The organism is Streptomyces sp. NPDC091292 (genome assembly GCF_044757265.1).
Classification (GTDB): domain Bacteria; phylum Actinomycetota; class Actinomycetes; order Streptomycetales; family Streptomycetaceae; genus Streptomyces.
Map to the genome: position 1 here is coordinate 115343 of NZ_JBIVUQ010000016.1, position 56460 is coordinate 171802.

54 protein-coding genes (2 of these 54 only partly in view) are annotated in these 56460 nt (G+C 69.5%); 35 read left to right on the forward strand and 19 right to left on the reverse strand.

From position 1 onward, the window contains the following. Both ACIQNU_RS32670 and ACIQNU_RS32675 read right to left on the reverse strand, forming a co-directional pair. On the reverse strand, positions 1-357 hold the 5' end (the start) of the coding sequence (locus ACIQNU_RS32670; protein ID WP_401373293.1) for an ROK family protein. 549 nt of this gene lie to the left of the window's left edge; the window shows 357 of its 906 coding nt (coding positions 1-357); it begins with the start codon at positions 355-357; its stop codon lies beyond the left edge, outside the window. Between the two features lie 69 nt (positions 358-426). Beyond that, complete coding sequence (locus ACIQNU_RS32675; protein WP_401373295.1) at positions 427-1170, reverse strand: GntR family transcriptional regulator; 744 nt, start codon at positions 1168-1170, stop codon at positions 427-429. A gap of 184 nt (positions 1171-1354) precedes the next feature. Between ACIQNU_RS32675 and ACIQNU_RS32680 the strand changes: the two genes are divergently transcribed. From ACIQNU_RS32680 to ACIQNU_RS32730, 11 genes are all read left to right on the forward strand, one after another. Then, positions 1355-2512, forward strand: coding sequence for a Gfo/Idh/MocA family protein (locus ACIQNU_RS32680; RefSeq protein WP_401373296.1), 1158 nt, complete (start codon positions 1355-1357; stop codon positions 2510-2512). Next, positions 2509-3456, forward strand: a complete 948-nt coding sequence (locus ACIQNU_RS32685) for a sugar phosphate isomerase/epimerase family protein (RefSeq protein ID WP_401373298.1) — start codon at positions 2509-2511, stop codon at positions 3454-3456. The genes ACIQNU_RS32680 and ACIQNU_RS32685 overlap by 4 nt, the downstream gene beginning before the upstream one ends. Before the next feature lie 156 nt (positions 3457-3612). Beyond that, positions 3613-4998, forward strand: a complete 1386-nt coding sequence (locus tag ACIQNU_RS32690) for an ABC transporter substrate-binding protein (protein WP_401373300.1) — start codon at positions 3613-3615, stop codon at positions 4996-4998. Beyond that, complete coding sequence (locus ACIQNU_RS32695) at positions 4995-5969, forward strand: carbohydrate ABC transporter permease (protein ID WP_401373302.1); 975 nt, start codon at positions 4995-4997, stop codon at positions 5967-5969. Before ACIQNU_RS32690 ends, ACIQNU_RS32695 begins: the two co-directional genes overlap by 4 nt. Before the next feature lie 3 nt (positions 5970-5972). Further along, positions 5973-6809 (forward strand): carbohydrate ABC transporter permease, encoded by an 837-nt coding sequence (locus tag ACIQNU_RS32700; RefSeq protein ID WP_401373304.1) that lies wholly within the window; start codon positions 5973-5975, stop codon positions 6807-6809. Between the two features lie 4 nt (positions 6810-6813). Further along, on the forward strand, positions 6814-7626 hold the full coding sequence (locus tag ACIQNU_RS32705; RefSeq protein WP_401373306.1) for a 6-phosphogluconolactonase: 813 nt from the start codon (positions 6814-6816) through the stop codon (positions 7624-7626). Beyond that, entirely contained in the window at positions 7623-8582 is a 960-nt protein-coding gene (iolC, locus tag ACIQNU_RS32710; protein ID WP_401373307.1) for a 5-dehydro-2-deoxygluconokinase, read from the forward strand. Before ACIQNU_RS32705 ends, iolC begins: the two co-directional genes overlap by 4 nt. After that, complete coding sequence (locus tag ACIQNU_RS32715) at positions 8579-9484, forward strand: deoxyribose-phosphate aldolase (protein ID WP_401373309.1); 906 nt, start codon at positions 8579-8581, stop codon at positions 9482-9484. Before iolC ends, ACIQNU_RS32715 begins: the two co-directional genes overlap by 4 nt. Next, positions 9481-10377 carry a 5-deoxy-glucuronate isomerase gene (gene iolB, locus ACIQNU_RS32720; RefSeq protein ID WP_401373310.1) on the forward strand — a complete coding sequence of 299 codons (897 nt, stop codon included), beginning with the start codon at positions 9481-9483 and terminating at the stop codon, positions 10375-10377. The genes ACIQNU_RS32715 and iolB overlap by 4 nt, the downstream gene beginning before the upstream one ends. Positions 10378-10484: 107 nt before the next feature. Then, a complete protein-coding gene (gene iolD, locus ACIQNU_RS32725) occupies positions 10485-12353 on the forward strand; it encodes a 3D-(3,5/4)-trihydroxycyclohexane-1,2-dione acylhydrolase (decyclizing) (RefSeq protein WP_401373312.1) in 1869 nt (622 codons plus the stop codon). 166 nt (positions 12354-12519) lie between these two features. Next, positions 12520-13797 carry a nitrous oxide reductase family maturation protein NosD gene (locus ACIQNU_RS32730; RefSeq protein ID WP_401373314.1) on the forward strand — a complete coding sequence of 426 codons (1278 nt, stop codon included), beginning with the start codon at positions 12520-12522 and terminating at the stop codon, positions 13795-13797. Between the two features lie 25 nt (positions 13798-13822). On the opposite strand, the gene ACIQNU_RS32735 is transcribed toward ACIQNU_RS32730, so the two are convergent. After that, the gene (locus ACIQNU_RS32735; RefSeq protein WP_401373316.1) at positions 13823-14626 is read right to left on the reverse strand and encodes a BPL-N domain-containing protein; all 804 of its coding nucleotides are present in this window, start codon (positions 14624-14626) and stop codon (positions 13823-13825) included. A gap of 163 nt (positions 14627-14789) precedes the next feature. Next, the gene (locus ACIQNU_RS32740; RefSeq protein WP_401373318.1) at positions 14790-15563 is read right to left on the reverse strand and encodes a hypothetical protein; all 774 of its coding nucleotides are present in this window, start codon (positions 15561-15563) and stop codon (positions 14790-14792) included. A gap of 297 nt (positions 15564-15860) precedes the next feature. Between ACIQNU_RS32740 and ACIQNU_RS32745 the strand changes: the two genes are divergently transcribed. Both ACIQNU_RS32745 and ACIQNU_RS32750 read left to right on the forward strand, forming a co-directional pair. Then, a complete protein-coding gene (locus tag ACIQNU_RS32745; protein WP_401373320.1) occupies positions 15861-16220 on the forward strand; it encodes a hypothetical protein in 360 nt (119 codons plus the stop codon). A gap of 121 nt (positions 16221-16341) precedes the next feature. Next, entirely contained in the window at positions 16342-17235 is an 894-nt protein-coding gene (locus ACIQNU_RS32750) for a hypothetical protein (RefSeq protein WP_401373322.1), read from the forward strand. 32 nt (positions 17236-17267) lie between these two features. Here the strand turns inward: ACIQNU_RS32750 and ACIQNU_RS32755 are convergent, their stop codons facing one another. Beyond that, positions 17268-18065, reverse strand: coding sequence for a hypothetical protein (locus ACIQNU_RS32755; protein ID WP_401373324.1), 798 nt, complete (start codon positions 18063-18065; stop codon positions 17268-17270). Between the two features lie 155 nt (positions 18066-18220). Then, positions 18221-18706 carry an RICIN domain-containing protein gene (locus ACIQNU_RS32760; protein WP_401373326.1) on the reverse strand — a complete coding sequence of 162 codons (486 nt, stop codon included), beginning with the start codon at positions 18704-18706 and terminating at the stop codon, positions 18221-18223. A gap of 209 nt (positions 18707-18915) precedes the next feature. Here ACIQNU_RS32760 and fxsT point away from each other — a divergent pair, with 209 nt between their 5' ends. From fxsT to ACIQNU_RS32775, 3 genes are all read left to right on the forward strand, one after another. Next, complete coding sequence (fxsT, locus tag ACIQNU_RS32765) at positions 18916-21156, forward strand: FxSxx-COOH system tetratricopeptide repeat protein (RefSeq protein WP_401373328.1); 2241 nt, start codon at positions 18916-18918, stop codon at positions 21154-21156. A gap of 77 nt (positions 21157-21233) precedes the next feature. After that, the gene (locus ACIQNU_RS32770; RefSeq protein ID WP_401373330.1) at positions 21234-21434 is read left to right on the forward strand and encodes a hypothetical protein; all 201 of its coding nucleotides are present in this window, start codon (positions 21234-21236) and stop codon (positions 21432-21434) included. 282 nt (positions 21435-21716) lie between these two features. Further along, positions 21717-22439 (forward strand): dienelactone hydrolase family protein, encoded by a 723-nt coding sequence (locus ACIQNU_RS32775; RefSeq protein ID WP_401373332.1) that lies wholly within the window; start codon positions 21717-21719, stop codon positions 22437-22439. A gap of 174 nt (positions 22440-22613) precedes the next feature. Here the strand turns inward: ACIQNU_RS32775 and ACIQNU_RS32780 are convergent, their stop codons facing one another. Next, positions 22614-23381, reverse strand: a complete 768-nt coding sequence (locus ACIQNU_RS32780) for an SDR family NAD(P)-dependent oxidoreductase (protein WP_401373334.1) — start codon at positions 23379-23381, stop codon at positions 22614-22616. Positions 23382-23384: 3 nt separating this feature from the next. Further along, complete coding sequence (locus ACIQNU_RS32785; RefSeq protein WP_401373336.1) at positions 23385-24917, reverse strand: long-chain fatty acid--CoA ligase; 1533 nt, start codon at positions 24915-24917, stop codon at positions 23385-23387. Between the two features lie 285 nt (positions 24918-25202). Between ACIQNU_RS32785 and ACIQNU_RS32790 the strand changes: the two genes are divergently transcribed. Genes ACIQNU_RS32790 through ACIQNU_RS32800 form a run of 3 tightly spaced genes read left to right on the forward strand, consistent with a single transcriptional unit; the run spans position 25203 to position 28272 of the window. Further along, the gene (locus tag ACIQNU_RS32790) at positions 25203-26024 is read left to right on the forward strand and encodes an enoyl-CoA hydratase/isomerase family protein (RefSeq protein ID WP_401373338.1); all 822 of its coding nucleotides are present in this window, start codon (positions 25203-25205) and stop codon (positions 26022-26024) included. A gap of 33 nt (positions 26025-26057) precedes the next feature. Beyond that, positions 26058-27116 (forward strand): alcohol dehydrogenase catalytic domain-containing protein, encoded by a 1059-nt coding sequence (locus tag ACIQNU_RS32795; RefSeq protein WP_401373340.1) that lies wholly within the window; start codon positions 26058-26060, stop codon positions 27114-27116. Position 27117: 1 nt separating this feature from the next. Then, positions 27118-28272 carry an acyl-CoA dehydrogenase family protein gene (locus ACIQNU_RS32800; RefSeq protein WP_401373342.1) on the forward strand — a complete coding sequence of 385 codons (1155 nt, stop codon included), beginning with the start codon at positions 27118-27120 and terminating at the stop codon, positions 28270-28272. A 74-nt stretch (positions 28273-28346) separates the two neighbouring features. On the opposite strand, the gene ACIQNU_RS32805 is transcribed toward ACIQNU_RS32800, so the two are convergent. Further along, positions 28347-29054, reverse strand: a complete 708-nt coding sequence (locus ACIQNU_RS32805) for a TetR/AcrR family transcriptional regulator (RefSeq protein WP_401373344.1) — start codon at positions 29052-29054, stop codon at positions 28347-28349. Positions 29055-29212: 158 nt separating this feature from the next. On the opposite strand from ACIQNU_RS32805, the gene ACIQNU_RS32810 reads away from it, so the two are divergent. Next, positions 29213-31213, forward strand: coding sequence for a pyruvate dehydrogenase complex E1 component subunit beta (locus ACIQNU_RS32810; protein WP_401373346.1), 2001 nt, complete (start codon positions 29213-29215; stop codon positions 31211-31213). A 58-nt stretch (positions 31214-31271) separates the two neighbouring features. On the opposite strand, the gene ACIQNU_RS32815 is transcribed toward ACIQNU_RS32810, so the two are convergent. Further along, positions 31272-32321 carry a cyclase family protein gene (locus tag ACIQNU_RS32815; RefSeq protein WP_401373348.1) on the reverse strand — a complete coding sequence of 350 codons (1050 nt, stop codon included), beginning with the start codon at positions 32319-32321 and terminating at the stop codon, positions 31272-31274. 180 nt (positions 32322-32501) lie between these two features. Here ACIQNU_RS32815 and ACIQNU_RS32820 point away from each other — a divergent pair, with 180 nt between their 5' ends. Both ACIQNU_RS32820 and ACIQNU_RS32825 read left to right on the forward strand, forming a co-directional pair. Continuing rightward, complete coding sequence (locus ACIQNU_RS32820) at positions 32502-32900, forward strand: nuclear transport factor 2 family protein (protein WP_401373349.1); 399 nt, start codon at positions 32502-32504, stop codon at positions 32898-32900. A 73-nt stretch (positions 32901-32973) separates the two neighbouring features. Next, complete coding sequence (locus tag ACIQNU_RS32825) at positions 32974-33384, forward strand: nuclear transport factor 2 family protein (protein WP_401373350.1); 411 nt, start codon at positions 32974-32976, stop codon at positions 33382-33384. Positions 33385-33440: 56 nt separating this feature from the next. Here ACIQNU_RS32825 and ACIQNU_RS32830 read toward each other — a convergent pair whose 3' ends face one another. Then, positions 33441-35120: a flavin-containing monooxygenase gene (locus tag ACIQNU_RS32830; RefSeq protein WP_401373352.1), complete on the reverse strand. Its 1680-nt coding sequence runs from the start codon at positions 35118-35120 to the stop codon at positions 33441-33443. A gap of 339 nt (positions 35121-35459) precedes the next feature. Here ACIQNU_RS32830 and ACIQNU_RS32835 point away from each other — a divergent pair, with 339 nt between their 5' ends. From ACIQNU_RS32835 to ACIQNU_RS32855, 5 genes are all read left to right on the forward strand, one after another. Continuing rightward, the gene (locus ACIQNU_RS32835) at positions 35460-35948 is read left to right on the forward strand and encodes a carboxymuconolactone decarboxylase family protein (RefSeq protein ID WP_401373354.1); all 489 of its coding nucleotides are present in this window, start codon (positions 35460-35462) and stop codon (positions 35946-35948) included. Positions 35949-36037: 89 nt separating this feature from the next. Beyond that, positions 36038-36778, forward strand: a complete 741-nt coding sequence (locus tag ACIQNU_RS32840; RefSeq protein WP_401373356.1) for an SDR family NAD(P)-dependent oxidoreductase — start codon at positions 36038-36040, stop codon at positions 36776-36778. Between the two features lie 66 nt (positions 36779-36844). Then, the gene (locus ACIQNU_RS32845) at positions 36845-38107 is read left to right on the forward strand and encodes an NAD(P)/FAD-dependent oxidoreductase (RefSeq protein ID WP_401373357.1); all 1263 of its coding nucleotides are present in this window, start codon (positions 36845-36847) and stop codon (positions 38105-38107) included. Between the two features lie 71 nt (positions 38108-38178). Further along, on the forward strand, positions 38179-38373 hold the full coding sequence (locus ACIQNU_RS32850; protein ID WP_401373358.1) for a ferredoxin: 195 nt from the start codon (positions 38179-38181) through the stop codon (positions 38371-38373). 122 nt (positions 38374-38495) lie between these two features. Continuing rightward, complete coding sequence (locus ACIQNU_RS32855) at positions 38496-39431, forward strand: SDR family NAD(P)-dependent oxidoreductase (protein ID WP_401373359.1); 936 nt, start codon at positions 38496-38498, stop codon at positions 39429-39431. Between the two features lie 91 nt (positions 39432-39522). Here ACIQNU_RS32855 and ACIQNU_RS32860 read toward each other — a convergent pair whose 3' ends face one another. After that, the gene (locus ACIQNU_RS32860; protein WP_401373360.1) at positions 39523-40764 is read right to left on the reverse strand and encodes a cytochrome P450; all 1242 of its coding nucleotides are present in this window, start codon (positions 40762-40764) and stop codon (positions 39523-39525) included. Between the two features lie 229 nt (positions 40765-40993). Here ACIQNU_RS32860 and ACIQNU_RS32865 point away from each other — a divergent pair, with 229 nt between their 5' ends. After that, the gene (locus ACIQNU_RS32865; protein WP_401373362.1) at positions 40994-42445 is read left to right on the forward strand and encodes an MFS transporter; all 1452 of its coding nucleotides are present in this window, start codon (positions 40994-40996) and stop codon (positions 42443-42445) included. A gap of 397 nt (positions 42446-42842) precedes the next feature. After that, positions 42843-43100: a hypothetical protein gene (locus ACIQNU_RS32870; protein WP_401373363.1), complete on the forward strand. Its 258-nt coding sequence runs from the start codon at positions 42843-42845 to the stop codon at positions 43098-43100. Between the two features lie 281 nt (positions 43101-43381). Here the strand turns inward: ACIQNU_RS32870 and ACIQNU_RS32875 are convergent, their stop codons facing one another. Beyond that, entirely contained in the window at positions 43382-43852 is a 471-nt protein-coding gene (locus tag ACIQNU_RS32875; RefSeq protein WP_401373364.1) for a hypothetical protein, read from the reverse strand. 140 nt (positions 43853-43992) lie between these two features. On the opposite strand from ACIQNU_RS32875, the gene ACIQNU_RS32880 reads away from it, so the two are divergent. Next, positions 43993-44460 (forward strand): hypothetical protein, encoded by a 468-nt coding sequence (locus ACIQNU_RS32880; protein ID WP_401373366.1) that lies wholly within the window; start codon positions 43993-43995, stop codon positions 44458-44460. A 53-nt stretch (positions 44461-44513) separates the two neighbouring features. Then, entirely contained in the window at positions 44514-45377 is an 864-nt protein-coding gene (locus ACIQNU_RS32885) for a VOC family protein (protein ID WP_401373367.1), read from the forward strand. Between the two features lie 79 nt (positions 45378-45456). Here ACIQNU_RS32885 and ACIQNU_RS32890 read toward each other — a convergent pair whose 3' ends face one another. After that, complete coding sequence (locus ACIQNU_RS32890; protein ID WP_401373369.1) at positions 45457-45903, reverse strand: hypothetical protein; 447 nt, start codon at positions 45901-45903, stop codon at positions 45457-45459. A gap of 161 nt (positions 45904-46064) precedes the next feature. On the opposite strand from ACIQNU_RS32890, the gene ACIQNU_RS32895 reads away from it, so the two are divergent. From ACIQNU_RS32895 to ACIQNU_RS32910, 4 genes are all read left to right on the forward strand, one after another. Beyond that, positions 46065-46619 carry a VOC family protein gene (locus tag ACIQNU_RS32895; protein ID WP_401373370.1) on the forward strand — a complete coding sequence of 185 codons (555 nt, stop codon included), beginning with the start codon at positions 46065-46067 and terminating at the stop codon, positions 46617-46619. A gap of 162 nt (positions 46620-46781) precedes the next feature. After that, positions 46782-47069, forward strand: coding sequence for a ferredoxin (locus ACIQNU_RS32900; RefSeq protein WP_401373372.1), 288 nt, complete (start codon positions 46782-46784; stop codon positions 47067-47069). Positions 47070-47111: 42 nt separating this feature from the next. Beyond that, on the forward strand, positions 47112-48551 hold the full coding sequence (locus tag ACIQNU_RS32905) for an SRPBCC family protein (RefSeq protein WP_401373374.1): 1440 nt from the start codon (positions 47112-47114) through the stop codon (positions 48549-48551). Between the two features lie 128 nt (positions 48552-48679). Then, positions 48680-50347, forward strand: coding sequence for an FAD-dependent oxidoreductase (locus ACIQNU_RS32910; protein WP_401373375.1), 1668 nt, complete (start codon positions 48680-48682; stop codon positions 50345-50347). 8 nt (positions 50348-50355) lie between these two features. Here the strand turns inward: ACIQNU_RS32910 and ACIQNU_RS32915 are convergent, their stop codons facing one another. The 5 genes from ACIQNU_RS32915 to ACIQNU_RS32935 all read right to left on the reverse strand — a co-directional run. Further along, positions 50356-51756: a FadR/GntR family transcriptional regulator gene (locus ACIQNU_RS32915; protein ID WP_401373377.1), complete on the reverse strand. Its 1401-nt coding sequence runs from the start codon at positions 51754-51756 to the stop codon at positions 50356-50358. A 95-nt stretch (positions 51757-51851) separates the two neighbouring features. Then, on the reverse strand, positions 51852-52724 hold the full coding sequence (locus ACIQNU_RS32920) for an alpha/beta fold hydrolase (protein ID WP_401373379.1): 873 nt from the start codon (positions 52722-52724) through the stop codon (positions 51852-51854). A 106-nt stretch (positions 52725-52830) separates the two neighbouring features. Then, positions 52831-53685 (reverse strand): IclR family transcriptional regulator, encoded by an 855-nt coding sequence (locus ACIQNU_RS32925; protein ID WP_401373381.1) that lies wholly within the window; start codon positions 53683-53685, stop codon positions 52831-52833. Between the two features lie 232 nt (positions 53686-53917). Continuing rightward, the gene (locus tag ACIQNU_RS32930) at positions 53918-54901 is read right to left on the reverse strand and encodes an NAD(P)/FAD-dependent oxidoreductase (protein WP_401373383.1); all 984 of its coding nucleotides are present in this window, start codon (positions 54899-54901) and stop codon (positions 53918-53920) included. A 75-nt stretch (positions 54902-54976) separates the two neighbouring features. Beyond that, positions 54977-56460, reverse strand: the 3' portion of a protein-coding gene (locus tag ACIQNU_RS32935; RefSeq protein ID WP_401373385.1) for an MFS transporter. Its footprint extends 55 nt past the window's final position; the window shows 1484 of its 1539 coding nt (coding positions 56-1539); its start codon lies off the right edge, out of view; it ends in the stop codon at positions 54977-54979.

Sequence of the window (56460 nt, forward strand, 5' to 3'; positions counted from 1 at the left end):
CCCGCACCGTACGTCGGAGCCGACCACGACAGGTGTTCCGGGCAGTTCAGCGCTGAGTATCTGCTGGGGCTGGACGTCCCAGGCGAGCACTTCACGGCTGGTCAGCAATCCGTCCGGGGCGACGTATTCGGGAAACCCGGCGCCTACGGCGGTGACGGTGAGTCCGCGCCGCCCTGCCTCCGCCAGCAGCGCACGGGCGGCGCCGGCGGTGCCCGCGAGACCCGGGTCGCGCAGCCGCCCGTCGACCGCTGTGGGCCGCTCGTCATGGTGCAGCACGGTGCCGTCGGCGGCCACCAGCCCCGCGGCGATCTTGGTGCCGCCGACGTCCAGGGCGGCGGTGACTTCGGTGGTGCTCACAGATCCTTCTCTCGTACGCGGCGATACACGGCGGCGATACACGGCGACGCCGGCCGCGCTGACGTGGTGTCAGTCCGCGGAGCGGTGCAGCGTCGCCTCGAAGCGGTAGGCGTCGCCCCGGTACACCGCGCGGCCCAGCAGCACCGGGACATCCTGGGGATCACAGGTGACCTCCTCGCCGACCAGGACGGGGGTGCCGACCGGGAGCCCCAGCAACTCCGCGAGGGCCGGGTCCGCGCCGTCCGCCCGCGCCGTGTACGCGCTGCGGGTCACCCGGATTCCGGCGACCTCCTCCAGCACCGCGAAGAGGGAGCGGTCGGTGAGGTCCGCGGTTTCGAGGCCGGGTGCCCGGGACCGGATCAGCACGGTGGTGTCGACGCAGACCGGCACCTCGTCGAGGCCGCGCAGCCGGGAGATCTCCAGGACCTCGGAGGCGGGCGCCACCCTCAGCCGGGCGGACTCGTCGTACGTCGCGGGGCGCACCGTGCGGTGCAGCAGCCGTGCGGTGGGCCGCAGTCCGCGCTCGCGTGCGATCTCGGTGAAGCTCTTGAGGAGGCTGGGCGGCTCGCTGACCACATCGGTCGAGACGAACCAGCCGCGCTGGGCGGAGGCGTGGACCCGCCCTTCGGACGCGAGTCTCGTCAGCGCCTGCCGAAGGCTACTGCGGCTCACTCCGACCCGGGTGGCCAGGGCGCGCTCGCCGGGCAGTCGACTGCCGGGCATCCAGACCCGGCGGTCGAGGAGCTGGACCAGTTCATGGTGGGCGAGTTGTACGGCGGGCCCCGCGGCTGGTGGGGCGTCGTATTCGGTCACGGCAGAAAAGTACCAGAGCAACCAGTCTCCGGACCAGATGCGAATCTGGTTCAGACTCTGGACTATCTGGTCTGGTCCCCTGCATAATCCCGACAACGCCGAAGAGCCGGAATATCTGGTTCCTCTTTCGGGGTGCGTTCGTTCTCCGTGCTGCCTTCATTCCGCAGAGCCAAGGAAGTCTCAGATGCCGGTGTCCTCACCTGTCCGTCTCGCCGTGATCGGCGCGGGAACCATCTCCCAGTCGGTGCACCTGCCCGCCGTCCAGCGCCTCGGCGACCTCTTCGCCCTCGTGACGGTCTGCGACCTGTCGCCCTCACGCGCCGCGGAGGTCGCCGCCAAGGCGGGTGCGCACGTCGGTTCCACCCACAGCTACGAGACGGTCCTGACCGATCCGGACATCGACGCCGTGCTGCTGGCCACCCCGGGCACGCACGCCCGCGCCGCCCGCGCCGCCCTGGAAGCCGGAAAGCACGTACTCGCCGAGAAGCCGCTGTGCCTCACCACCGCCGAGGCCGGGGAACTGGGCGCGCTCGCCGAGTCCAGGGGCCTGGTCCTCCAGGTCGGCTACATGAAGATGTACGACCCGCTGATCGAGGTCGCCGCCGCCGAGCTGGCCCGGCTCGACACCCCGCGCACCGTCCGCGTCACCGTGCTGCACCCCGCCGACGAGCCCCAGGTCGCGCATCTGCGGATGTCCCGCCCGGCCGACGACGCCGACCTGTCGGTCGTCGAGGAGGAGCTGGCCTACGAGGCCGAGCGCACCGTCGACGCCCTCGGGAAGGTCCCCGCCCCGCTCGCCGGCTACTACCGCGACGTCCTCAACGGATCGGTCATCCACGAGCTTTCGGTGCTGCGTGCCCTCGGCTTCACCCTGCCCACCGCGTTCGACTCCGCCGAGCTGTGGCCCTGGCCGGTCGAGGGCGAGCCGCCGAATCTGCTGGCCACCGGCGATCTGGGCGACGGCGCCAGGCTGGTCGTCAACTGGAACTGGCTGCCGGACCACCCCGAGTACGGCGAGGAGATCGCGGTACTGGCGCGCGACGGACGGCTGCGCCTGGACATGGCGGCGCCCTATCTGGTCGATGTCCGCAGCTCACTGCGGGTGGAACGCGCGGCGGACGGCGTACGCCACGACTCCACCGTCAAGCACGGCTACGACACCGGCTTCGTCCGCCAGCTCGAACAGTTCGCCGCCTCCGTGCGTGAGGGCGCCCCGGTCCGCTCCGGCGCGGCCGGCGCCGCCGAGGACATCCGCTGTCTCCAGGCCCTGGTCGCCGCCCTCGCGGCGCGCGACGGCCTGGAGGTCGGCGGGGAAGCGGCCGGAGAGGAGAACGGCAAGTGACCACGTCCGAGCGGATCACCACGTCCGGGCCGCGGCTCGGCAACGCCCCGGTCAGTTACGGCGTCTACGGCGAGGGGGCGGGCGGTGCGGGCACCTCGGGCGACGCGCTGCTGGCCTCGATGGCCGAGGCAGGCTACGAGGGCAGCGAACTCGGCCCGCCCGGATTCTTCGGCACCCCCGAAGAGACCGCGACCGCGTTCGCCCGCCACGGCCTGGCCGCGATCGGCGCCTACATCCCCGTCCACTACGCGCTCGGCGACGACGTCGTCGCGTACGACCTGCGGCGGATGGAACAGACGTGCCGCGAGCTGGCCGCCTGCGCCGAGCGGTCCGGCGAGACACCTCTCGCGATCCTCGCCGACGAGGGCAGCCAGGCGCTGTTGGAGAACCCGGCCCGCGCCTGGGACGACCGGTCCCTGGCGCTGGACGAGGCCGGCTGGCAGCGGCTGGCCCGGCTCTCCGCGCGCGCCGTCGAACTGGCCCGCTCCTACGGGCTGCGCACCTCCTTCCACCCGCACATCTCCACGTACGTCGAGTCGCCGTGGGAGGTCGACCGGCTGCTCGACCTCACCGAGGTCGGGCTGACGCTGGACATCGCGCACCTCCAGCTCGCCGGCGGGGATCCGGTGCAGTGCCTGAGGAGCTGGCGCGAGCGGATCAACCATGTGCATGTGAAGGACGTCGAGATGGACGTCATCCGCCGGGCCAAGGCCGAGGGCCGCAAGGACTTCGACATCTGGTGGGCGGACGTCTGCGTGCCCTTCGGCAGGGGTGATGTCGACATCGACGCCTTCCTCGCCGAACTCCTGCGCGGCGGCTACCGCGACTGGCTGGTGGTCGAACAGGACCGTGCGCCGACGCCTGCGGACGACTATCCGCAGGTCGCCGCCGAACAGGCCGCCAACCACGCCTGGCTGGCCGCGAGGGTCGCCGCTTCCCTCTGAAACACCCCGGCGCGCCCGGCCGGTCGGGAGCAGCCACGCCTCCCGGACGTCCGCGTCCACCGTCCACCGCCCGCCGTCTCCGGGTCGTCACCACATCCGTATGTCACCGCCGCCCCCGGTCCGCGAAGACGCGGGCCGAGAAATGTCGGAGCACCCATGAAGAAGCCGCGTTGGAACAGGGTCGCAGGGATCGCCCTGACTGCCCTGCTGGCAAGTGCCTGCAGTGTTCCGGGGGCGGGCGGTCCCGCCGCCTCCTCCGGAATCCAGGGGCCTCGTATCACCGAGCCCGTCACGCCCGCCGAGGTGGCGGAGATGGGTGACACCACTCTTCGTGTCCTCGCCGACGCCGGCGAGGAGAACACCCTCAAGAAGCTCGTCCCGCTCTACGAGAAGAAGTACCCGAACGTCAAGGTCGAGGTCGCCACCAAGGGCTTCGACGATCTGATGAAGACCGTCGTCAACTCGATGTCCGGCTCGGACGCCCCGGACCTGGCGCAGGGCAATCAGGGGTACGGCACGGACGGACCGCTGGTCAAGGCCGGGCTGCTGCGCCCGCTGGACGACATCATGCGCGCCTACGGCTGGGAGAACACCTTCACCGACGGCGCGCTCAAGCAGTACCGCTGGTCGCAGGACGGTTCGATCTTCGGCTCCGGCAGCCTCTACGGCATCAGCCCGGCCACCGAGTTCGTCGGCGTCTTCTACAACACCAGGACGCTCGACAAGCTGGGCATCGAGCCGCCGAAGACGTACAAGGAGTTCACGGCGGCGCTCGACAAGGCCAAGGCCGCGGGCGTCCAGCCCCTGATGCTCGGCAACGCCGAGAAGTACCCGGCCAGCCAGGTCATCGGGCTGGTCCAGGCCCAGAACGTGCCCAGTCGCGACGTGCGCTCCTGGATCAGCGGCGTGCCCGGCGCGACCATCGACGACCAGGGCACCGTGGACGCCGCCCGAACGGTCCGGGACTGGGCGAAGGGCGGCTACTTCGGCAAGGGCTACGACGGCATCAGCTCCGATGACGCGGTCGCCAAGTTCAGCCGGGGCCAGGGGGCTTTCCTCGTCGCCGGTTCCTGGAACGCGCCCGCGCTCCAGGAGTCCATGAAGGGCAAGGTCGGCTTCACCCTCCCCGCCCGCGCCGACGGCACCCGCGCCTCGGTGGGCTCGATGGGCCTCGGCTGGCACATCTCGGCGAAGACCAAGAAGACCAAGGCCGCCGCCGCCTTCCTCGACATGCTGATGAGCAAGGAGTTCGCCCAGGTCATCGCCGATGTGGGCCGCACCCCGGTCACCGGCGGCGCGGGCGTCAAGGCGGGCAGCCCTGTCGTCGAGCAGGTCAACGACATCGGTCTGAAACTGCTCGCCGACGACGGCCAGAACTTCTATCTGGACTGGGCATCGACCACGATGTACGACACCGTCGGCGCCACCACCCAGGATCTGCTGTCCGGCCGCATCACCCCGGACGGCTTCGCCCAGGGCCTCCAGAAGGACTGGCTGGCCTTCGCGAAGAAGCAGCGCACCGACGCCCAGGACGCCTCATGAGCACCCTCACCCCGGCCGGCCCGACGGCCCGTACCGGGAAGGCCGCAGGGAGCCGGGCGGCGACCGGTCGTCCGAAGGGCCTCCAGGGCCGCGTGCGCGCCTGGTCCTCCCGGCAGTACTGGCCGGCGTTCCTCTACCTCGCGCCCGCCGCGGCCTTCTACGTCCTCTTCGTGCTGCGCCCGATCGGCCAGACCGCCTGGGTCTCGCTGTTCCACTGGGACGGCATCACTCTCGGCCGGTGGGCCGGGCTCGACAACTACACCGCGCTGCTGCACGACGGCCGGATACCCGCGGCGATGGGCCACTCCCTGGTCTTCCTCGTCTTCTACGCCTTCTTCCCGGTCGCCATCGGCCTCGCCCTGGCCGGCCTGATCTCCCGCATCAAGGTCCGTGGCCTCGCCTTCTTCCGCGCCGTGCTCTTCCTGCCGCAGATCCTCGCCACCGTCGTGGTCGCGGTCTCCTGGCGCTGGGTGTACGACATCGACGGACCGCTCAACGCGGCGCTGCGCGCCGTCGGCCTCGGCTCCCTGGCCCGTGCCTGGCTCGGCAGCTACGACACGGCTCTGCCCGCGGTCGGCCTCATCGGCACCTGGGTGATGTTCGGCCTGTGCATGGTGCTGTTCCTGGCCGGTGTGCAGAAGATCCCGGTGGAGTTGTACGAGTCGGCGCGGCTGGACGGCTGCGGGCCGATCCGCGAGTTCTTCACCGTCACCCTGCCCGCGCTGCGTGGCGAGATCTCCATCGCCCTGGTGCTCACCGTCACGTACGCGTTGCGCAACTTCGACCTGGTGTGGAACACGACCGCGGGCGGCCCCGGCTCCTCCACCACGGTCCCGAGCGTCTTCATCTACCAGGGCGCGTTCCTCACCCGCGAGGTCGGCGCCGCGTCCGCGATCTCCATCTGTCTGACCGTGGTCGTCCTCGTCGTCACCGCTGTGATCATCCGCCTGGTGCGCGGGAAGGAGAGCTGACGGATGACCCTCAACAACAGTCGCCGGCAGAGCGTCATCGGCCATGCCGTCCTGTGGGGTGCCGCGCTCCTCGCGCTCTATCCCTTTCTGTCCGTCCTGCTGCTCGCGCTGAGCGAGCCGGGCAGCCGACACAGCGGCTTCTCGCTGCCCACCTCCCTCAGCTTCGCCAACTTCGCCGAGGCGTGGGACCGGGGGCTCTCCGCCCAGCCACTGATCTCCAGCATGCTGGTCGCCGTCTGCGTGGTGGTCGGCACCATCCTGCTCGCCGTCCTCGCGGGCTACGCCTTCGCCGTCTTCCCCTTCCCCCTCAAGGGGACCCTGCTGGTCCTGCTGCTTGCCGGACTGGTGACGCCGTACGAGGCGACCGTCATCCCCCTCTACTACCAGCTCAAGTCCTGGGATCTGATCAACACCTACTGGGCGCTGATCCTCCCGCAGATCGGTCTCTCCCTGCCGTTCGCGATCTTCTGGATGCGTACGTTCTTCGAGTCCACGCCGGCCGCGATGCGGGAGGCCGCCTCGGTGGACGGCGCCTCGAAGTTCCGTACGCTCCGGTCGATCCTCCTGCCCATGGCGATGCCGGCCATCGGCGCGCTCGCCGCCCTGCTCTTCCTCTTCGCGTGGAACGAGTTCCTGCTCGCGCTGGTGCTCGTACCGGACGACAAGAGCGTGCAGACCGCACCCCTCGCCCTGTCGTTCTTCGCGGGCAACCGCCGCAACAGCGACCCCGGTGTCACCGCCGCCGCGGCCGTCCTGGTCGCACTTCCCGTACTCATCAGCTACATCGCCCTCCAGCGCCGCATGATCCACGGAATGCTCGCCGGGGCCGTGAAGGAGTAACACCGTGTCAGCCCCCCTGTCCCCGCGCGTCTTCGACAGCCCAGGCGAACTCGGCGGGACACTCGCCCACGAGATCGCCGACGGCATCGCCGAGGCCGGGCAGGCCTCGCTCCCCTATGTGCTGGGCTGTCCCGGCGGCCGGAGCCCCAAGCCCGTGTACGACGCGCTCGCCGTCCTGACCGCCGCACGCGGGCTCGATCTGCGCCATGTCGTGATCGCCATGATGGACGAGTACGTCGTGCCCGCCCCGGGCGGCGGCTACCAGGACGTCCCGCACCACGCACACAACAGTTGCCACCGCTTCGCCGCGGAGGAGATCGTGGCGCCGCTCAACGCGGCGGCCGGTCCCGGCCTCGGCATCCCGGCCCGGTCGGTCTGGTTCCCGCACCCGGCCGACCCGGCCGCGTACGAGGAGAGGCTGGCCGGGGCGGGCGGCGTCGACCTGTTCCTCCTCGCCTCGGGCGCCTCCGACGGCCATATCGCGTTCAATCCGCCCGGGTCGCCCGAGGACAGCCGCAGCCGAATCACCGTCCTCGCCGACACCACCCGCAAGGACAATCTGGGCACCTTCCCGGGGTTCGCGTCGATCGACGAGGTCCCGCGCCATGGCGTCACCGTGGGGGTGCGCACCATCGTCGCGCACTCCCGCCGCGCGGTGATGGTGGTGCACGGCAGCCACAAACGGGAGGCCGTGCGCCGGCTCACCGCCGGTGCGGGCTACGACCCGTCCTGGCCGGCGACGCTCATCTCGCTCTGCAAGGACCCGGCCCTGTATGTGGACCGGGCCGCCGCCGGCACCGAGGAGGGCGCCGTATGACGTACGACCTGATGACCCTCGGCCGGGTCGGCGTGGACCTCTACCCCGAACAGACCGGGACCGGCCTCGCCGAGGTGCGGACCTTCGCCAAGTACCTGGGCGGCAGCGCCACCAATGTGGCGGTCGCCGCCGCCCGGCACGGGCTCCGCTCCTCGGTGACCACCGGGGTCGGTGACGATCCGCTCGGCGGCTTCGTCCGCACGGCGCTGCGCGGCTTCGGCGTGGACGACCGGCATGTGGTGACCGTTCCGGGCGCCCAGACCCCGGTCGTCCTCTGCGAGATCTTCCCGCCGGACGACTTCCCGCTCTACTTCTACCGCCCGCACGCCCCCGATCTGCGGATCACCGAGGACGACCTGGACACCGAGGCGCTGCGCGCGGCCAGGGTCGTCTGGATCACCGGCAGCGGACTGTCCGTAGAGCCCTCTCGCGCTACGACACTGCGCGCCGTCGCCGACCGGGAGCCGGGCACCGACACGGTCTTCGACCTGGACTGGCGGCCGATGTTCTGGAGCGACCCGGACCGGGCGCCGGCCCACTACGCCCGCGCCCTGGAGCACTGCACCGTCGCCGTCGGCAACCGTGACGAGGTCGAGGTGGCCGTCGGCACCCGCGATCCGGACCGGGCCGCCGATCTGCTGCTTGAGCGCGGGGTGCGCCTCGCCGTGGTCAAACTGGGGCCCGCCGGAGTGCTGGCCCGCACCGCCATCGAGAACGTGGTGGTGCCACCCGTACCGGTGGACATCGTCAACGGGCTCGGCGCGGGCGATGCCTTCGGCGGGGCGCTGGTGGCCGGTCTGGTGGCGGGGCTGCCACTGGACCGGACGCTCGCGAACGCCAATGCCGCCGGCGCGATCGTCGCATCGCGCCACTCCTGTGCGGACGCCATGCCCACCCCCGATGAGATCGACCGGCTGCTCGCCGGTCGCCGTACCACCCATGGAGCACAGCTGTGATCACCACCGCCCGACCCGCCGCCGACATCGCCTCGGTGGGGCGCCTGCGGCTGACCGACCCGGACGCCATCCGCCGGGCCGCGGCGGCCCGCCCCCGGTTCGACGCGGCGGGGTTCGCCCGGCCGCTGTTCATCCTGGCCGCCGACCACCCGGCGCGCGGCGCGGTCGCGGCCGGCGGCAATCCGACGGCCATGGGCGACCGTCATGAACTGCTGGCCCGCTGCTTGGAGGCGCTGTCCAGGCCCGGCGTCGACGGCTTCCTCGGCACCGCCGATCTCGTCGAGGATCTGACGCTGCTGGGTGCTCTCGACGGCAAGCTGGTGCTCGGCTCGATGAACCGCGGCGGACTGCCCGGCGCGTCCTTCGAACTCGACGACCGCTTCGGCGGATACGACGCGCGGGGCATCGCCGAGGGCGGTCTGGACGGCGGCAAGATGCTGCTCCGTATCGACCCCGCGGAGCAGGGCACCGCACAGACCCTGAGCGCGACGGCCCAGGCCGTCAACGAGTTGGCCGAGCGCCGGCTGCTGGCACTGGTCGAGCCCTTCAAGTCGGTCCGCGAGCACGGCAGGGTACGCAACATCCTGGAGCCCGACGCGCAGATCTGGGCCAACAACATCGCCCAGGGCCTGGGCCGTACCTCCGCCCACACCTGGCTGAAGGTGCCGGTGGTGGCGGAGATGGAGCGGATGATGGCCTCCACCACCCTGCCGACGCTGTTGCTGGGCGGCGAGGGCGGTGGCGATCCCGACGCGATGTACGCCTCCTGGCAGCGGGCCCTGCGGATCGAGCATGTCCGCGGGCTGACCGTCGGCCGCACCATGCTGTTCCCGCCGGACGACGATGTCGCCGGCGCCGTGGACACGGCGGTGTCGCTGCTGGGCCGGGACGACATCCGATGACCAACTCCTTGCATCTGCCCGCCGGTTCGTCCGGTGCGGACGGCTTCCGCGTGGTGATCACCCCCGAGGACGCGGGCTGGGCCTACAGCTCGCTGCGGGTGCTGGAACTCGCGGCCGGTGAGTCCGCGGAGTTCAGCACCGGCGACAGCGAGTGCATCGTGCTCCCCCTGGCCGGCTCCTGCCGCACTACCATCCACGGCCAGGGCTTCGACAGCGCTACGTTCGAACTGGCGGGCCGCGCCGACGTGTTCGCCCGGGTCAGCGACTTCGCGTACGCCCCGCGCGACGCCGAGGTGACCGTCCATTCGGCCGAGGGCGGCCGGTTCGCGCTGCCCGCCGCCCGCTGCGAGCGGCGGCTGCAACCCGCGTACGGACCGGCCGACGAGGTCCCGGTGGAGACGCGCGGCGCGGGGAACGCCACACGCCAGGTCAACAACTTCGCCTCTCCCGAGGGCTTCGGCTGTGACCGGCTGGTCGCGGTCGAGGTGCTCACTCCCGACGGCAACTGGTCCTCCTACCCGCCGCACAAGCACGACGAGCGGAGTGAGGGAGAGGCCGTACTCGAAGAGATCTACTACTTCGAACTCGGCTCGACCGCCGACTCCGCCTCCAACCCGCAACCCATCGGCTACCAACGGGTGTACGCGGACGGCATCGACCTCCTCGAAGAGACCCGCCACGGCGACACGGTGCTGGTGCCGCGCGGCTACCACGGGCCGTCCATGGCCGCCCCCGGCTACCCGATGTACTACCTCAACGTACTGGCGGGCCCCCACGCCGAGCGGACCATGGCCTGCGCCGACGACCCCGCCCACCACTGGGTGCGGGCCTCCTGGGACGGCATGCCGACGGACCCGCGCGTGCCCCTGTGCGATGCGGAGGGACCCCGGTGAGCACCGCTCAAGGCATTCCACGCGCTCAAGGCGCTCAAGGCGCTCAAGGCGCTCAAGGCGCTCAAGGCACTCAAGGCACCCGGCGGCTGACCACCGCTCAGGCGCTGGTGACGTTTCTGGCCCGGCAGTACACCGAACGCGACGGTGTCGAACACCGGTTGATCGAGGGCTGCTTCGGCATCTTCGGCCATGGCAACGTCGCCGGAATCGGGCAGGCGCTGCTCCAGCAGCCGGCGGACCTGGCCTACTACCAGTCGCGGAACGAGCAGGCCATGGTGCACGCCGCCGTCGCCTTCGCCCGCACGCGCCGCCGGCTCTCCACCCTCGCCTGTACGACCTCGGTCGGGCCGGGCGCCACCAACATGGTGACCGGTGCGGCACTGGCCACCATCAACAGGCTGCCCGTACTCCTGCTCCCCGGCGACACCTTCGCCACCCGTGCCGCGGGTCCGCTGCTCCAGGAGCTGGAACTCCCGTACGCCGCCGACATCACCGTCAACGACGTCTTCCGCCCCGTGTCCCGCTTCTTCGACCGGATCTGGCGCCCCGAGCAACTGCTCTCCTCGGCGGCGCACGCCATGCGGGTACTGACCGATCCGGCCGAGACCGGCGCGGTCACGCTCGCGCTGCCGCAGGATGTCCAGGCGGAGGCATGGGACTTCCCGGAGGAGTTCTTCGAGCGCCGCGTGTGGCATGTGCGTCGCCCCGCGCCCGATGAGTCCGCGCTGGCCACGGCGGTACGGCTGCTGCGCGCGGCCGAGCGTCCGCTGATCGTGGCGGGCGGTGGTGTGATCCACTCCGACGCGACCGACGCGCTGGCCCGGTTCGCGGACGCCACCGGGATCCCGGTCGCCGTCACCCAGGCCGGCAAGGCCGCACTGCCCCACGGCCACCCGGCGGCGGTCGGGGCGATCGGGCACACCGGGAGCCCGGCCGCCAACGCGCTGGCCCGCGAGGCGGATGTGGTCCTCGGTATCGGCACCCGCTGGCAGGACTTCACCACCGCGTCGCGGACTCTCTTCGCCGATCCCGATGTCCGGTTCATCAACCTCAACATCGCCTCCTTCGACGCCGCCAAGCAGGCCGCTCTGATGCTCCAGGCCGACGCGCGTGCCGGTGTCGAGGCGCTGAACCGTGCGCTGGCCGGGCACACCATCCCCGGCGGTCTGCGGGAGCGGGCGGACGAACTGGTGCGTCGCTGGGACGAGACGGTGGACGCCGCCTTCTCCCGGAAGAACACCCCCCTGCCCAGCCAGAGCGAGATCGTGGGCGCGATCCGCGACGCCGTGGACGACCGTGACGTGGTGATCGCCGCGGCCGGTTCCCTCCCCGGTGATCTGCACAGACTGTGGCGCCCCAGCGATCCGCTGGGCTACCACGTCGAGTACGGCTACTCCTGCATGGGCTACGAGATCGCGGGCGGCCTGGGCGTGAAGATGGCGGCCCCGGACCGCGAGGCGGTGGTCCTGGTCGGCGACGGCTCGTATCTGATGATGGCCCAGGAGATCGCGACCGCGGTCGCCGAGGGTCTGAAACTGGTGATCGTGCTGGTGGAGAACCGCGGGTACGCCTCCATCGGCGCGCTGTCCGAATCCCTGGGCTCCCAGCGCTTCGGCACCCGGTACCGCTACCGGGACGAGGACAGCGGCCGGCACGACGGCGGGGTACTCCCCGTCGATCTGGCCGCCAACGCGGCGAGCCTGGGCGCGGACGCCATCCGGGCCCAGGGGGCCGACGGTTTCCGCGAGGCGTTCGCGGCGGCGCTGGCAAGTGACCGTACGACGGTGGTGCACATCGAGACCGACCCGCTGGCCGGCGCGCCCGCGTCCGGGGCGTGGTGGGACGTGCCGGTGGCCGAAGTGTCCGCGCTGGCCTCGACGACCGCCGCCCGCCGCGCGTACGAGAAGGAGAAGGCGGCGCAACGCCCGCTGCTGCGCCCGGCGGACCGACTCGGCCCGCCCCGGAGGGGCGTTTGACGTCATCCCTCACTCGTCTTGAGTCATTCTTTGCCGTTCCATGGCAGTCGGCATACTTTTTCTTGACGCTGAGCGGGAGGCGGGCGGTCCGCCTTGTCGCGCCCCGCTCGGGCCCGTACCTCGCCCGCGAGGCCGGTGCGCGATGCCATGACAGAAGGAGTCCGGCATGATGCGCCTTTCCAGGACCTTGTCCTCGGGGTGGCTGGTCGCGGTGGGCACCACCGCGCTGTTCGGCACACTGGCCTCCGCGCCGACGGCCCACGCCGCGCAGCAGCTCTCCTGCGGTCAGACCCTCACGACCAGCGTCGTCCTCGACGCCGACCTGCTCAACTGCCCCGGCGACGGCCTGGTCGTCGGCAGCGCGGCCATCACCATCGACCTCAACGGGCACACCGTCGACGGCACCGGACTGGGCGTCGGCATCCGTAACAACGGCTTCGACGACACGACCCTCACCAACAGCGCCGGCACCCCTGCCCGGGTCCAGGAGTTCGACCACGGCGTCCTGCTGAACCCCGGGACGTCGGGCAGCGTCGTGGAGCACCTCACCCTCCAGTACAACGAACTGGCGGGCGTCGAGCTCAACAACGCCGACACGAACAACCGGGTCCGGGCCAACGCCGTCGCGTGGCAGTCGCAGAGAGGCATCGCCTTGACGGGCGGCTCCAGCGGCAACAGCGTCACCGACAACACCGTCACGTCGAACCAGGGCGAGGGTGTCCTGATCGAGAACTCGACCGGCAACCGCCTGGAGGGCAATGAGATCACCGACAGCGGGGACGGCGGCCTGATCCTGACGGGGTCCGGCGACAACACCCTGCTGACGAACACCGTCACCGGCAGCAGCGACGGCGCGATCGTGCTGCAACTCGCCTCGAACGACAACCTCGTGCAGGGCAACACCTCGACCCAGAACTCGGACGCCGGTCTGTCCGTCTCCGACTCCACGGGCAACCGGATCCTGTCCAACACCCTCCACCACAGCGGCGACAGCGGCATCGCCCTGCGCTCCGCCCACCACTCGACCCTCACCGGCAACGACGTGAGCGCGAACCCGGGCGGCATCGAGCTGATCTACTCCGACCACAACCTGATCCGCGCCAACATCGCCAACGACACCACGGGCGACGGCATCACCCTGGAGCAGTCCCTCGACAACACAGTGGAACTCAACCAGGCCAACAGCAACGACTCCCGGGGCATCTACGTCGTGGGCGACGCGTCCCCCGGCACCGGAAACCGCCTCCTGAACAACACCGCGAACACCAACTCGTCCGACGGCATCCACGTCTCCAAGTCGGCCCACACCCTCCAGTCCAACACCGCCCGCGACAACCGCGCCTGGGGCATCTACGCCGACCAGGGCAACACGGACGCGGGCGGCAACCGGGCGAGCGGGAACGCCGAGGCGGCGCAGTGCTCGGGGGTGGTGTGCGCGCCGTGACGCAGCGACTGCGGCCGTGCGGGGATCAGCGTCGTCCGACGGTCCTCGCGATCAGTTCACGAGCCAGGTCGAAGCGGACGCCGTCGGGGTTCTTCAGATCCGCGTCCTCGTACCAGGAGCGGTCGGCTTCCGGATGGGGGCCGCTGACCCCGACGCGGCCCTTGCCGTACGGGGCGACGACGACGGCGGCTGCCCCGTTGGCGTAGGTCGCCAGGACGTCCACGTCGGCGCCGTCGTCGAGGAGGAACGCCGGCCCGTCCTGGAAGTACATGTGCCGCCGTCTGCCGCGCCACGTCACCGGCACCACGGTGTCCCGATCGTCAGGCACCGTGGTGTCCGGGAGGTCGATGTATCCGTCGGTGTCGCCGGGCAGCAGATCGAAACCGGGGTCGCGTCCGGCGAGGTAGGCGCCGAAGCACAGGCCCAGGTAGCTGCCGCCCTCCCGGACCCAGTCGCGCAGCACCTGCGCCGAACCGCGCAGGTCACGCCAGGCCCCGTCGAGGTCGGAGCCGCCGCCTGGCTGCACGTACAGCCGCGCCCCGGCCAGGGCGTCGGCGGTCAGGGGGACGTCGGTGCCGGGGCCCACGTACGTGACCCGGAAGGGCTGTGGCGCGCGGCGCAGCAGAGCGGCGATGGTCGGCGGGCAGCCTGGGCAGCCCTGGGGGCCGCGGTAGACCAGTGCGAGGGGCGGCCGGTCGCTCCGCTCGTCACCACCCGGCCGGCCGCAGCCGGCCAGCGCGGCGGCGGCCGGGACGAGTCCGAGGAGCAGCCGGCGCCGGTCCACAGCGGCCGGAGCACGGCCGGTGTTCGGGAGCGTACCGGGGGGCATGGGTGTCTCTTTCCTGTCTCCCGGCCCGGCCCCGGACCGGCGGCCGGTGGCGTACGTACCGCGGGCGGCGTCCGCGTGAACTCCCTGGCGCAGACACCTCACCCTGTAACACGTGATCGAAACCGGCCGGGTTCCAAGCCTCCGCAGGAACCCGGATCAACACTCAGTCAAGAAGCGCCAGTACGTCGGCTGAAGCCACTGTCGCTGCGTCCCTTGGGAAGCTGACAGTCAAAGGGGCGCCCAGGTCGGTGAACGTGGCGGTCAGAGAGCGGCCACCGTCCACCGAGTACTCCGCGCGGCGCACGGTGGGCTCGCCGTCAGCCGGTACGAGAACCCGAACCGTGACCGGTCCGGTCGCACGGCTCAGCTGCTGCAACCGTTCGCCCGAGCCCTCGACGACCGTGTCGCTGGTGACGTCGCCGGTACCGCTGCCCGCGTCGGCGAGCAGCGCACCCGCCTGGCACACCGGGGCGATGCCGCCCGCGGCATGGTTGTCGGCGGGGAGAGCGGTGACCATGTACGCGCCTCTGAGCAGTTTCATGACGGCCGACTCTTTGTCCTCGCTCTGGTCGGCGGTCGGGTCCACCGGGTCGAGGGGGCCACCGTTCAGGGAGCTGACCGCGTCCGGCAAGGCGGCATCCTCCCAACGGGTCCAGACACGCTCGCCCACGAGCAGGCTCTCTGCCGCGCCCAGGGTTCCCTTGCAGTTCCCACGGCCGTCCAGCAGTGCGTTGAACGCGGTCGTGGTTCCGTCAGCCGCTCGAAGTTTCCCCGCCATCCGGAAAGAGCCGGCGTCGTGCAGCGGTTGCAGCGCGTCCCGCATCCTCTCGGCCTCGCCCCCTGCCGTGCCGCGCACGCAGGCAGACGCCGAGAACGCCGTCAGCAGTGCTGCGGCACCGATACAGACTCTGAAGCCTCGTGATCTGTGCACGCCCAATGTCGGCCCCCGGGGATCCAAGTGAGTGGTGTCACCAATTGTGGACGCGTGCGGAAGTCCGGGCGCCGGGTTTCGGCCAGCTCTCAGCGTTGGCAAAGCCCATCACGGGGCTGCAGAAACCTGTCGCCCAAGACGTGCGTGCTTCGTCAACAACCCTGCACGGACCGGCAACGCCAGGTGCCCTCGCTCTCGGCATCCTCAATACCGAACGCCCGAACAGTCCTTGCCGGTCATCGACCAGACGAATGGGCGCGGCCACCACCCGACCTTCTACGACTTTCAAGGGGAGGAACCCCCATGCGTATCAGAAGCGCACTCGCCACCGCCGCCGCGACCGCCGCACTCGCCGGCGGCCTCGCCACCGCACCCGCCGCCGCCGACACCAGCGGCGAGATCAACTCCGCGGCGATCTGCGACGTGGCGCCCACCTACAACTCCTGGGACTCGGTCGTCGTTCGCCACGCGACCGCCCCCTTCCGCAACGGCCCCTACGCCGAATGCCGCGGGACCACCAGGAGCGCCTCGTCCTACCTCGACGCGTACTGCCGATACCGGAACAGCCTCGGCAACATCTGGTACTTCACCTACTACGGCTGGGTGTACAGCACGCACGTCACCCGCCCCAACGGTGAACCTGTCTGGTGCGACATGTCCTGAGCCTGAGAGCCAGGGCGCGGGGCCAAGAAGGGCCGCTCGTCAGGCGTGAGGGGCCGTCTCGGCGGTGATTGGCGGAGACGATCGTTGCTCTCCCGAGCGCCGGGACCCGAGCATCGGCAGTATGAGACCCTCACCGCGTCAGGACCTGGAGACCCTCACCGATCGCGCCGCCTTCATGGCTGCGTTACGCCAGTTGAAGAACGATTCCGGACTGTCGTACCGGAATCTGGAGGAGCGTGCCGCCGCCTCGGGGGACGTCCTGCCGCGCAGCACGGCGGCCATGCTGCTGAGCCGGGAGGCCGCGCCGGACCCCGCGCAACTGGCGGCCCTCGTCCGGGCCTGCGGGGACGGGGACCGGGTGACGGAGTGGCTCACGGCCCGCAGGCGGATCGCCGTACGGGAGGAGGCCCGTCCGCCGGGCACCGCACCCGAGCCCCCGCCGCTCGACAGGGCGGGCCGTCCTCGCTCGGAGCCCCGGCCGACGCGGGGGCGCGGTACGGGTTCGGGCCCGGGATTCCCGAGGGGCGGAGCGCTTCTCACCCTGGCGGTGACGGTGGTGGTGGCCCTGGGCGCGGGTGCGGGGGTGGCGACGCTCCTCCACCGGCACGACAGGGCTGCCCCGGCGGAATCGGCCGCGACCGCGGACCCCGTCTCCCAGGCGCCCCGCGCCGGATTCACCCTCTTCGAGGGGCGCAGCAGAGGCGGTGCGACGGCCGCCAGTGTGGGGTACCGGTACTGGGACACCCGGGACGGCTGGTACGGCATCGAGTACGTCCTGCCGTACTCCCGGGATGTGCGCGAGGGCCGGCGGGACGGCTGGGGCGGCACGCTGCGCATGCATTACGAGGACCGCCACGGCAGCCATGCCACAAGCCTCACGCTCAACGCCGACGGCCGCCCCGACGTGGGCCAGGACAGCGTTCGCCACGGGATGAAGAACGTCTGGTTCGAAGTCTGCGACTCCGGACAGCCGGACCGGCTCCGGGGCTGTCAACGGCTGCACATGGCACGGTGACCGGAGCACACCCTCTTCGACAGCCCTCAGGATCAGAGCGTGAGCACAGGCCGGGTGGAGTAGTCCTCGCAGAGGTCTTCACCGTCCGGGCCGTACACGAACTCGGCCATGAAGGGGTTGCGGTTGGCAGTGGCCAGGGGCAGCCACGCCAGCAGGTAGCCATACCCCCCGCACACCGACTCGCCACCGTCACCGCCATGGGCGGCTGTGACATCGCTCGTCAGCTCCGTGCGGTAGGTGTCGTAGGCGATGCGCAGGCCGAAGCCGGTCAGTTGCTGATGCGGGCCGGTGCCGTTCTCATAGGGGATGTCGTCGAGGGGGCAGTCATTGCCCCACCGGAACAGAGTGTCCGCGCCGGCTCCACAGGCGTGCTCCCACTCGTCGGAACTCGGCATCCGCAGGCCACGCGCCGCAAGGACGGACGGCATGTCGGCAGCGGGTTCACTCAGATTCTCGTCCTCCACGGCCATGAGCACAGTGGTCAGGACGACGCTCCGGCGGGGGCTGAGCACCTGGGCGAGGTGAGCCCGCAGATCGGGGCCATGGCCGAAGCCCTGATCCAGGCTCTCCGCGTAGTCGGCGGCCTGTTCAGGCGTCGGCTGCCAGGCGTCGAGATCGAATCCGAGTGTTACCGGGCCGCCAGGTATCAGGGCGAACTCCTGCCCCTCGCGCTCTATCCGAACCCGGTGCAGCGGGGCACCAAGATGCTCAACGGTCTCCACGACGGTCACGCGACCGTCCACCTGGTGCGCCGCCTCCTGGGCGACGCGACGTGCGGCAGGCAGCTCGAAGGACCGCCACTGGTCGAAACTGAGGTCAGCAAGAGACATGCGTCGCAGTGTCGCACTCGGGTCTGACACGGCCTGCGACCGACGAACCCCGAAGCCGCCCGTCATTGGACCGGTTCGCGGATCCGTGCACCTTGTCGCCCGACTGCACCGGGACGGTGGGCCGCCCGAAAGGACGGCCCACCGGGCTCACCGGGTCAGCCGGTTCCCACCTGGTCGATCACCCAGCGGGACGCCGTCCCGATGGTGGGTTTGAACTCGACCTCGGCCCCGACCCTTCCGTTCGCATGCAAGTACTTCTTGCTCTCGTCGTGCTGGATGGACTTCGGGCTGCCGGACGTGGTCGTCCACTTCTGATACTTGCCGCCGTTGCACTCGAACGTGTAGACGTCCGCGCCGTTTCCGTCGAGGCAGTGGTTTGATGCCGGGTTCCTGAAGATGCCGCCCTTGATCGTCCACACCTGCTTCGCGCTCCGGTCACAGTTGCCGAGGACGAGGTTTCCCTTGCCTCCCGAGACGTTCACCTGGAGGCAGGAGTTGCTGCTGTTGCCGTTGATCACCTGGTAGTACACCACCGGCGCCGCTGCCTGCGCCGAGGTTCCGGCGCCGACCAGCAGCGTCGAGCTGAATGCGAGCGCCGCCCCCGTACCGGCGAGTCGCTTGAGATTTCCCTTGAGTTCCATGGTTGATCCCCTCGGAGTTCGGTTGATTGGCGCGCCGCCTGACGGCGTTCGTCGCTGCCCGCCGCCGTCCACGTTGAGGGGTGGCGCCGCTCCCGTACGGCGATCCCGGAGGAGTCCGGATCCACTGGGCTCCCCCGCTGGATGAGCTACATTTCTGGGCTCCGAAGTCCGGACGACTCCGGAGAGGGAGACGATGGGGAGCGGCGAGAATGAGGGGACCGGGCTCGCCCCAGAGCTGGTTCGTCAACCGGTTGCAGCGGTTGCGTACGTCGTCGGGGTCGCCCACCCAGGCGCAGTTGCTGGCCTACGACGAGGACAAGGTCCTCACCCGGTCGTCGCTGTCGGATCTGCTGGGGGGCAAGTTCGCGAAGCCACCCCCGTGGGAGCGCGTCGCGGCCTACGTGACCGCGTGCGTCCGCGCCGCGCACGCCAGTCGGATCGACCTCTCCTCCAGGGAGGAACTCGCGCGGCTGCGGGGTGACCACGCCACGCTCACCGACCTGTTCGAGACCGCTGTCAGGGAGGTCCGCGTACCGGCGGCGCGTTCTTCGGGCTCGCGGCTCCGTCCGGCGACCTATCGTCTGCCGCCGCGCAACACCCACTTCACCGGCCGCGACGCCACATTGCGGGAGCTACGGCAGCGCCTCACCTCGGGCAACGAGGGCGCGATACAGGTCGTACACGGGCTGGGTGGTGTGGGCAAGACGCAGCTCGCGGTCGAGTACGCCTACGTCTACCGGTCGAAGTACCGGTTCGTGGCGTTCGTGGACGCCGAGGATCCCGATCTGGTGGCGTCGCAGTTCGCGTCGCTGGCCAGGGAGCTGGGACTGGCGGAGGTGAGTTCCGACCAGGTCGTCGCACGGGTGTACGGCGCATTACTGGACCACGGGCCCTGGCTGATCATCTTCGACAACGGGGAGCGACCCGGCACGCTCATGGGCGCGCTGCCGTCGGGTGACCTGGGGAGCAACGGCCATGTCGTCGTCACGACCAGGATGCGCGGCTGGTCGAGCAGGGCAGGCGTCATCGACCTGGACGTGTTCACCAGGCGGGAGGCGGTGGAGCTGCTGGCCCGGCGGGTATGCGGCATGACGACGGTGGTGGCGGACCGGATCGCCGAGCACCTGGGGGACCTGCCGCTGGCCGTGGAACAGGCGGCCGGGTACATGGACTACCACCACACCCCGCCTGAGCGGTATTTGGCGCTGCTGACGTCGCGGCTGGAAGACATGATCGCGCTGGGCGAGCCGGCGGACCGGCCGGCGGTAGTGGTCGCGACGCTGTGGCAGCTCAGCGTGCGAAAGCTGGAGATCAGGCAGCCGCAAGCGATGCGGCTGCTGGAGCTGTGCGCCCTGCTGGCGCCGGAGCCGATCCCGCTGGACCTGTTCAGCGGCAGCGCGGAGACACTGGTTGCGGCGGCGGCCGACCCGGTGGCGTGGGACACCACGGTCGGTGCCCTGGCCGGCCTGGGACTCGCGAGGCGCGGTGCCTCCTCGCTGGTGCTGCACCGGCTGGTGCAGGCCGCCATCCGCGCCGCGATGCGCGACGACGCGCGCACCGACGCTCGGGTGCGACTGTGCAGGGCGCTGCTCGCGGCCGTGCCGCACGACATCCACGGCGACCCGGATGCGCGGACGCGATGGCAAGAACTGCTCCCGCACGCGCTCGTGGTGACCAAGGACGAGCCGCCGAGCGAGTGTGCTGCCGAGACGGCGACGCTGCTGAGACTGGCGTCGGTGTTCCTCCTGTCGATCGGGGACCACTCGGTCGCGCTGCCCCTGTGTGAGCGTGCCTTCGCGATCGACGAATCGCTCGAACACAGGGCTGCGGAAGTCGGCTTCGACCTGATCACCTTGGCGCAGATCCACCGGGACCGCGGGGCGCTGGAGCGAGCGCGTCCGATGGCGGAACGTGCTCTGAGCCTGCACGAGTCCTGTCTGCCGGCGGACAGTCCCGCCATCGCGACGGACTTGGCGACCCTGGCGCGCATCCGGCACCTTCTCGGTGATCATGAGGCGGCGGTGCCGTTGGCCGAACGGGCGCTGCGGATCGACGAGGCGGCGTACGGGCCGGACGACCCGTATGTGAGCTTCGACTTGATCGCGCTGGCGAGTGTCCACCTCGACATGGGCGACCACGCCGTGGCCGTACCACTGATCTCCCGGGCGCTACGGATCCGCGAGGCCAGCTACGCGCCGGACCACCTGTACATCGGGTACGCCCTGCTGCTCAAGGCCCGAGCCGCGCACGTGTTGAACGACCCCACCGCGGCGCATCTCGCGCGAAGGGGCGCGCTGATCCTGCACGCCCGGCTGGGCGAGACCCACCCCCGAACCGAGGACGCCTTCGCCCTGGCCAACTCCCTGCCGTCACAGAACTGCGGAATCTGTCGACCACCACGTGGGAACCGCACACGAGTAGACGCCCACAGATGTGGTGTGTACCCGTGACCTGGGAGCCGGTCGGATAGTTGCACCGGCCGACAGGTATGCGACGGCGACAGCCACAAAGAGATGGGCGAAACGACATGAAGGCCAAAATCACCCTGACACTTCTGGGCGCGGCGGGGCTGGCATCCGTACTTCCCGCCTCCACCGCTGCCGCCGACGAGACCCACAGGGACTCGCACAACGGCGTCACCGTGATTTCGATCGGACAGATCGACGACCCGCTGGAGGATGTCCTGGAGCACGCGACGGTCTTCGGGGAGACCGCCGTCTCCGACTAGAGTCCTTCGTCCGGTTCGGGCTGGAACCGTGAGCGGTCCGGTGCCGTGGATCGCGAGGCGGAAACGGCCGCCACAGGTGGTGTCGTTCCCCGTCCGACGGCCTCTGCAAAAACCCGTTGGGCGGACCATGGCGACCGCTGTTAATCTACCGGAGGCCGTGCGACAGAACGAGGAGGTGGTACCCGTGAACACAGTATGGACATGGGTGCTCCCCTCCGGGGTCACGGTCGGGCGATAGGTCGTCCGGGAGCGCCGTTCTGAGCACTCCCGAAAGGCACGACCATGCGCTTCACATCCGAGCAACGCCTCGATGACGGCGTCCTCGCACGCGAATTCACCCTCGGCGAGATCCCCGGCACCCTGTGGACGCCCGCAGTTGCCGGACCGGCCCCGCTGATCCTGATGGCCCACAACAACGGCCTGCCCAAGCGGGAGCCCCGGCTGGTGGCCCGCGCCCGGCACTCCGCGGCGTACGGCTACGCGGTGGCCACCATCGACGCCGCCGGGTGCGGTGACCGGCCCCGTTCCGCCGCCGACGAGCAGGCCCGCGCCGATCTCCGCCGGGCGATGCAGGCCGGCGAGCCGGTCGACGAGATCTTCGAGTCCTTCATCGGCCCGCTGGTCGAAAAGGCGGTTCCGGAGTGGCGGACCACCCTGGACGCCCTCCTTGAGCTGCCCGAGATCGGCGGCAAGGTCGGGTACTCGGGGTGGACCGCCGTCGGCATTCGGCTGGCGGTGGCCGAGCCGCGTATCTCGGCCGCCGGCTTCTTCGCCGGGGGTTACGTGCCCCTCGCCCAGCGCGAGGAGGCCCGGCAGGTCGCCGTTCCGCTGCTGTTCCTGCTGCAGTGGGACGACGAAGGCAACCCCCGGCAGCGGGCCCTGGACCTGTTCGACGCCTTCGGCACCAAGGAGAAGACGCTGCACGCCAATCTGGGCGGGCACACCGGCACTCCGTGGTTCGAGGCGGAGGACGGGAACCGGTTCTTCGGCCGGCATCTGAAGTGACACCGGGCCGCCAGGACGGCATCTGAAGTGACACCGGGCCGCCAGGACGGCAGCGGCCAGTAGGCGCTGTCGGCCGGAGCGCCGCTCATCGGGGACGGGTCCCGGCCCCCTCGATGAGCGGCGCTCCCGGCTGCCGCAGTCCCAACCTGTTCCCGCTGGGCAGCAGCCACCGCGTCAGGCCGTCCACCCGCCGTCCACGGTGAGCGTCGTCCCCGTGACGAAGCGGGACGCGTCGGAGGCGAGGAACACCGCGGCGCCTCCCAGTTCCTCCGGGTCTCCCACCCGACCCATCGGAGTGGCGCCGACGATCCGCTCGCCCCAGCGGCTGGCCAGCAGCCCGGCGCTCAGGTCGGTATGGAAGTAGCCCGGTGCGAGGGTGTTGACGCGTACGTGACGGTCGGCCCATTCGACGGCGAGCGCCCGGGTCAGTGCCTCGACTCCGCCCTTGCTCGCGGCGTAGGCGGCGATCCGTTCGAAGCCGGTGCGTGCGTGCACGGACGAGATGTTGACGATCGATCCGGAGCGCTGCTCCAGCATCACCTTGCCGGCTTCGCGGCAGCAGAAGAAGGTTCCCCGCAGATTGACGTCGATGACCTGCTGCCAGTCGTCGTCGGTGACTCGCTCGCTGCGGGTGAAGTGCGGGCTGGTGCCGGCGCAGTTGACCGCCACGTCCAGCGTGCCCGTCCACTCGGTGATCCGCTCGACCATGGCCCGTACGGCACCGGAGTCGGCGACGGAACCGGGCAGCACCAGGACCTTGCCGCCCTGCCCTGCGAGGTCGGACTCCAGCCGTTCGAGGTCCGGTAGCGTCCGGGCGGTCACCGCCACCGCCGCTCCCGCTCGGGAGAGAGCCGCAGCGATGGCGCGGCCGATCCCCTTTCCGGCCCCTGTCACCCACGCCGTCCTTCCGTCGAGGCGCAACTCGTCGTGTGCGTCCGCCATGGGTCAGCCCTCCGCGGGGATGTCACGCAGGTCCCGCTTGAGGACCTTTCCGGAGGGGGTACGGGGCAGTTCGTCGACGATGTCGAAGCGGACGGGCACCTTGAACCTGGCCAGGCGCGCCTGGCAGAACTCCCGTAGCTCATCGGCCCCGGCGCCTGCTCCCGGCCGGAACACCACGAACGCGCGCGGGACTTCACCCCACCGCGGATGGCGAAGGCCGACCACGGCCGCCTCGCGGACGGCGGGGTGTTCGTACAGGACACGTTCCACCTCGGGAGTGGCGATGTTCTCGCCGCCCGAGACGATCATGTCCTTCTTCCGGTCGTCGATGTAAAGGAAGCCGTCGTCGTCGAGGTGGCCGAGGTCGCCGGTGTGGAACCAGCCGTCCCGGATGGCGGCGGCGGTGGCCTGCTCGTCGCGCCAGTACCCCGCGAACACCTTCGGGCCGCGCAGTGCGATCTCACCGATGTCACCGGCCGGGACGTCCTTGCCCGTGTCGTCGACGATCCTGACCCGGGTGTGCGGTACGGGGCGTCCGACGGAGCCCAGTTTGGACAGTGCGTGGTCGCGGTCGAGGAACGTGTCTCCCGAGACGGTCTCGGTCAGTCCGTACGCGTCGGCGAACCACGCGTTCGGGAAAGCGGTCATGACGCGCCGGAGCACGGGCTCCGGGGTCTTCTCGCCGCCGCCCAGCACGAAGCGGACCGAGGTGGTGTCGTACGCCTCCCGGTCGGGGACGTCCAGGACCGCGCCGACCATCGCAGGCGCCAGCCACACATTGGTGACGCGGTGCTCCTGGATCGCCCGGAGTGCGCCGGGCGCGTCGAACTTGCGCTGGAGGACGACGCCGCCGCCCGCGTAGAGGGTGGCGAGGGCAGGCATGTCCAGACCTCCGACGTGGTACAGGGGGCCGCAGACGAGGGTGATGTCGGCCGCGGTGAGACCGAAGTGGACGATGTCCGCGATGTTCTTCGCCTGGACGTTGCCGTAGGTGATGCACACACCTTTGGGGCGTGCGGTGGTGCCGGACGTGTACATCAGGCGCTGGAGGTCGTCCGGGCCGACGTCCACGGGCTCGACCCGGGCGCCCCGGTGGCGGGTCAGCAGGTCTTCGTATCCGATCCACGGCTCCGCCGGGGTGTCGTCGCCGACCTGGAGACGGTGCTCCAGGTCCGTGAGGCAGCCTGTGGCGCGCTCGATGGCTGGGGCGAACTCCGGCTCCGTGACCACGGCCTTCGCCTGCGCGTGGCCGAGGACGTACTGCCACTCCTCCTCCGAGAGGCGGTAGTTGAGCGGCAGGAAGACCGCGCCCAGGCGGTTGGTCGCGTAGACCAGTTCCAGGAACTCGGGCCGGTTGTGGAGCAGCAGGCCGACGACGTCGCCGCGCCGGACGCCCAGCGCGGACAGGCCGGCCGCCAGCCGGTTCACCCGGTCGTGCAGGGCGCGGACCGTCAGCCGCCGTTCTTCCTGCGCGACGGCCACGGCTTCGGGCCGCTGGGTCAGGTGGTAATCGAGGATGCTCGCGAAGTTGTGCACGGGACTCTCTCGCTAGGTCGTGTCCGACGACGAACGAACGCTTCCTGCCGCGGCTCTCGCGGTCTCGGTGCGGGGTGCGGTGCGGGGTGCGATGCGGTGCGGTGCTGGTTTTCCGTTCTCCTCGGAAGCGGGGTCGGGCCGCATTCCGACCGGGCTGGTTGCCCGCCTCCGATATTTAGTGTACCCATTGGTCTATAAAACGTGTGCCGCACTTTACGACGGCACGCACCCGTCGACAACCATCCGTGCACGTGTGAATCAATTCCATGGACGAGGAGAACCTCTGTGTCACGCATTCGCCTCGACACCGACGGACCCGTCGTCACGATCCGACTCGACCATCCGCCGATGAACGCCTTCGACTCCGCGCAGCGGGACGAGCTGTCCGCCTGTGCGCGGAAGCTGGCCGACGCCCGCGAGGTGCGGGCCGTGGTGCTCCACGGTGGCGAACGGCTCTTCGCCGCGGGGGCGGACATCAAGGCGCTGGCCGCGATGGGGCCCGACGAGGCTCGGGGCTGGAATCGCGCGTTGCAGCGGACGTTCGACGAGGTGGCGCGGCTGCCGATGCCCGTCGTCGCGGCGGTGACCGGATTCGCGCTGGGCGGCGGCATGGAGCTGGCGCTGTGCGCCGACTACCGGGTGGCCGCGGACGACGCGGTCCTCGGCCAGCCGGAGGTGCGGCTCGGCATCATGCCGGGTTCGGGCGGCACCCAGCGGCTCACCCGGCTGATCGGGCCGTCGCGCGCGAAGAACCTGCTGATGACCGGGCGCCGGGTGGGTGCCGACGAGGCGCTGCGGCTCGGCCTGGTGGACGAGGTCGTGCCGAAGGGCTCCGAGTACTCCGTGTACGAGGTGGCGCTCGCCTACGCGCAGCGGCTCGCCGCCGGACCGGCGGTGGCCCTGGAGGCGATCAAGGAGGCGGTGGACCACGGCGGCGATGTCGGTGTCCCGGCCGGACTCGCCCTGGAACGGGCCCTGTTCACGAGCGTCTTCGGCACGCCGGACGCCGCTTCGGGGATGCGCTCCTTCGTCGAGCACGGCCCCGGCCGGGCTCGTTTCGGCGACGCGCGGGACGACCCGGCACCCGGCGGGAGCCCGAGGCCATGAGGCGGCACCGGCACGACACGAAAGGGGCGGAGGATGAAGGCGCTGCGCTGGTACGCGGCTCGCGATCTTCGGTGGGAGGAGGTGCCCGAGCCCCCGGGGCCACGGCCGCACGAGGCGGTGGTCGAGGTGGCGTGGTGCGGGGTGTGCGGCACCGACCTGCACGAGTTCACCGAAGGCCCGCACATGATCCGCGAGGGACCGCACCCGCTCACCGGCGCCGCTCCCCCGCTCGCGCTCGGGCATGAACTGAGCGGCACCGTGGTCGCGCTGGGCGCGGAGGTGCCCGGCATCGCGGTCGGCGACCGGGTGGCCGCGGACCCGTGCTGGCGCTGCGGGGTGTGCTTCTGGTGCGTGCGCGGCGAGTACCACCTGTGCCCCAGGGGCGGTTCCGTGGGACTTGCCTCGCCCGGTGCCTTCGCCGAGTTCGTCACCGTTCCGCTCGCCGGTCTGGTGCGCCTGCCCGACCAGGTCGGCGACGAGGCGGCGGCCCTGGCCGAACCGCTCGCCGTCGGTCTGCACGCCGTGTCCCGGGCGGGGATCCGGCCGGGCGACAACGTCCTGGTGGTCGGGGGCGGACCGATCGGCGTCGCCGTGGTCCTCGCGGCCCGGCTGGCGGGAGCGGCCGGGCTCTACGTCAGCGAACCGCTGGCCGCGCGCCGCGCGTTGCTCCGGGACTTCGGTGTCACCGAGGCGTTCGACCCCGGCGAGAGCGACGTACGGCGTGAGGTGTTCGTACGGACCGGCCGGGTCGGCCCGGACGTCGTGATCGACGCCACCGGTGTGCCCCGGCTCGCCGCGCAGGCCGTGGCCACCGTCCGTCGCGGCGGTCGGGTCGTCCTGGCCGGGGTCGGCCATGGCAGCGTCGAGTTCGACCTGGGCCAACTCGTCTTCTACGAGCGGTCCGTGCTCGGCACGCTCGGCTACCACCACGACATACCCCGCGTGATCGACCTGATGAGCACCGGGCGGCTCGACGCCACCCCCCTCGTCACCGGCCGCTACTCCCTCTCGGACGGCGCGGGGGTCTTCGAGTCCCTGGCCACCGACCGCGCATCCCACCTCAAGGTTCTGCTGACCCCGAAGGATCTGTGACATGAATTTCGATCTGCCGGAGGACACCCGGGCGTTGCAGGCGATGGTCCGGGACTTCGCGGCGAAGGAGATCACTCCGCACGCGGCACGGTGGTCCGAGGACGAGACGTTTCCGACCAAGGTGTTCACACGGCTCGGTGAACTCGGCCTCATGGGAATGCTCGTACCCGAGGAGTACGGCGGTGCGGGATCCGACACCGTCACGTATGTCGCCGTGATGGAGGAGCTGGGCGCCGCGGACCAGTCGGTCGCCTCGTCCTGGAACGCCCATTCGACCATCGCCTCGTTGCCGCTGCTGGCCTACGGCACCGAGGAGCAGAAGCGGCGCTGGCTGACGCCGCTGGCCACGGGCGAGGCCATCGGGGCGTTCGGGCTGACCGAACCGGACGCCGGGTCCGACGCGGCCGGCATCGTGACCACCGCCCGCCGGGCCGACGGCGGCTGGCTGATCAACGGCACCAAGATGTTCATCACCAACGCGGGCACCGACATCAGCCAGGGCGTCACACTGCTGGCGGTGACCGGCCGCGACGGCGAAGGGCGCAAGCGGTACGCGACCTTCTACGTCCCGACCGGCACGCCGGGGTACACCTGCGGTCACAAGATCAAGAAGCTCGGCTGGCACGCCATGGACACCCGGGAACTCGTCTTCTCCGACTGCTGGATCCCCGAGGACCATCTGATCGGCGAGGAGGGCGGCGGGCTGCGCCAGTTCCTGTCCGTCCTGGACAAGGGGCGCATCAGCGTCGCGGCCCTGGGTCTGTCCCTGGCCCAGGCGGCGCTGGGGCTCGCCGTCAAACACGCGACGGAGCGGCACCAGTTCGGCCGGCCACTGTCCGCCTTCCAGGCGGTCGCGCACAAGGTGGCCGACATCGGCACCGAGGTGGAGGCCGCCCGCTGCATGGTCTACCGCGCCGCCTGGCTCGCCGACCAGGGCCGCCCGTACGGAACGGCCGCCGCCATGGCCAAGCTGTACGCCTCCGAGGTGGCCAACCGCGCGGCATCCCAGGCGGTGCAGATCCACGGCGGATACGGCTACGTACGGGAGTCGGAGATCTCCCGTTTCTACGCCGACGCGAAGATCCTCGAAATCGGCGAGGGGACGAGCGAGATCCAGCGCGATGTCATCGCCAGGGCGCTGGTGAAGCGGGCATGAACGCGCGGGGGCCCGCGGCGCGGCGCGGGCCCCGGTCGGCTCACGACGGCCCCGTCAGCTCACGACGGTCCCGGTCAGCTCGCGACGGCGGCGGGCTGCCAGCCGGCCTCGGGGTCGAGCGGCAGATCGGGCCGGTCGCGCTTGAAGGCGGCGGCCCGCTCCTCGATGTCCGGCAGTACGGCGTCGGGCGCGCCGAACCCCCGGAACAGGGTGTCGCAGTACTCGCGGGACAGGAACACCGCGTCCCACGGTCCGTCCGGCTTCACCCACTGATAGGTGTGGTTGTGGAGATTGAGGAACTGCAAGGTGGCCAGGCGCGGTTCGAGAGCGCGGAAGCTGCCCTGTTCGACGGCGTCGGCCAGCAGGCCCCGGACGAGCTGCTCGAATGCGGAGCGTTCGCCGAGCAGGGTCTTGAGGTAGTCGCCGGTCAGGCTGCGGTAGTCGTGTTCGTAGACCCAGATGTGGTCGAGCCGGCGGAAGATGATCGTCAGCAGCGACTCCGACAGCAGCCGCAACCGCAGCAGCGGGTCCTCGTCGAGCCCGGCGATCTGCCGTGCGCGGGCGAGCAGGGGCTCCATCACCCGCGACTGGATCTCGATGAGCAGGTTCTCCTTGGAGCCGATGTAGTAGTACAGCGCCCCCTTGGCGAGTCCGACGGCACGGCCGAGATCGTTGATCGAGGTCGCCGCGTAGCCCTGACGGGCGAACAGGGCGGCTGCGGTGTCGATGATCTTCTGGCGCCTGACCTCGAAGTCTGGTCCGTGGCCGGGTGGTCGTGGCATTGCTTCTCTCCCCGCCTGCCGGGTCGACGTGTCGGTGAGGACACCGGGACCTCGGTCGATTCTGCTGGATTCGGTTCGCTAGACCAAACGGTACATTAAAAGATGAGGCGGGCGGTGCGCGGGTGCGCGCCGCCCGCGCGAGCATGGCGAGGACGCGCATGACGACTCAAGCACCCCACCGGACCGGCATCGGTTCCGTGTCCGCCGAACAGCTTCTGGAGATGTACCGCAGGATGCGCCGGATCCGGCGCTTCGAGGAGCGGGCGTCCGATCTGTACAAGGCGACGGAGATCCCCGGCTTTCTGCATCTGTCGATCGGCCAGGAGGCGAGTGCTGTCGGCGCGTGCTGGCCCCTCGGCTCGCGGGACGGCATCACCTCCACCCACCGCGGCCATGGCCACGTCCTGGCGAAAGGGCTGGACTCCGCGTCGATGATGGCGGAGCTGATGGGCAAGGACGCGGGGACCTGTCACGGCCGTGGCGGTTCGATGCACATCGCGGATCCCGGCTTGGGCATCTTCGGCGCCAACGGCATCGTCGGCGCCGGGCTGCCGATCGCCGGCGGGGTCGCCACGGCGGCCAAGCTCCGGGGCGCCGGGGATGTGGTGGTGGCGTTCTTCGGGGACGGCGCGGTCGCGCAGGGCATGTTCCACGAGGCCGTGAATCTGGCGGCGGTGTGGGACCTGCCCGTCGTCTTCCTCTGCGAGAACAACCACTACTCGGAGTTCTCGCCGGCTGCCGAGCAGCACCGCGCCCCGCTCTCGGCCCGCGCCGCCGGGTACGGCATCGCGTACGAACACGTCGACGGCAACGACGTCGTCGCGGTGGCGCGGACGATGACCGAAGTGGTGGGGCGCCTGCGCCGGGGCGGCGGCCCCGTCCTGGTGGAGGCCGAGACCTACCGGTGGCACGGCCACTACGAGGGCGATCCGCAGCGCTACCGCACCCCGGAGGAGGTCGCCGCCGCCAAGGAGCGCGACCCGCTGCTCGTGGCCCGCCGTCACCTGGGGGCGGCCGGTGTCGCGTCCGCCGCGTGCGACGCGATCGACGAGGAGATCGACAAGGAGATCGAGGCGGCGGTCGCGTGGGCGCGAAGCCTGCCCGAGCCGGCGCCCGAGACCCTGTACGACTATGTCCTGGCGCCCCGCCCCGACGTGCCCGAGCCCTCGCCGCTCCCGGCCGGTGGTGAGGTCTTCCGCACCATGGACGCGGTCCGGCTCGCGCTGGAACACGAACTCACGGCCGATCCCGACGTCTTCGTCGCCGGGATCGATGTAGCCGAAGGCGGCAACGTGTTCGGCCTCACCCGGGGCCTGGCGCAGGCGTTCCCCGGCCGGATCCGGGACACGCCGATCAGCGAGAGCGCCGTCGTGGGCACCGCCGTCGGCGCCGCCATGGCCGGGATGAAGCCGGTCGTAGAGATCATGTACATGGACTTCATCGGGGTCTGCCTCGACATGCTGCTCAATCAGGCGGCCAAGCTGCGCTTCATGACCGGCGGGCGGGCCTCCATGCCGCTCGTGGTGCGTACCCAGTTCGGCGCCGGCCGGTCCTCGGGCAGCCAGCACTCGCAGAGTCTGGAGGCGCTGCTGGCGCATGTGCCCGGACTGACGGTGGTGATGCCGTCGAACCCGGCGGACACCTACGGCCTGCTGCGCGCCGCCATCCAGGACCCCAACCCGGTGGTCTTCGTGGAGAACAGGCTCCAGTACGGCCTTAAGGGCCCCCGCCCGCCGGCCAACCATCTCATCCCGCTGGGCAAGGCCAAGGTGGTCCGTGAGGGCACCGACATCACGCTGGTCTCGTGGTCGAGGATGGTCCAGGACTGCCTGGCCGCCGCGGAGTTGCTGGCCGGTGAGGGCACCGACGTGGAGGTGATCGATCTGCGTACGGTCGCCCCGCTGGACCGGGCGACCGTCCTCGCCTCGCTCGCGAAGACCAACCGGCTGGTCATCGCCCACGAGGCGGTACGGGACTTCGGGGTCGGGGCCGAACTGTCGGCCATGGCCGTCGACGAGGGGTTCTGGCACCTGGACGCGCCCGTCACCCGCGTCGCACCGCCCCCGGTTCCCGCGCCGTACGCGCCCTCACTGGAGCGGGTGTGGCTGCCCTCCCGGGACACCATCGCGGAGACGCTGCGCCGGATCGCGGCGGTCTGACCAGCACGGGAGGGCCCCCGGGACGCAAGCGTTCCCGGGGGCCCTCTTGCGCCAGGTGTCAGACGGTCGCGACCGGCGTCACCGGACTGCCCTGGGTGCCCGGCAGGTTCAGCGGGGGCGCCGTGAGCAGGAACCGGTTGCGGTCGTGCTCCCGCAGCCAGGCCGCCAGTTCGTGCAGGTACCACAACTCGCCGAGCGGAACGCCCAGCTTGAAGAGGCACAGGTGGTGGATCGGGAGCAGCGTGTGCCGCTCCTGGCCCCTCTCCTTCACGCCCACTCCCTCGACCGCGTAGTTGTCCGCGATCAGCGCCGAGATCTGCGACTCGGCGATCCAGTCGAGGAGCGCCGGGTCGTGTGCGTCGAGGTAGGACGCCGTGGAGTGGATCGCCACGGGGTCCGGGTTCTTCTCCCAGGCGAGGACCTGGGTGGCGAAACCGGTGTGCAGGAGGAGCATGTCACCGGGTTCGACGACGACGTTGTCCGCCGCCATGATCTCCTGAAGGGTCTTCAGGTCGACCGGCTGCCACGTCGTACCCAGGTGATGGGCCAGGTCGACGAGGACGCCGCGGCCCTGCACCCCGTGCTCCGCCATGTGCTCCAGACCGAGGTGGCGGGCGAAGCTGACGCTGCCGCTGCCGTCCTCCTTGGCGTCCTCGCGCGGTCCCACGATGTCGGTGCCGGGCCGGTACCCGTTGTAGTACACCGGCTCGTCGACGCCGTCGCCGTCGGCGTCGAACTCGGCGCCCTGGTGGGCGAGCGAGTCCCACTGTGTCGAGTACTGCAACCAGAGGGTGACCACGTCGTCGGACCACACGTCGATCAGGGGAGGCGCGATGGACTCGCGGGCGACGACGTTGTAGAAGACGTCCTGCTTGTGCTCCAGGTCCTCGGTCGGCCTGAGGATCGGTGGGTAGCGCCGCTGGTTCAGGGCCGTCCCGCCGGGATAGTCGAGGGGCAGGCTCAGGCTGAAGCTGATCCCGTGTTCGACCTCGCGCACGCCCTGGAGGACCTTCTCCCGGGTGATCAGGTTGACGCGCCCCAGTTCGTCGTCGTCACCCCAGTCGCCCCACGTCGAACCGGGCGGACGCTGCTTCCAACGCTTCGTCACGATCACTCCTCCTTCGGCGACAGTCCCCGTCGACAGCCGTCGGCATCCTATTGAGAATGTACCGGTCGGTCAACGAATCTCGCAGCAGCCTCTCCCCGTACCCCGGAAAGAGCAATAGACTAAGCGGTCGAAACCAGTATCGCGGGTAAGCGTCAACCTCATTCGACCTTGGAGAGAAGCATGAGCGGATCCACTCAGGCGTGGGTTGCGGCAGGTGTGCGTGCCGCGATCGGCGCGCACACGCAGGCGCAGGACGCGGGCCGCACCGATGACGTCGTCGCGCTGTACACGCCCGACGGGGTTCTCCAGGTCCCTGGCATCGACCCTGTCGAAGGGCATGACGCGCTCCGCGACGCCTTCAAGGGGTGGGCGCCGGCGCGACCGCAGCTGCACCTGGTGACCAACACCGTCATCACCTCGTGGACCGAGGACGAGGCGACCGCCGTGAGCGACGTGGCCTTCCTCCAGCGGGGCGAGTCGGGCTGGGCGGTCCAGGTCGTCGGACGCTACGACGACACCCTGCGCCGCCATGACACCACCTGGCGATTCCAGCGCCGAACCACCACCTACCAGGCGTGAGAACGACCTGCCGGGCGCGGGAAACGACCTGTCGGGCGCACGAGCGGACCGATCCCTTCACCGTGGGAGAGACATGAACACATCCATCGAGGCCAGGACGGCGGCGGACGTCGCGGCCGGCGTGCAGGCCGCCATCGCCGCCTACGCACACGCACTGGACGCCGGACGGACCGACGACATCGCCGGGCTGTTCCAGCCGGACGGCGTCGCGGAGATCACGGGCGTGGCCACCTTCGAAGGCCGCGACGCGATACGGGACGGCTACGCCGCCTTCGCACCCACCCGGCCCCAACTGCACCTCGTGGCCAACACCGTGGTCACCTCATGGACCGAGGACGAGGCGACCGCGATCAGCGACCTGGCGTTCTTCCAGCGGGGCGAGTCCGGCTGGGCGGTCCAGGTCGCCGGACGCTACGACGACACCCTGCGCCGCCACGACACCACCTGGCGATTCCAGCGCCGGGTCACGACGTTCCTGCCGTAGGTCGTAGCAGGCCGGACGCCCGTGCCGCCGGAGACAGCGGCACGGGCGTCCGCGCGTCACGCGGAGGCGTCCGCCGCCTTGGTGAAGCCGAACGCCGCGTAGTCGTTCGCCACGGCGTCGGCGATCATCTGCTGGAGCGTCATCCGCCCGGTCGGGTTGAGGAGTTGCTTGACCGGCTTGCCGGGGATGTTGGCCCCGTAGAAGTAGCTGCTCTCCAGGAAGGACGACCGCGACGCACTGCCGTCCATCATCGCCGTCCACTCCTCCTCGGCGGCGGGGTCCACCTCGATGACGTCATGGCCGAAGTCGCGCGTGTGGATGAGGGCGTCGGTCACGAAGTCGACCTGGTCGCCGGAGTACCGGGGATTGTTGCCGAGGGCGCCGTGCGGGCCTCCGGGGAAGAAGAAGTTCGGGAACCCGGCCGTCACGACCCCGAGGTAGGTGCGTGGCCCGTCCGCCCAGTACTCCTCCAGGGGGAGCCCCGAACGGCCGCGCACGCCGAGCCGGTTGAGCGCGCCGGTACCGAAGTCGTAGCCGGTCGCCCAGATGATGATGTCGAACTCCTCGACACCGTCGGCCGTTTCGATACCCGTCTCGGTGATGCGTGTGATGGGCGTGGTGTTGATGTCGACGAGAGACACGTTCGGCTTGTTGTACGCCTCGTAGTAGCCGGTCCCGAACGGGGGCCGGCGTCCGCCGTAGCCGTGGTCCTTGGGGATCAGCTTCTCCGCCGTCTCCGGGTCCTTGACGATGTCGCGGATCTTCCGGGCGATGAACTCGCACCACTCCGCGTTCACGGTGGGGTTCGTGGTCATGTCCATGTAGTGCTCGGACAGCTTGGTGAAGCCGGGGCCGTTCCACCTCTCCTCGTAGAACTCCTGGCGCTGCTCCGGGGTGTCGTCCAGGCCGGAGCGCATGGCGATGGTGTGGAGGAACCCGCTCGGCGAGGTGTTCAGCGTGTGGCGGATCGACTCGAAGTCGGCCTTCAGCTCCGCCTGCTGCTCGGGGCTGATGGGTGCGTTGTTGAGCGGTGTGAGCCAGTCGGCAACCTTCTGATAGACCGTCAACTGGGCCACCTGGTCCGCGATCGCCGGGACGATCTGCACGCCGCTGGATCCGGTGCCGATCTGGGCGACCCGCTTGCCGGTGAAGTCGACCGGCACCTTCGGCCAGCGTCCGGTGTGGTGCTGGTCGCCGCGGAACGTGTCGCGTCCCGGGATACCGGGGATGAACGGCACCGACAGAATGCCGGTCGCCGCGACGAGGAAGCGCGCCCGGACCTCCGTACCGTCACTCCCCCGCACGGTCCACGTCCCGGACAGCTCGTCGTAGACGGCGGAGGTCACCTTGGTTCCGAACCGGATGTCGCGCCGGAGGTCGAACCGGTCGACCACGTGGTTGAAGTAGCGCTCGATCTCGGGCTGTCCCGCGAACTGCTCGGACCACTCCCACTCCTCCCACAGCTCCTTGGAGAACAGGTAGCCGTAGGTGTAGCTCTCCGAGTCGAAGCGCGCCTCGGGGTAGCGGTTCCAGTACCACGTGCCACCCACGCCGGTGCCGGCCTCCCACAGCCTCGCCGAGAAGCCGGCCTCGCGGGCCCGGTGCAGTTGGTAGATGCCCGTGACACCCGCGCCGACCACCAGCACGTCGACCTCGTCCTCGGGGTTCGTGCCCGGCCTACGCGTCCCCGCGGCGCGCACCTCGCCCGCGCCGGGCGCCTTGGTCGATTCGCTCATCCGTCCTCCCACGTGCAGTGGCCGCCACAGTTCGGGCGAGCCCGATTCATAGACCGACCGGTCGCTCTAATATTCAATCGAGAGTAGATGAGGGGCGAGGGCCGATCAATGGCGGCGACGCGACAAGGGAGTGCGCGGCGAAGGTGGACGCGGGAATCAGGGGCGATCCAAGGCGACCCGGCCACCGCCGTCGCCGCCCCGGCCATCACCCCCGAGCCCCGCCATTCCGGCTCCCCCGCGAGGTCGCGAACGACTGGTCCCGCCGATACCATTGATTGTACCGACCGTTTGATTTAACTTTCCCCGTACCGCAGGTGAGCACGTCATCGGGAGTCGCGCATGGGATCGAATGAGGCTGGTCGGCGGGGATCCGCCGAGAGCGAGGCCGAAGGTGGCGGGGCCGGAGGTAGCGAGGTCGAAGGAACACCCTCCGCTCCGCCTCCCAGCGGATCGGCGACTCACGGGGAGCTGCGCGACGCGGGCGTGCGGGCCATGCGTGCGGCACTGCCCGGTGTCTTCCCCGAGGGCGACCTCGACCTGCGCGACGGGCTCTTCGGCGACGAACTCGTGGAGATCGGCCTGACCAGCGTCTGGGGCTCGCTCTGGGCCCGCGAAGGACTCAGTGGCCGTGATCGCAGCCTCGTCACCCTGGGCATCCTGATCGCCCTCGGCGCCGAGGCGGAACTGAGGACCCATGTCCGTATCGCGCTGACGAACGGGCTGACCAGGGACGAGATCGCCGAGGTCGTCTACCACGCCGGCGGCTACGCCGGCTTTCCGGCCGCGACGGCGGCCCGCACGGCGGCGCGCGAGGCGCTGGGCGAGTAGTCGATCGGGGCGCGGCGGTGGGCCCACTCCGGGCGCGGGGCGGCAGCGGACCGTCGGCGCGGACCGGCACCAGCAGACAAGGAGCGAACATGTCACTTCAGGGAAGGGTCGCCGTCGTCACCGGCGGCGCCCGAGGGATCGGACGGGCGGTCGCGACCGTGCTCGCGGCCCGCGGCGCGGCCGTGTCCGTCTGGGATCTGAATCTCGCGGGAGCCGAGAAGACCGTCGCCATGATCCAGGAGGCCGGCGGTTCGGCGATCGCCGTGGGCGGCGACGCGGCGGACGCCGCCACGGTGGCCACGGCGGCGGCACGGACCCGAGACGAACTCGGGCCTGTCGCCGTCCTCGTCAACAACGCCGGAACCACGGCCTACCAGGAGTTCACGAGCATCACCGAGACGTCGTGGGACCGCATGATCGGAATCAACCTCAAGGGGCCCTTTCTGGTCACCAGGGAGCTGGTGCCCGACATGCTGCACGCGGGATGGGGACGGATCGTCAACATCTCCTCGTCGTCGGCGCAGACCGGAGCGCCCTCCATGGCCCACTACGCGGCATCCAAGGGCGGTGTCATCGGTCTCACCAGGGCGCTGGCGATCGAGTACGCGGACAAGGGCATCACCGTCAACCACGTACCACCCGGCTTCATCGACACTCCCCTGGTGCGGGAGGGCCCCGTGGACGTGGAGGCCGCTGCGGCCACCATGCCGATGAAGCGGGCGGGCAGACCGGAGGACGTCGCCCACGCGGTGGCGTATCTCGCGTCCGACGAGGCCGGATACGTGACCGGCCAGTCGCTCAGCACCAACGGCGGGCGCTATCTGACGTGAACCGCGCCATCGTTCCGCGCACCGATCTAGCACCGATCTGGCACCGACGCCGCAACGGAGACACCTATGAGAACCGAGAACGACACCAGGGCGGCGGCGAGTGCGACGCGGGACGTCCCCGGGACGGCACGGACGCGCGTGCTGGTCGTCGGCGCGTCGGCATCCGGCCTCGCCACCGCGGAGGCACTGCGGCGCAAGGGATACGCGGGCCGGATCACGGTGCTCGGTGACGAGCCGCACGCACCCTACGACCGTCCACCGCTGTCCAAGCAGATCCTCTCCGGCGCGTGGGAGGCATCCCGCGCCGCGCTGCGGACCCAGGACGTCCTGGCGGCCCTGGACGCCGAGTTCCTTCTGGGTGATCCGGCGGTCGCGCTCGATCCGGCCGCGCGAACCGTGCGTACGGAATCGGGGCGGGTCCTGCGGGCGGACTCCGTCGTCATCGCGACGGGGATGCGGGCGCGGGTCCTGCCGGCGCCGGAGGGTGGCCTGTCAGGGGTGCATGTCCTGCGCACGCTCGACGACGCGCTGACGCTCCGCCGTGACCTGTTGGGATGCTCCCGGCTGGTGGTCGTGGGCGAAGGTGTGCTCGGTTCCGAGATCGCGGCGACCGCGCGGACACTGGGTGTGGAGGTGACCCTGGCAGGCCCTCTGGCGGCACCGATGGCGCTCCAGGTCGGCCCGCTGGTGTCGCAACTGCTCGCGGACCTGCACCGTGAGCGCGGGGTGCGGCTCCGGCTGGGCGAGGGCGTCGTGGGCCTGACCGGTCAGGCCGGAGGGCGGGTCGCGGGCGTACGGCTGGGCTCGGGAGAGGTGCTGCCCGCGGATGTCGTGGTCGTGGCGATCGGTGCGACCCCGGCGACGGAGTGGCTGGCCGACAGCGGCCTCCGGCTCGACAACGGCGTGGTGTGCGACGCCCGGTGCCGGGCGGCGGAGGGGATCTACGCGGTGGGTGACGTGGCCCGCTGGCGGCATGAACGGCTCGATCGCCTGGTCCGTCTGGAGAACCGCACGAACGCCACCGAACAGGCCGCCGCGGTCGCCGGTGTGATCTGCGGTGAGGACCGGCTGTACGTACCGGTGCCGTACTTCTGGACCGACCAGTTCGACGCGAAGCTCCAGGTGCACGGCTTCCTTCCCACCGACGCGGACGTGGAGGTCGTCGAGGGCGATCTGGCGGCCCGGCGCTTCGTGGCCCTCTACCGCAGCGGCGGCAGGGTCACGGGTGTCCTCGGCTGGAACATGCCGAAGCAGACCCGGTTGCGCCGTCAGGACGTCGTCGACGCACTGGCCGGCACCGCCCCGGCTTCCCTCCACTCCCCACAGTGACCCGCTCCCCTCCAGTGATCCCCTCCCATCCAGTGATCCCCTCCCTCCGTTGAACGATCAGGAGACTTCCCATGAAGGTTGGCGTCGACGAGGACAGGTGTGTCGCGGCCGGACAGTGTGTGGCCGCCGCCGCCGAAGTCTTCGACCAGCGTGACGAGGACGGCATCGTCGTCCTCCTGGACGAGAACCCGCCGCCGGGTCTGGCCGACGACGTCCGCAACGCGGCGGCCGTGTGCCCGGCACTGGCGATCCGTATCGAGGAGTGACGGCGCGCGATGTCAGCGCGGGCCGACGGCCACCAGCAGCAGGAAGAACGGCACAAGCGCCGCACCAGAGCACGAGAGCACCCGAGCACCAGAGCACCAGCGCCGGACAAGAGGAGTCACACATGAGCGAGTTCAGCTTCGAGGGGCGGGTCGCGGTCGTCACGGGCGCCGGCCGCGGCATCGGCCGGGCGCATGCCCGACTCCTGGCGGAGCGAGGAGCGAAGCTCGTCGTCAACGACCTCGGCGGATCGATGGAGGGCGAGGGCGCCGACGCCGGGCCCGCGCGGTCCGTCGTGGAGGAGATCGTCTCGGCCGGCGGTGACGCCGTGGCCGACACCAGTGATGTGTCGACGCAGGAGGGCGGCGAGGCGATGGTGGCATCGGCGCTCGCGCACTTCGGGCGCATCGATATCGTCGTCAACAACGCCGGCATCATCAGATGGGCCGGCCTGCCGGACGTCGATCTGGAGAACCTCGAACGCCATCTGGCGGTTCATCTCGTCGGCTCCTTCAACACGACCCGTGCCGCGTGGCCGCACTTCGTCGAGCAGGGCTACGGCCGGGTCGTCCTGACAACCTCCAGCGGCTTGTTCGGCATCGACAACAACCTGTCGTACGCCGCGGCGAAGGCGGGCGTGATCGGGCTGGCGCGCAGCGCGAAGCTCGCGGGCGAACCGCATGGGATCAAGGTCAATCTCATCGCGCCGGCGGCACACACCCGGATGGCGGGCGGCGACCCGCTGGGCGACAGCACACCACAGGGAGCCGCTCAGGGGTTCATGCCGTCGGACGCGGTGTCGCCGATGGTCGCGTACCTCGCCCATGAGAGCTGCCCGGTCAACGGAGAGATCTACACGGCCGGGGACGGTCGCTTCGCGCGGCTCTTCATCGCCTCGACCGAGGGATACCACCACCAGGAGGGACCGGCGACGATCGAAGATGTCGCCGGCCACTGGGACGCGATCAACGACGAGAAGGGCTACTACGTGCCGTCCGACCTGATGGCCTGGTCCGGCACGTTCCTGAAGCACCGATTCGCCGAGAGCGTGCAGCCCTGACGAGGCCGGTCCGGGGAGTCCGGGGTCACAGCGAGGGGCGGGCGGGACGCATCGGCGCCCCGCCCGCCCCTCGTCGCCGTCGGACCGGCCGCTACCAGGTGACGGGCAGTTCGTAGATTCCGTACGCCTGTGAGTCCTCCTTGAATTTCAGCTCCGAGGAATCGACGGCGAGTCGCAGGGTCGGCACCCGGCGGAACAACGTGCTGAAGACGACATGGAGTTCGATACGGGCCAACTGTTGCCCGATGCACTGGTGCGGACCCCAGCTGAACGCGAGATGGTGCGACGCCTTGCGGGCGAGATCGACCTTCTCGGGATCGGGAAACGCCAGGGGGTCCCAATTGGCCGCCGGAAGAGCCGCGATGACGCCCTCTCCCGCTCGGATGGTCTCGCCGTCGATCTCGATGTCCTCGACCACCGCCCGCCGCGCCAGAAGGTGCGGAATGGTGAGGTAGCGCAACAGTTCCTCGACGGCATTCGCCACGAACTTCGGGTCGTCGGAATTCTCGCGCAGGGCCGCCAGTTGGCCGGGATTCTCCAGCAGCAGCGCGGTGCCCAGCGTGATCATGTTGGCGCTGGTGTCATGGCCTGCGACGAGCAGGATGTGTCCCAGGGGCGCGGCCTCTTCCAGGGTGAGCACCCCGTCCTTGACGTGTGCGCCCAGGTCGGAGAGGACGTCCTCGGCGGGATCGTCCATCTTGGCCACGATCAGCTCCGAGATGTAGCGGCGCAGCGCCTTCGTCGTTTCGGCCGCCTCCGCGGGGGTCTTGAAGCGCGCGTTGGTGACTCCGGCGTGCTCCTGGAAGAACGCGTGGTCCTCGTACGGCACCCCGAGCAGCTCGCAGATCATCAGCGAAGGCAGTGGCAGGGACAGGGCCTCGTTCAGCTCTGTCGGGTTGGGGCCCGCGAGCATCGTGTCGATGAGGTCGTCGGTGATCTGCTGGATCACCGGGCGGAGCTTCTCCATCCGGTGCCGGGTGAACGAACTCGTCAGCATCCGGCGCCACCTGGCGTGTTCGGCACCGTCCGTGTTGTTGACCGACGGCTGTATCTCCGCGGCGTGCGCCTTCATGGCCTCCGTCGTGTGCGGGTATCCCCGTGCGCCGATGTCGGCACTCACCCGTGGGTCGGCGAGGATCTGCCGCTGCGCGGCATGGGTCATGACGACCCACGGGGTGCTGCCGTCCCATGTCCTGGCACGTACGACGGCCTTCCCCGTGTCGTGCAGCTCCAGCAGTCCCGGCGGTGGCGCGAACGGGCACTTGGCCGATCGGGGCGACGGGTACTCCGGGATCGATGCGGCCGGATCGGTGCCGGCCACCCTCTCGGTCATGGTCGACTCTCTCCTCTCGTCGTCTCCCTCGATGGAACCACATTTCGACCGATCGGTACAAGCACCCTGACGGCAAGCAATACGCCTGGTCTCACGCAGGAAATCCCAGTCGATCCCGGCCGTCGAGCAAAGTACATACGCGAGTATTGACCGGTCGGTCTACTTACTGCCACGATCCGATCCCGAGCAAGGCGACCACTGTCGAACACGCCTACCGAGAGAGACAAAGATGTCATCTTCTCAAGAAATAAGCGGCAGCGTCCGTCCGGGACGCCGCATCCCGGTCCTCATCGGGATCCTGGTTTTCGCGGACATCGTCAGCGCCTTCGAGTCGACGATGATGTTCAACGCTCTTCCCCGAATCATCGAGGCATTCCACACCACCCCCGCCGACGCCAGTTGGGTACTGACGGCGTTCCTGCTGGTCGCCGCCGCGTCCGCGGCCGTCTGTGGCCGGCTCGGCGACCTCTACGGCCGCCGTAACGTGATCATCGTTCTGCTGTTGATCTCAGCCGTCGGGTCGATCGTCAGCGTTTCGACGGGCACGCTCATCGGCGTCATCATCGGCCGGGCGATCCAGGGCGTGTCCGGCGGCATCCTCCCCTTGTGTTTCGGGGTCGTCCGTGAAGTCCTCCCCCAGAAACATGTGCCGGTGGCGGCAGCCATGATCGCGGGCGCGGCCATGCTCGCCGGCGCGGCGGGCAACATCATCTCCGGCGCGCTCATCGACTCGCTGGACTGGCACTACATCTTCATCGTCGCCGCCGCTGTAGCCCTGATCGCCGCGGCAGGGTGCGCGCTGCTTCCCCGGTCGACCGCCGTCGCCGCGGTGCGGCGCGTCAATTGGTACGGCAGCGTGTTGTTCGCCCCGGCGATCGGCCTGGTGCTGTTCGGTGTCAACCAGTCCCGGACCTGGAGCTGGAGCGACGGACGCACCGTCGGCACGATCGTCACCGGCCTTCTGCTGCTGGCGTTCTGGGCCTGGCGTGAGCTGCGCGCCGACCACCCGATGATCAACCTTCGGCTGTTCTCCGACCGGAAGCTCACCCTGACGATGCTGGCGACCGCCGTGCTCGCGATCGGTCCCATGGGCGCCACGGGCTTCCTCCTCCAGATCATCATGCAGACCCCGACCAGCGCACCCGTCGGACTCGGCCTGAGCGCGACCGACGCGGGGTGGGTCTCGTTCTGCATCGCCATCTTCGGCTTCCTGCTCTCGCCGGTCAGCGGCCGGATCTCCGCGCGTGCGGGCGCCCGTCAGGTCCTGGTCATCGGGAGCGTCTTCGGTGTGATCAACGCGGTCACGCTCGCGCTGCTCCACTCGACCCTCCTGGGCCTGATCATCTCCACGGTGTTCCTGACGGTCGCGACTTCGTTCATGCTGTCCTCGCTCCCGAACCTGATCATGGAGGTCATCCCCGCGGCCCACACCAGCGAGGCCACGGGCCTCAATGTGGTCGTCCGCACGGCCTTCTCAGGTGTGGGTACGTCGCTTGCGACGCTGTTCCTCAGCCTGTCCGTGGTGTCCGGCACACACTTCAGCACCCGCGGCGCGTACATGCAGGTGTTCGTACTCATCGGGGTCTGCTGCCTCGCGGCACTCGTCCTCGCGCTGCTCATCCGACCGGGCGCGAGCACGGCCACCGAGGCGCGCCCCGCGGTTCTGGCCTCCGACGCCTGATACGGCGGATCCCGTACCGGTCCGGCCTCGGGCGGGTACGGGATCCGAGCCGCGGCCTGCGGGCGACCCGAAGAAGGGCACGTACAAGGGCAACGAAGCCGTTGAACAGGCAAGGGAAGTACGTGGCGAACTGCCACAGATGCTCCGGCGACCGGCCCGCCAGAGCCACCTCCGCAACTCAGCGCGGAGAAAGTGCGGCGAAGGCTTCGCCCCACAGCGCCACGAGGTCGAGTTCGCCGTCCGACGCGGTCCAGGGGCCGAGGGAGGTGTTCAGGCAGTGCGGGGCAGCCGCCGCCCTCGCCGACAAGACCGTCATCGTCACGATGAACTACTACCCGGACCGCTTCGGCCACCTCGCCGAACTGAGGCGGGCGACGGACTGACGTCCAGCGAACTGGTGCAGCGGCACCTGGCCGACTCGCAGGTGGTCGAGGCATTCAACAACATCGACTTCGGGAGGCTGTTCAACTCGGCCGAACCCGCCGACGCGCCCGACCGCAGCGGCCTGCCCGTCGCCGGTGACGACGCGACCGCCGAGACGGGAGGCGCTGACGTGCGACTGGGGGTGAACATCGTCGGGTTCGACGGCTCGAAGGGGCCCGGTGCCCTGGGGCCGGAGCCGGCGGCGATCGGGGCCGCCGGAAGAAGACGCTGAAGCTGGTCGCTCAGTACGCCCGACGCCTGCGACCTCATCACCTTCACCCACACCGAGGCCGCGCTCGAACTGGACGTAATCCGACGTCACTGCGACCGCCTCGGCCGGGACTTCGCGGGGATCCGCAGGACCGCCATCTACGCGGGAGCCACCTCTGGACGTCTTCGCCCAAGAGGTGGCCCAGTACATGGCGTGCCGTATCGACGCCGTCATGGTGTCCCCGCCCGTCAGCGACGCACGGTCCGTGGATCCGAGTTCTCACCCACCGCCACCTCAGGGCCTCAGCGGTGGACCCAGCCGTAGTCGCACCAGAAGGTCTTGAGCTTGCTGACCGGCACACCCCACGTCTCGATGTAGGTGACGCCCTCGGGGCCCGCCGTCATCGTGTAGGGCGTGCCTGCCCGGCTGGTGAAGAAGCTGCCTGCCCCGACGCGCACGCTCTCCGGCTTCTCCGGTCCGCCGAATTCTATGAGGTATTCGCCTTTGAGGATGAGTACGGTCTCGTCGATGTTGTGACTGTGCCGCGGAACCATGAATCCCGGCACGACCCGCAGGGGATTGCGGTTGAAGACGGGAAGATCGATGGGTTTGGTGGTGACCCACATCGACTCGCCGAACGTCGCCGCGAAGTCCACCGGTGCGTCGGAAAGTGGCCGGCCGTCCTCCCACAGATATGACGGATTGTTCTGCTGGTCCAACGGCATCGGGATCCACCCGTCGGCGTCCACCAGGCTGTCCAGGGAAATTGACATGCAGGAAGGGTATTGCGAGCCTTCTGGGATCTGTCGCCGCATCATCCCGGTGAATGGAACACCCTCGTTCGATCCGGCACCGTTCCGCCCAGCGGGATCGCGTGTTGCCCGTGGTCGAGCGGACGGCGAATCCTGTGCTCGTGCCTATATTCTTCACGGATCTCACCGATCTCACCGATGACGACGGGTGGGAAACACTCCACTTCGACCAGGCTGATCCGAGCTTCTACTGGAACGACGGCGGCAAGTTCGAGGCCGCGCCGGTCGACATCGCCAGGACCTTCGACGGGGCGATGTGGGCTTCGGCGCGGATCGAACCCGCCTTCAAATGGCGGGGACGGCGTATACGGCCCGGCTTCACCCTGCCCAAACGACACCACAATCTGCCCCAGCTCCTCATCGTCGTCGACGGGGAGATCACGGTCGAGACCGAGGACGGCAAACGGACCGATCGCGTGGGTGCCGGCGGATTCTTCACCGCGGATGCCGGCACGCCCTACGTCCTTACCGCGGGTCTCCGAGGAGCGACGTACACGGAGTGCTGGGACGAGCCCATGTCGCTGGTCGAAACCACGTGGCATGACGACTCGCACTGGGTCCGCCGATGAGATCACGGTCAGTTCGCGTTGATCAGTTCCTTGTTACTGAGAGGATTTCATGAATGCCCATTCATTCGCTCGGCTATGTGCGGCTGGACTCGACCGACCTCGAAGCGTGGAAGACATTCGCGGGTGACTTCCTGGGCCTGATGCCGGTGGCCGGTGAGGAAGACGAGTCGCTGCGGTACCGGATGGACGACTATCCGGCCAGGATGGTCGTCTCCAGGGGCTCCGAGAGCAAGATGACCGCACTGGGTCTGGAGGTCCTGAACGAGCGCGACATGCGCCGGATCGCGGGCGAGGTGGCGAGCACCGGCATCAAGGTGGTGGAGGGGTCGGACGCGGAGAGCGACGAGCGGCGGGTCACCGGCTTCGTCCGCTTCGACGATCCTGGTGGCAACCCGATCGAGCTGTTCTACGGACCGATCCTGGACCACGTGCCGGTCCGGCTGCCCACCGTGAGCGCGTTCGTGACCGGCGACATGGGCATGGGCCACGCCATCGTCACCGGCGAGAACGGCCGGGCGCTGAAGGAGTTCTACACCGATGTGCTCGGCTTCTACGAGCGCAACACGATGGGTGGCCGTGATCGCACGGTGTGGTTCCTCAGCTCCAACGACCGTCACCACACCCTCGGTGTGACGTCGGCACCCGGACCGGGTCGGCTGATCCACCTCATGTTCGAAGCGGCCGGTCTGGATGACGTCGGGCTCGCGCTGGACCGGGCCGAGAAGCTGGGCGTCCCGCTGATGAACACGCTCGGCAAGCACACGAACGACCACATGGTCTCGTTCTATGTGTACTCGCCGGAGCGGTACGCGATCGAGTTCGGCTTCGACGGCCTCCGTGTCGAAGGCGAACAGCCGACCTATGAGATCACCGAAGGTGCCTTCTGGGGGCACAAGTTCACCCCTCCGCCGGCCTGATCAGGAGCGAGCAAGGAAGGGTTCCCCCCTCCCGTCACCGGTCGACCGGCAGGGGGGAACCCTTCCTTCTGCGTGTCGGCTACGAACGTGAGCCCGCCCACTCGGCGACCTGCCGCGCATATTCGCGGTACCCGTAAATCGCGTCGGACGCTATCGCTTCGATCGCCTCCGGCTCGCTGTCCAGGTGAAGTTGTACGAGAACGTGGTACGGGCCTTCTTCCGGCACAAGCGCGGTCGCGAGCCGCTGGTCGATCAGTCCCGCCTCTCGGGCCGCGCAGAACGAAGCGGCGGAGGTCTGCGGCACCTGCCCCAGAATCACCGCCGCGACATGCCGGTTGATCGCGAACGCCAGGTCGTCAAGGACCGCCAGCAACCGTTCGACTGCTGCCCCGGTCGCCGGGTTCTCCTCCAGGCGCGCGACACTGAGTCGTCCGGCCGATTCCAGTTGCCCTATCGACTTTCGCATCGTGATGAGCCGGTGCGCGATCGTCTCTTTGTCCAAGGCGACGCTTTTCGATGTGGTCACCTCGGCATCCTGACACGGTCTCCCCCGAATTCCTCCCTGGATTCCACCTGGCGGGACGCCCGGTGGAACTCGCTGGCGCCGGACGGGAGAGTTGTTGCGATCCGTCGTGGTGACGAACAGCAAATGACGTGCGGCGCCGCCGCCGGGAAAAGGATCACGAGATGCGATCATTCAGCGACCTCTTCCGCGATTTCATCCAACTCGGGTACGTGACCGACGACATCGACGCCGCGGCGTCGTACCTGGAGTCGAGCTTGGGGACCGTGGAGTGCGTCAGGCACTACAAGTCGTCACTGGGCGGCGGGCGCCCCCCGGCCGACGGTGAACCGGGGTCGTCCGATTTCGTGGTGGTGGACGGTGTCCCGGCCGACGAATGGGTCATCGACGTGGCCCTCGTCAACGCGGGAGCGACCAACATCGAAATCATCCGCCCGGTCGAGGGAGCGGTCGCCCTCTACCGTCGCGGCGTCCGGCCCGAAACGCCGGCGACGCTGCATCACGTGGCCTTTCGCGTAGAGGACTTCGACGAGGCATCGGCGCTTGTCGTGGGTGCCGGCAAGTCCTGGGCACAGTACGGGCGCAGTGGCCCCATTCGCTTCGGCTACGTCGACCTCAGGGCTGAGCTGGGCCACTTCGTCGAGATCATGGAGTACTCGGGCGAGGGCACGTCGCCATTCGCGTACCTCGAAGCGGCGTCGAACGCGAGCCAGGGCTGAACTGCCCCCACCCAGCGGGAAATCCACCTCACCGCAGTGGCCGTGGCCGTGGACGGTTGGTTCCGTTTAGTGGAATACCCGGTGGACGTCCCGGACCGCCCGGGGAAAAGTCTTTGCTGACACTGACAGCCGTGCAATTCCGAAGGGCGAGGGGCAAGGTCGATGAGTGACGCGGAAGAAGTACGGGTGTGGATCGATCAGAAACTCTGCACCGGTGACGGCTTGTGTGTGCAGGTGGCGCCCGACGTCTTCGAATTCGGCGGCGACGGGCTGGCCTATGTGAAGGAAGGAAACGAGGGGGATTTGCTGATGGCGGAGGGGGCCCAGGCCGATGTCTCGAACCGGTTGCGCCTCGACGTGATCGACGCCGCCGACGAGTGCCCCGGCAATTGCATCCATGTGGTGCGGCGCCTGGACGGGGCGGAGATAGCCGGCCCGGACGCGGGCTGAAGCACGTTCGCAGAAGAACGAATGGTGGAGGAGTGATTTTCGGTGTCTGTGGTGCTTGAACCCAGGCTACGTGGCAAAACACCCTGGTTCCAGGGGGATGTTCCCGCCGAACTGGTCCCCGAGAAGTACAGGCTCGACCGCGCTTTCGTACCAAAGGCGCGCTATCTCGATCCCGATTTCCTACGGCTCGAACTCGACAAGATGTTCAGGCGGACCTGGCTCATGGCCTGTCGTCTGGAGGAGCTTCCGGGCGTCGGCAACTTCGTCGAGTACGAGATCGGCTCGTACTCGATCCTGATCGTGCGGGAGTCCCGGGCGTCGGTCCGCGCGTACCACAACGCCTGCCGGCACCGTGGCACTCGCCTGGCCCGCGGCCGGGGCAGGGTGGGCTCGCTCATCTGCCCGTTCCACGGCTGGCGGTGGAACCTCGACGGCTCGATCCGGCTGGTGCTCGACCGCGAGGAGTTCGTGCCGAGGTCGGACGACGATCTGGGCCTGGTCGGTGTGCGGGCGGAGACTTGGGGCGGATTCGTCTTCATCAACATGGATCCCGACGCCGCGCCGCTGCTGGATTACCTCGACCCGATTCCGAGGATCTTCGAGCCGTTCCAGATGGAGAACATGCGGTATCGGTGGCTGAAGGGCGTGATCCTGCCCTGTAACTGGAAGACCGCGCTCGACGGATTCCTTGAGGCGTACCACGTTCTCGGGACACACCCGCAACTGCACCGGTTCGACAAGTCGAACACGAACATCGCCTCGATGCAGGAGCTGGAGAGCCGGGTGTGGGCGCCGACGACGGCCTATGAACGGCACGCGTACTACGCGTCCGTGGGGCGCAAGAAGGAGACCATCAGCGACGGCGCCGGTAAGGACCCGGCCCAGCGGGGCACCGACAGCGTCACCGACGAGCGCCTAGCGGTGGCACTGAGCGTGCAGTACATCGCCGACGACATGCGTGGCCTGGAGAACGAGCGGAGCCGGCGTGCGGCCGAGGCGCTCAAGACCGCGGAGGTTCCGGAGGGCATGAGCGCCGGTCAGTACTTCCTTGAGCTGTACAAGAACCTGTCGCTCGCGGAGGGCTACGACTGGAGGGAGATCACCCCCGAGCAGTGGGCGGAGGCCGGCACCGCGTGGAACGTGTTCCCGAACACCATCCTGCTGCCCAACCAGGGCTCGATGTTCATGTACCGGGCCCGTCCCCACGGCTTCGACCCGGACAGTTGTCTCTTCGAGATCGGCAGCCTGGACCTGATCCCGATGGCCGACTACGACAAGAAGCGTCAGTTCCAGCCGGAGTACTTCGAGAACTGGCGCGACGCCGACCTTGGTGAGGTCTTCAACCAGGATCTGGCCAATGCCCAGGAAGTCACGGTCGGCATGCACTCTCCGAGCTTCGACGGACACCGGCTCAGCGAGGAGCAGGAGATGACGATCTACAACCACCACCGGGTCGCGGACCGGTTCATCTGGAACGACTGATCGGGGCTCGCTTCCCGACGTTCGCCCCTGGGATCTCCGGACGAAGTACGACGCCGCACCTCGTCCGGAGACCTCCCCGCCATGACCTGCCTTTCACCTACTTTGCCGACCGCATTGGGGAGTTCGCTGTGCCTGGAAGCCAAGTTCAGCAATGGGACGAGATCTTCGACGTCGTGGTGGTGGGGAGCGGGGGCGGAGCGCTCACCTCGGCGTTGCTCGCGCGGGACGGCGGCGCGAGTGTCGTGGTCGTGGAGAAGGACGAGTACATCGGCGGTACCACCGCGGTCTCCGGCGGGGACATGTGGATCCCGAACAACCGCCACATCGCGGACAGGGACTCCCGTGAGGACGCGATCGCGTACATCCATCGCCTCTCCGACGGGCGGGAGGCCGATCCGTCGCTGGTCGAGGTCTACGTCGACACCGCCCCGGTGGCACTGGACTACCTGGAGACCCATACCGGGTACGCATGCGAGCCGCATCTGTCGCTGGACGACTACTACTCCGTGATCGGGGACCGGATTCCCGGTGTGCGGCACTTTCCGCGGTCGGTGTCGGTCAAGCCCTATCCGGCCGGCGCCGAACTGGGCGAGTTGGCGGAGCTGATCAACCGGGGTCCCTGGGTGCCGCCTGCCGAGGTCAGTTTCCCGGAGATGCGGCGCGGCGAGGTCGGCCCGGAGGAGTTGGCGAGGCGGCGGCGCGAGGGCTGGCGGGCCAAGGGCGGTGGTCTGATCGCCCCACTGCTGAAGGCGCTGGTGGATCGAGGTGTCGAAGTGCGGACACGTACCCCGGCGCTCCACCTGGTCACTGACGACGATTCGGCGGTGGTGGGCGTGGTCGTCGGCGACAGCGACGGCGGTCGGCGCCGGATCGGCGCGCGCCGGGGGGTCGTCCTGGCCTGCGGCGGTTTCGAGTGGAATCCGGAGATGGTCAAAACCTTCATCGGGTACGAGGTCAAGCCCATGACCCCGTGGTCGAACACCGGTGACGGTCACCTGATGGCGATGGAGGCCGGGGCCAAGCTGGGCTCGATGACCACCTTCTTCTCCTACGGCGTCGTGTACGACCCGTGGGAGAAGGGCCGGGACGGGAATCCGCTGCCGCAGATGATCATGGGCCTTGGCGCCGGCTCGATCATCGTCAACAAATCCGGCCGCCGCTTCATGCACGGCGGCTACACCTACAACGACTTCTCCCACCCTTTCGGCTTCTACGACCAGCGACTTCCCGGATTCGCGAACAAGCCTCCGGCCTGGGTGATTTTCGGTGCCCAGCACCTCGCGGAGGGAATCATGGGTGCCAAACCCGGAATCGAGATGAGCCTGACCGGTCCGGATGGCCGGCCGGCGCCGGACTGGCTGGCGGTGGCCGACTCCCTCGGCGAGCTGGCCGGGAAACTCGGCATCGAACCTTCCGCGCTCCAGGAAACGGTGGACCGCTACAACGAGTACGCCGAGACGGGCGAGGACCCGGACTGGGCCGATCCGCTCCAGACCCACGTCCTCACCGGGCCCGACACCGTAACCATCAAGCCCGTGGTGGGGCCGCCGTACGGGGCGATCCAGCAGTGGCCGGGGACGCTCGGCACCAATGGCGGCTGCCGGATCGACGCCGACGCGCGTGTCCTGGGCAACCGTGTCCCGGTGATCGACGGACTCTACGCGGTGGGTAATACGTCCGCCGCGGTCCTGGGCGCGACGTATCCCGGCGGGGGCGCCTGCATCGGTTCCAGCGTGACGATGGGGTATCGCGCCGGCCGCTACCTCGCCGGCCGGAAGCCTCGTGACCTCGGCTGATGGTGTGGTCATTGCCACTGAGAGGTGAAAGTCCGCAGGTGGCGACGCATGCGGTGCTGCGCGAGACCTTCGTCTCCGGCCAGGACGGCCTCAAGGATCGGCCTGTGGACATCGCCACCGCAGGTCGTTCCCGGTGCCCGCTCGCTCTCGCCGAAGCCCTGACTGGCCCAAAGCCTGGTGACGATACTGAGGAACAGGGTCAGTACGGTGTTCCCGCCGATCTCCGCGAGCTGCGAGTGGAATCCTTCGCCGATGTCTTCGCGCGCGAGCATGGCACGGAGCCGGGCGGCGGCCACGGGACCGCGTGCCGCTGCGGTGGCGGCCTGGACGCATCCCAGCTCCAGGGCTTCACGGACGACGAGCAGATGCTCGGGGCGCAGGCCCTGGTAGTTGAGGTAGAGACCGATCGTGTGGATGCTCGCTGTGGGATCGGGCGCCAGGACGACCAGTCCGCCGCCGTGGCCCCGGCGCATCTGCGCGACGCTGTGGTGCTCCAGGATGCGCACGGCCTCTCGGAGCATGGCGCGGCCGACCTGGTAGCGGGCCAGGAGGACGGGCTCCGATCCGAAGACTTCGCCGACCCGGTGGCCCTCGCCGACGATGTCGTCGTGGATGCGGCCCGCGAGAAGCTCCGCTCCCTTGCGTGCGGGGTCGCGGCCCGGCTGCGGATCGACGGGGCGAGTCAGCATGCGCTCCGATGACCAGCTACGGCTGTGGGTGAGCAGCCAGTCCTCGATCTCCGTGAGGTGCGCGACCATGCGGACCTGTGCGGAGGCGTCGTCGCCGGCGAGCATCGCGTCGACCACTTCGAGGTGCCGGGCCGGCGCGTGCACCCACGGTGCCGCGACCCCGGTCGACGGCGCGTCCTTGTACGTCAGCACGTACTGGCCGCTCAGCCGAGTCAGGACCTCCGTGAACAGCCGTAGCACCGTGTTGCCCGACAGTTCCCCCACCAGTACGTGGAAATCGGCGTCGACGGGCTGACAGGGACCGGCGGTCGCGCGCAGCCGGGCGATCTCCTCTTCGGTCACCGACTCCGTGGCCAGCCGGGCCGCGAGCGGTTCGAGCAGGAGGCGGGCGTGATGGAGGTCCCCGACGCTGGTGCCGACGTACTCCAGGTAGATGACCAGCGCACGGGTCGCCGGGGACGAGTCCGGCGCGCACACCACGAGCCCGCCGCCCGGACCGTGCCGCATCCGTGCGACCAGTTGGTGTTCCAGCAGCCGGATCGCCTCGCGCAGCACCGCGCGTGAGACCCCGAACCGCTCCCGCAGTTCGGTCTCCGAGCCGAGGAGCCGCCCGACCGGCCAGCCCTGCTGGATGATCTCGTTCTCCAGCTTCCTCGCGACCTGTGGCGCGAGGGTCTCCGGCGCCGCCGATTCCCGCTGCCCGCCCTCGGCGATGATCATCGGATCGGTCGTATCCCTTCTGTCGGGACGGGGATTGAGGGGAAAGCAGTCTACTTTCACCGCTGGGGCGGCTGGGAGTCCCCTTTGGGGCGGGGCTAAAGGCTGACCACGGGCTTGCTGTCGCGAAGGAGGTAGGAGAGGGCGACGTTCTCGAACTCGTCCTTGCGCTCGATCATCGCCCAGTGGCCGCAGTCGTAGAAGACGTGCAGTTCACACCGCTTGATGTAGCGCATCGCGACGAGTGAACTGTCGAGTGGCGTCACCCGGTCGTCGCGCCCGAAGGTGACCAGCGTCGGCGTCTGGATCTGTGTCAGCATCCCGATCGCCTCGGCTGCTCTGGCGGCCGGCTTTCCCATGGCGGCCAGCGACCGGCGGTTGAACAGCTTCCTGACGTCGGCGAGCGCTTCCGGCCTGATCGCCGTCCGCCAGCGCATTTCGACGAATTCGTCCGTAAGGATATTGGTGTCGTGGACCATGGATTCCATCCAGGCGACAAGCCGCTCACGGGTGGGGTCTTCGACGAACTGGACGAGCAGCTTGATTCCCTCCGGTGGTGACGGGCTGAAGAGCGGCAGCCCGATGCCCCCGATCGTGATGAGCCTGCTCACTCGGTCGGGATGGCCGGCCGCCAGGCGGGCGGCGATGGCCCCGCCCATCGAATTTCCCAGGACCGGGAGTTGGCCGATCCGCAGGCCGTCGAGGAAGTCGAGGACCGCGGGCAACGCGGCGGACATGGGGTCGCTGCCGGACGAATAGCTTGTGCCGAATCCCGGAAGATCGAGGACCAATGTCCTGAAGTGCTTGGCGAATACGGGAAGATTGTTTCCGAAGTTCGCCCACCCGCTGACTCCCGGTCCGGAACCGTGGAGCAGGAGCAGCGGCGGCCCGTCGCCGGCCTCGTGGTAATGCAGGGTTCCCCGCGATGTCTCCAGCGTTCTGCTGGTGCCGTCATACGTCAGTTCTGTCATCAGCGACCCGTCTCCTGTCCGGATTGAGCGTGCCATTCCTACGGAGTTGACACTCCCGGTTCGTGGCGGCCGTGTCGTGGCGGGATTCCGCTCGGTGGGATGCGACCTAGGAACGGGTGGCGCCCAAGGCTCCGAACTTAAAAGCGAGGTGGGCGTTCCAGATCGCGGTCGCGGTGTTGCGTACGGCTTCACTCGCCATGCCCCACCGCATCTGGCCGGCCGGCCCTGTGACGGAGACGGCTCCGATCGTGCGTCCTGATCGGCGGATCGGCGTGGCGACGCAGACGAACTCCTTGTAGGCCTCGCCCCGGTCGAATGCGATGCCTTCCCGGCGGATCTTGCCGAGTTCTCTGCGCAGAGCCGTGGGGTCGGTGAGGGTGTTCGCGGTCCTTTTCGGCATTCCCGCGGCGAGCACGGACCGGACGGCCTCTTCGTCGAACGCGATCATCGCCTTGCCCAGCGCGGTGCAGTAGGCGGGCTGGCGACCGCCGCGACGGGTCGGCAGCCGGATCGAGGTTCCGCCGATGCGTTCGAGGTACACGATCTCGGCCTGGTCGAGGACGGCGAGCTGTGCTGCCATCCCGGTCTTCGCCGCGAGCGTCTGGAGGTGTGCGAACGCCGCCTCCTGAAGCGCCTTCCCCTCGACGGCGAGGTTGCCCAGCTCGAACAGCCGCATCCCTACGCGATAGCCGTCGAGATGGCGCTCGATCCAGCCGACCTGACAGAGCTGCTCCGCCAGTCGGTGCAGGGTCGACTTGGGCAGGTGGGTGCGTTGGTGCAACTCGCTGAGTCTCAGTACCTCGTGACTCTCGTCGAACGCCTCCAGGACGGCCGCGACCCGGCCGAGAACGGTGCGCTCCGGGCCGCCGCGGTCATTTTTCGCGGCTTCGCTGTGCGTCTGCCGAGGTGAGCCCGGAGTCGCCGGCTTGACCGATGCAACGTTTGCCGAGTCAATCAACACGACTGCCGCCCTCCAGATCAGGACACTATTCCTATCCCTCGTTCACCGTTTTGCCAGGAGACTGGCTCTCATCTGCGCATCGGGCCTGAAATCTCCTGGAAATCAGTACGATGTAAGCAGGCTCACACTCGCTCTGTGGGGTGTCAAGAGTCGTGCCTGACACAACTGACGGGTGGCTGTGGGCGGGTGGGCTCCGGAGTCCTTCCGGTTCCGGTATCGCTCGCCGGGCAGTTCAGGCGGACTCGCTCGAATGGCCGGGGAACAGGGAGAGTGCGGGATCCAGGGCGACCGCGGCGTTGTTGACGGCGGTGGCGACCTCTCCGAAGCCGACGGACATCAGGCGGACCTTGCCGGGGTACGCGGTGACGTCGCCGGCGGCGTACACCCGGTCGACGGTGGTGCGCATCCGGGTGTCGACGACGATGGTCCGCCGCTCCAGCCGCAGCCCCCACTTGGCGAGCGGCCCGAGGTTGCTGAGGAAGCCGAGCGCGGCCACCACCGCGTCGACCTTCAGCACGCGGACCTCCTCATCGCCGTCGATCCGAAGGTGTGCCTCGCGTACGCGGTCGTCGCCGTGCAGCGCCTCCACCTGGGCGCCGGTCACGATCTCGGCGCCGCATCCGCGCACCTCCCGCACGCTCGCCGCATGCGCCCGGAACGCGCTGCGGCGGTGTACGAGTGTGACCGAGCGGGCGATCGGGCACAGGGCGAGCGACCAGTCGACCGCGCTGTCCCCGCCTCCGACCACCAGGACGTCCCGGTCCGCGTACACCGTCGGGTCGGCGACGAAGTAGCTCAGCCCACGGCCGAGGAACTCCTCTCCGGCCGGGAGCGCCCGCGGGGTGAACGTGCCCATCCCGGCGGTCAGCACCACCGCGCCGGCGTCGACGACGCCACCGTCGGAGAGGGTCACCTGCGGGCGCCCGTCCGGGGAGTGGGTGAGGCCGGTCGCCTGACGGCCGAGCAGGTAGGTCGGGCCGAACGCGTCGGCCTGCTGCTTGAGATCGGCGACGACGTCGCGACCACGGGCTCCGGGGACGGCCGCGATGTCACGGATCTCCTTCTCCGGATAGAGCGCGGTGATCTGGCCACCGCACTGCGGCAACGCGTCGACCACGACGGTCCGCAGCCCCCGGAAGCCGGCGCAGTAGGCGCCGTACAGTCCGACGGGTCCGGCACCGACGACAAGGATGTCTGTGATCACTGGCTCGGCCACGGGCCGACCTCCAAGGAACGGTGAAGTGTGTGGGTTCCCCCGCCTGGGCGGGGAGGGCATGCCGAAGGCCGGCGCTCATACGTTCGGGGACTCCGAAGGCCCTATGGAAGGGGCGGCTTTCCCGGTGCGTTCGGACACGGGAGGCGCCGCGTCGAGAACGAACTCCTGCACGTCCTGACCGGGACGTTCACGCAGCAGCGTCGCCCCGATCGCGGCGATGACGACCGCCAGCACGGCCGTGATCAACAGCCAGGTACGGAAGCCCGTCTCCCCGTACACCACGCCTCCCCCCGGAAACACCTTGGCGTGCGGAGCGAGCACCGCGAACATCACGACGGGTGTGACGGCCGAGAACCCGGTCTGACAGAGCTGGACGGTCCCGGCGGTCGAGCCCTGATCGTCGGCCGGCGTCGCCCGCATCACCAGATTCGGAACCGACGCGGTGACCAACCCGCCGGCGACGCCGACCACCGAGGCGGCGACGGCGAGTTCGAGGAAGCTGTCGTTGCGGTAGGCGAGCAGCAGGGTGGCGACCGGCCACGCGAGCAGGCCGAGGGTCAGGAACAGCCGGGGGTGCCTGCCGCGGGCGACCAGAAGGCCGACGACCATACCGGCCGCGACGGTCGCGACGGCCTGCGGAGTTCCGAGGGTGGCGTACCGGTAGGTGCTGTAGCCGAGCCCGTAGGTCCCCCCGGCCGCCCGCGGGGTCATCGCGAGCATCGGGACGACCTGGCTGATCGTGATCGAGATGCCGTAGCCGGTCGCGCCGCCGATCGCGACGAACAGCAGCGGCCTGCGGCGGAACAGGGCGAGATTGACGATCGGCTCGTCCGCGCGGTGCGCGCGCTGGTGGAAGAGCACCAGCAATATGGCGCCGCCCAGTACCAGGAGCAGCCCGGCCGTTGATGTCCAGCCCCATGCGTGGCCCATGCTCACGTAGAGCAGCACCGCGAGAACACCGGCGCTGAGCAGGGTGCCGCCGAGGACGTCCACGTGGGTGCTGCGGCGCAAGGGTGACTCGGCGGCGACCAGCCGGATCGCCACGCACAGCGCGAGGGTCCAGACGGTGTCGAACCAGAACATCCCCCGAAAGCCCGTGGCTTCGATGAGCTTGCCGACGAGCAGAGGTGTGAACACCGAGAAGAAGCCCAGCCCGGTGATCGCGACGGCGGAGGCGACGACCGCCTGCTTCGGCGGGTAGGTGTCCCGGATGAGGGAGGGGACCAGCGAGAGCGTTGCCAGGATGGGTCCTTGCAGCGCCCGTCCCACGAGCAGGACCCCGAAGCTCGGCGCCAGTGCGCAGAGCATGGCCCCGATGCCCGAGACCAGCATGGTGAGCAGCAGGATCCGTCTCTTCCCGTACAGGTCGGCGGCTTTCCCGAGCAGCGGGGCGGAGACGGCCCCCGCAAGGAAGTAGGCCGTGGTCAGCCAGCCGCCCTGGGTCGTCGGGAAGTCCTTGAGGATGCTCGGGAGCCCGATGGACACCATGGTCGCGCCGAGACCCAGCGCCTCAAGGACCAGGGCCATGAAGATCGTCGACCAGACGAGCCGGGGGGTCC

Bases quoted from the DNA above. Each gene is read 5' to 3' on its own strand.
- ACIQNU_RS32760 (WP_401373326.1), bottom strand. From the start codon at position 18,706: ATGGAACTCAAGGGAAATCTCAAGCGACTCGCCGGTACGGGGGCGGCG.
- ACIQNU_RS32780 (WP_401373334.1), bottom strand. From the start codon at position 23,381: ATGGCGGACGCACACGACGAGTTGCGCCTCGACGGAAGGACGGCGTGG.
- ACIQNU_RS32840 (WP_401373356.1), top strand. From the start codon at position 36,038: ATGTCACTTCAGGGAAGGGTCGCCGTCGTCACCGGCGGCGCCCGAGGG.
- ACIQNU_RS32810 (WP_401373346.1), top strand. From the start codon at position 29,213: ATGACGACTCAAGCACCCCACCGGACCGGCATCGGTTCCGTGTCCGCC.
- ACIQNU_RS32830 (WP_401373352.1), bottom strand. From the start codon at position 35,120: ATGAGCGAATCGACCAAGGCGCCCGGCGCGGGCGAGGTGCGCGCCGCG.
- ACIQNU_RS32865 (WP_401373362.1), top strand. From the start codon at position 40,994: ATGTCATCTTCTCAAGAAATAAGCGGCAGCGTCCGTCCGGGACGCCGC.
- iolB (WP_401373310.1), top strand. From the start codon at position 9,481: ATGACCAACTCCTTGCATCTGCCCGCCGGTTCGTCCGGTGCGGACGGC.
- ACIQNU_RS32795 (WP_401373340.1), top strand. From the start codon at position 26,058: ATGAAGGCGCTGCGCTGGTACGCGGCTCGCGATCTTCGGTGGGAGGAG.
- ACIQNU_RS32750 (WP_401373322.1), top strand. From the start codon at position 16,342: ATGAGACCCTCACCGCGTCAGGACCTGGAGACCCTCACCGATCGCGCC.
- ACIQNU_RS32695 (WP_401373302.1), top strand. From the start codon at position 4,995: ATGAGCACCCTCACCCCGGCCGGCCCGACGGCCCGTACCGGGAAGGCC.
- ACIQNU_RS32895 (WP_401373370.1), top strand. From the start codon at position 46,065: ATGCGATCATTCAGCGACCTCTTCCGCGATTTCATCCAACTCGGGTAC.
- ACIQNU_RS32735 (WP_401373316.1), bottom strand. From the start codon at position 14,626: ATGCCCCCCGGTACGCTCCCGAACACCGGCCGTGCTCCGGCCGCTGTG.
- ACIQNU_RS32800 (WP_401373342.1), top strand. From the start codon at position 27,118: ATGAATTTCGATCTGCCGGAGGACACCCGGGCGTTGCAGGCGATGGTC.
- ACIQNU_RS32920 (WP_401373379.1), bottom strand. From the start codon at position 52,724: ATGACAGAACTGACGTATGACGGCACCAGCAGAACGCTGGAGACATCG.
- ACIQNU_RS32845 (WP_401373357.1), top strand. From the start codon at position 36,845: ATGAGAACCGAGAACGACACCAGGGCGGCGGCGAGTGCGACGCGGGAC.
- ACIQNU_RS32775 (WP_401373332.1), top strand. From the start codon at position 21,717: ATGCGCTTCACATCCGAGCAACGCCTCGATGACGGCGTCCTCGCACGC.
- ACIQNU_RS32915 (WP_401373377.1), bottom strand. From the start codon at position 51,756: ATGATCATCGCCGAGGGCGGGCAGCGGGAATCGGCGGCGCCGGAGACC.
- iolC (WP_401373307.1), top strand. From the start codon at position 7,623: ATGACGTACGACCTGATGACCCTCGGCCGGGTCGGCGTGGACCTCTAC.
- ACIQNU_RS32700 (WP_401373304.1), top strand. From the start codon at position 5,973: ATGACCCTCAACAACAGTCGCCGGCAGAGCGTCATCGGCCATGCCGTC.
- ACIQNU_RS32855 (WP_401373359.1), top strand. From the start codon at position 38,496: ATGAGCGAGTTCAGCTTCGAGGGGCGGGTCGCGGTCGTCACGGGCGCC.
- ACIQNU_RS32690 (WP_401373300.1), top strand. From the start codon at position 3,613: ATGAAGAAGCCGCGTTGGAACAGGGTCGCAGGGATCGCCCTGACTGCC.
- ACIQNU_RS32730 (WP_401373314.1), top strand. From the start codon at position 12,520: ATGATGCGCCTTTCCAGGACCTTGTCCTCGGGGTGGCTGGTCGCGGTG.
- ACIQNU_RS32805 (WP_401373344.1), bottom strand. From the start codon at position 29,054: ATGCCACGACCACCCGGCCACGGACCAGACTTCGAGGTCAGGCGCCAG.
- ACIQNU_RS32680 (WP_401373296.1), top strand. From the start codon at position 1,355: ATGCCGGTGTCCTCACCTGTCCGTCTCGCCGTGATCGGCGCGGGAACC.
- ACIQNU_RS32850 (WP_401373358.1), top strand. From the start codon at position 38,179: ATGAAGGTTGGCGTCGACGAGGACAGGTGTGTCGCGGCCGGACAGTGT.
- ACIQNU_RS32860 (WP_401373360.1), bottom strand. From the start codon at position 40,764: ATGACCGAGAGGGTGGCCGGCACCGATCCGGCCGCATCGATCCCGGAG.
- ACIQNU_RS32755 (WP_401373324.1), bottom strand. From the start codon at position 18,065: ATGTCTCTTGCTGACCTCAGTTTCGACCAGTGGCGGTCCTTCGAGCTG.
- ACIQNU_RS32835 (WP_401373354.1), top strand. From the start codon at position 35,460: ATGGGATCGAATGAGGCTGGTCGGCGGGGATCCGCCGAGAGCGAGGCC.
- ACIQNU_RS32745 (WP_401373320.1), top strand. From the start codon at position 15,861: ATGCGTATCAGAAGCGCACTCGCCACCGCCGCCGCGACCGCCGCACTC.
- ACIQNU_RS32875 (WP_401373364.1), bottom strand. From the start codon at position 43,852: ATGTCAATTTCCCTGGACAGCCTGGTGGACGCCGACGGGTGGATCCCG.
- fxsT (WP_401373328.1), top strand. From the start codon at position 18,916: ATGAGGGGACCGGGCTCGCCCCAGAGCTGGTTCGTCAACCGGTTGCAG.
- ACIQNU_RS32885 (WP_401373367.1), top strand. From the start codon at position 44,514: ATGCCCATTCATTCGCTCGGCTATGTGCGGCTGGACTCGACCGACCTC.
- ACIQNU_RS32770 (WP_401373330.1), top strand. From the start codon at position 21,234: ATGAAGGCCAAAATCACCCTGACACTTCTGGGCGCGGCGGGGCTGGCA.
- ACIQNU_RS32825 (WP_401373350.1), top strand. From the start codon at position 32,974: ATGAACACATCCATCGAGGCCAGGACGGCGGCGGACGTCGCGGCCGGC.
- ACIQNU_RS32900 (WP_401373372.1), top strand. From the start codon at position 46,782: ATGAGTGACGCGGAAGAAGTACGGGTGTGGATCGATCAGAAACTCTGC.
- ACIQNU_RS32820 (WP_401373349.1), top strand. From the start codon at position 32,502: ATGAGCGGATCCACTCAGGCGTGGGTTGCGGCAGGTGTGCGTGCCGCG.